47 protein-coding genes, 7 tRNA genes and 2 rRNA genes (1 of these 56 running past the window's edge) are annotated in these 57,671 nt (G+C 36.3%); 48 read left to right on the top strand and 8 right to left on the bottom strand.

Features of this window, described 5'->3' with window-relative positions; translation table 11 throughout:
- The 4 genes from ACXYMZ_RS14420 to ACXYMZ_RS14435 all read left to right on the top strand — a co-directional run.
- A 23S ribosomal RNA gene (locus ACXYMZ_RS14420) occupies positions 1 to 227 on the top strand; the annotation flags it as partial.
- A 124-nt stretch (positions 228 to 351) separates the two neighbouring features.
- Positions 352 to 467, top strand: a 5S ribosomal RNA gene (rrf, locus tag ACXYMZ_RS14425).
- Between the two features lie 29 nt (positions 468 to 496).
- Positions 497 to 571 (top strand) — tRNA-Asn (locus tag ACXYMZ_RS14430).
- A gap of 23 nt (positions 572 to 594) precedes the next feature.
- Positions 595 to 667, top strand: a tRNA-Thr gene (locus ACXYMZ_RS14435).
- Positions 668 to 825: 158 nt separating this feature from the next.
- On the opposite strand, the gene ACXYMZ_RS14440 is transcribed toward ACXYMZ_RS14435, so the two are convergent.
- Complete coding sequence (locus ACXYMZ_RS14440; protein ID WP_458949112.1) at positions 826 to 1,425, bottom strand: TetR/AcrR family transcriptional regulator; 600 nt, start codon at positions 1,423 to 1,425, stop codon at positions 826 to 828.
- Positions 1,426 to 1,726: 301 nt separating this feature from the next.
- Here ACXYMZ_RS14440 and ACXYMZ_RS14445 point away from each other — a divergent pair, with 301 nt between their 5' ends.
- Positions 1,727 to 3,370, top strand: a complete 1,644-nt coding sequence (locus ACXYMZ_RS14445; protein WP_458949113.1) for a GMC family oxidoreductase — start codon at positions 1,727 to 1,729, stop codon at positions 3,368 to 3,370.
- Positions 3,371 to 3,518: 148 nt separating this feature from the next.
- Positions 3,519 to 4,445, top strand: a complete 927-nt coding sequence (locus ACXYMZ_RS14450) for an NADP-dependent oxidoreductase (protein WP_458949114.1) — start codon at positions 3,519 to 3,521, stop codon at positions 4,443 to 4,445.
- A gap of 171 nt (positions 4,446 to 4,616) precedes the next feature.
- Here ACXYMZ_RS14450 and ACXYMZ_RS14455 read toward each other — a convergent pair whose 3' ends face one another.
- Entirely contained in the window at positions 4,617 to 6,056 is a 1,440-nt protein-coding gene (locus ACXYMZ_RS14455; RefSeq protein ID WP_458949115.1) for a YfcC family protein, read from the bottom strand.
- A 140-nt stretch (positions 6,057 to 6,196) separates the two neighbouring features.
- On the opposite strand from ACXYMZ_RS14455, the gene ACXYMZ_RS14460 reads away from it, so the two are divergent.
- Positions 6,197 to 7,375, top strand: a complete 1,179-nt coding sequence (locus ACXYMZ_RS14460) for an amidohydrolase (protein WP_458949116.1) — start codon at positions 6,197 to 6,199, stop codon at positions 7,373 to 7,375.
- Between the two features lie 179 nt (positions 7,376 to 7,554).
- Here the strand turns inward: ACXYMZ_RS14460 and ACXYMZ_RS14465 are convergent, their stop codons facing one another.
- Positions 7,555 to 8,010, bottom strand: a complete 456-nt coding sequence (locus tag ACXYMZ_RS14465) for a YehR family lipoprotein (protein WP_458949117.1) — start codon at positions 8,008 to 8,010, stop codon at positions 7,555 to 7,557.
- A gap of 169 nt (positions 8,011 to 8,179) precedes the next feature.
- A complete protein-coding gene (locus ACXYMZ_RS14470; protein ID WP_458949118.1) occupies positions 8,180 to 9,061 on the bottom strand; it encodes a MerR family transcriptional regulator in 882 nt (293 codons plus the stop codon).
- Between the two features lie 248 nt (positions 9,062 to 9,309).
- Between ACXYMZ_RS14470 and ACXYMZ_RS14475 the strand changes: the two genes are divergently transcribed.
- The 21 genes from ACXYMZ_RS14475 (at position 9,310) to ACXYMZ_RS14575 (ending at position 33,526) form a co-directional block, all read left to right on the top strand.
- Positions 9,310 to 11,544, top strand: coding sequence for an MMPL family transporter (locus ACXYMZ_RS14475; RefSeq protein WP_458949119.1), 2,235 nt, complete (start codon positions 9,310 to 9,312; stop codon positions 11,542 to 11,544).
- Between the two features lie 253 nt (positions 11,545 to 11,797).
- Complete coding sequence (locus ACXYMZ_RS14480) at positions 11,798 to 13,315, top strand: phytoene desaturase family protein (protein ID WP_458949120.1); 1,518 nt, start codon at positions 11,798 to 11,800, stop codon at positions 13,313 to 13,315.
- Between the two features lie 22 nt (positions 13,316 to 13,337).
- On the top strand, positions 13,338 to 14,198 hold the full coding sequence (locus tag ACXYMZ_RS14485) for a phytoene/squalene synthase family protein (protein ID WP_458949121.1): 861 nt from the start codon (positions 13,338 to 13,340) through the stop codon (positions 14,196 to 14,198).
- 30 nt (positions 14,199 to 14,228) lie between these two features.
- Positions 14,229 to 15,722 (top strand): phytoene desaturase family protein, encoded by a 1,494-nt coding sequence (locus ACXYMZ_RS14490; protein WP_458949122.1) that lies wholly within the window; start codon positions 14,229 to 14,231, stop codon positions 15,720 to 15,722.
- A 217-nt stretch (positions 15,723 to 15,939) separates the two neighbouring features.
- Positions 15,940 to 17,331, top strand: a complete 1,392-nt coding sequence (locus ACXYMZ_RS14495) for a sensor histidine kinase (RefSeq protein WP_458949123.1) — start codon at positions 15,940 to 15,942, stop codon at positions 17,329 to 17,331.
- A gap of 1 nt (position 17,332) precedes the next feature.
- Positions 17,333 to 18,010, top strand: a complete 678-nt coding sequence (locus ACXYMZ_RS14500; protein ID WP_458949124.1) for a response regulator — start codon at positions 17,333 to 17,335, stop codon at positions 18,008 to 18,010.
- A 237-nt stretch (positions 18,011 to 18,247) separates the two neighbouring features.
- Positions 18,248 to 19,918 carry an ABC transporter substrate-binding protein gene (locus tag ACXYMZ_RS14505; RefSeq protein WP_458949125.1) on the top strand — a complete coding sequence of 557 codons (1,671 nt, stop codon included), beginning with the start codon at positions 18,248 to 18,250 and terminating at the stop codon, positions 19,916 to 19,918.
- A 138-nt stretch (positions 19,919 to 20,056) separates the two neighbouring features.
- The gene (locus ACXYMZ_RS14510; protein ID WP_458949192.1) at positions 20,057 to 21,022 is read left to right on the top strand and encodes an ABC transporter permease; all 966 of its coding nucleotides are present in this window, start codon (positions 20,057 to 20,059) and stop codon (positions 21,020 to 21,022) included.
- A gap of 13 nt (positions 21,023 to 21,035) precedes the next feature.
- On the top strand, positions 21,036 to 21,959 hold the full coding sequence (locus ACXYMZ_RS14515) for an ABC transporter permease (RefSeq protein ID WP_458949126.1): 924 nt from the start codon (positions 21,036 to 21,038) through the stop codon (positions 21,957 to 21,959).
- 3 nt (positions 21,960 to 21,962) lie between these two features.
- The gene (locus tag ACXYMZ_RS14520) at positions 21,963 to 23,009 is read left to right on the top strand and encodes an ABC transporter ATP-binding protein (protein ID WP_458949127.1); all 1,047 of its coding nucleotides are present in this window, start codon (positions 21,963 to 21,965) and stop codon (positions 23,007 to 23,009) included.
- Complete coding sequence (locus ACXYMZ_RS14525; protein ID WP_458949128.1) at positions 23,006 to 24,061, top strand: ABC transporter ATP-binding protein; 1,056 nt, start codon at positions 23,006 to 23,008, stop codon at positions 24,059 to 24,061. The genes ACXYMZ_RS14520 and ACXYMZ_RS14525 overlap by 4 nt, the downstream gene beginning before the upstream one ends.
- Before the next feature lie 288 nt (positions 24,062 to 24,349).
- Positions 24,350 to 24,802 carry a RidA family protein gene (locus ACXYMZ_RS14530; RefSeq protein WP_458949129.1) on the top strand — a complete coding sequence of 151 codons (453 nt, stop codon included), beginning with the start codon at positions 24,350 to 24,352 and terminating at the stop codon, positions 24,800 to 24,802.
- A gap of 183 nt (positions 24,803 to 24,985) precedes the next feature.
- On the top strand, positions 24,986 to 25,993 hold the full coding sequence (gene dctP, locus ACXYMZ_RS14535) for a TRAP transporter substrate-binding protein DctP (RefSeq protein ID WP_458949130.1): 1,008 nt from the start codon (positions 24,986 to 24,988) through the stop codon (positions 25,991 to 25,993).
- Between the two features lie 36 nt (positions 25,994 to 26,029).
- Entirely contained in the window at positions 26,030 to 26,503 is a 474-nt protein-coding gene (locus ACXYMZ_RS14540) for a TRAP transporter small permease (protein ID WP_458949131.1), read from the top strand.
- A complete protein-coding gene (locus ACXYMZ_RS14545; RefSeq protein WP_458949132.1) occupies positions 26,500 to 27,804 on the top strand; it encodes a TRAP transporter large permease in 1,305 nt (434 codons plus the stop codon). The genes ACXYMZ_RS14540 and ACXYMZ_RS14545 overlap by 4 nt, the downstream gene beginning before the upstream one ends.
- Positions 27,805 to 27,873: 69 nt before the next feature.
- A complete protein-coding gene (gene uxuA / locus ACXYMZ_RS14550) occupies positions 27,874 to 28,905 on the top strand; it encodes a mannonate dehydratase (protein ID WP_458949133.1) in 1,032 nt (343 codons plus the stop codon).
- 14 nt (positions 28,906 to 28,919) lie between these two features.
- A complete protein-coding gene (locus ACXYMZ_RS14555; RefSeq protein WP_458949134.1) occupies positions 28,920 to 29,771 on the top strand; it encodes an SDR family oxidoreductase in 852 nt (283 codons plus the stop codon).
- 13 nt (positions 29,772 to 29,784) lie between these two features.
- A complete protein-coding gene (locus ACXYMZ_RS14560) occupies positions 29,785 to 30,414 on the top strand; it encodes a bifunctional 2-keto-4-hydroxyglutarate aldolase/2-keto-3-deoxy-6-phosphogluconate aldolase (protein WP_458949135.1) in 630 nt (209 codons plus the stop codon).
- Positions 30,415 to 30,417: 3 nt separating this feature from the next.
- Positions 30,418 to 31,419, top strand: a complete 1,002-nt coding sequence (locus tag ACXYMZ_RS14565; RefSeq protein WP_458949136.1) for a PfkB family carbohydrate kinase — start codon at positions 30,418 to 30,420, stop codon at positions 31,417 to 31,419.
- A gap of 74 nt (positions 31,420 to 31,493) precedes the next feature.
- Positions 31,494 to 32,336, top strand: a complete 843-nt coding sequence (locus tag ACXYMZ_RS14570; protein WP_458949137.1) for an aldo/keto reductase — start codon at positions 31,494 to 31,496, stop codon at positions 32,334 to 32,336.
- 41 nt (positions 32,337 to 32,377) lie between these two features.
- Positions 32,378 to 33,526, top strand: a complete 1,149-nt coding sequence (locus tag ACXYMZ_RS14575) for a mandelate racemase/muconate lactonizing enzyme family protein (RefSeq protein ID WP_458949138.1) — start codon at positions 32,378 to 32,380, stop codon at positions 33,524 to 33,526.
- Positions 33,527 to 33,570: 44 nt separating this feature from the next.
- Here ACXYMZ_RS14575 and ACXYMZ_RS14580 read toward each other — a convergent pair whose 3' ends face one another.
- Complete coding sequence (locus ACXYMZ_RS14580; protein ID WP_458949139.1) at positions 33,571 to 34,356, bottom strand: SDR family NAD(P)-dependent oxidoreductase; 786 nt, start codon at positions 34,354 to 34,356, stop codon at positions 33,571 to 33,573.
- A gap of 38 nt (positions 34,357 to 34,394) precedes the next feature.
- Positions 34,395 to 35,384, bottom strand: coding sequence for an aminopeptidase (locus ACXYMZ_RS14585; protein WP_458949140.1), 990 nt, complete (start codon positions 35,382 to 35,384; stop codon positions 34,395 to 34,397).
- Positions 35,385 to 35,854: 470 nt separating this feature from the next.
- Here ACXYMZ_RS14585 and ACXYMZ_RS14590 point away from each other — a divergent pair, with 470 nt between their 5' ends.
- The 15 genes from ACXYMZ_RS14590 (at position 35,855) to ACXYMZ_RS14660 (ending at position 55,274) form a co-directional block, all read left to right on the top strand.
- Entirely contained in the window at positions 35,855 to 36,544 is a 690-nt protein-coding gene (locus ACXYMZ_RS14590) for a FadR/GntR family transcriptional regulator (RefSeq protein WP_458949141.1), read from the top strand.
- A 303-nt stretch (positions 36,545 to 36,847) separates the two neighbouring features.
- Positions 36,848 to 38,050 (top strand): pyridoxal phosphate-dependent aminotransferase, encoded by a 1,203-nt coding sequence (locus ACXYMZ_RS14595; RefSeq protein WP_458949142.1) that lies wholly within the window; start codon positions 36,848 to 36,850, stop codon positions 38,048 to 38,050.
- 40 nt (positions 38,051 to 38,090) lie between these two features.
- The gene (locus ACXYMZ_RS14600; RefSeq protein ID WP_458949143.1) at positions 38,091 to 39,758 is read left to right on the top strand and encodes a thiamine pyrophosphate-dependent enzyme; all 1,668 of its coding nucleotides are present in this window, start codon (positions 38,091 to 38,093) and stop codon (positions 39,756 to 39,758) included.
- 42 nt (positions 39,759 to 39,800) lie between these two features.
- Positions 39,801 to 41,228: an NAD-dependent succinate-semialdehyde dehydrogenase gene (locus ACXYMZ_RS14605; protein ID WP_458949144.1), complete on the top strand. Its 1,428-nt coding sequence runs from the start codon at positions 39,801 to 39,803 to the stop codon at positions 41,226 to 41,228.
- Positions 41,229 to 41,311: 83 nt separating this feature from the next.
- The gene (locus ACXYMZ_RS14610) at positions 41,312 to 43,003 is read left to right on the top strand and encodes a dihydroxy-acid dehydratase (protein ID WP_458949145.1); all 1,692 of its coding nucleotides are present in this window, start codon (positions 41,312 to 41,314) and stop codon (positions 43,001 to 43,003) included.
- A 30-nt stretch (positions 43,004 to 43,033) separates the two neighbouring features.
- Positions 43,034 to 43,819, top strand: coding sequence for an aspartate dehydrogenase domain-containing protein (locus ACXYMZ_RS14615; RefSeq protein ID WP_458949146.1), 786 nt, complete (start codon positions 43,034 to 43,036; stop codon positions 43,817 to 43,819).
- 182 nt (positions 43,820 to 44,001) lie between these two features.
- On the top strand, positions 44,002 to 45,168 hold the full coding sequence (locus tag ACXYMZ_RS14620) for an NAD(P)/FAD-dependent oxidoreductase (protein ID WP_458949147.1): 1,167 nt from the start codon (positions 44,002 to 44,004) through the stop codon (positions 45,166 to 45,168).
- 401 nt (positions 45,169 to 45,569) lie between these two features.
- The gene (nhaC, locus tag ACXYMZ_RS14625; RefSeq protein WP_458949148.1) at positions 45,570 to 47,012 is read left to right on the top strand and encodes a Na+/H+ antiporter NhaC; all 1,443 of its coding nucleotides are present in this window, start codon (positions 45,570 to 45,572) and stop codon (positions 47,010 to 47,012) included.
- A 121-nt stretch (positions 47,013 to 47,133) separates the two neighbouring features.
- Positions 47,134 to 48,153, top strand: coding sequence for a TRAP transporter substrate-binding protein (locus ACXYMZ_RS14630; RefSeq protein WP_458949149.1), 1,020 nt, complete (start codon positions 47,134 to 47,136; stop codon positions 48,151 to 48,153).
- Between the two features lie 117 nt (positions 48,154 to 48,270).
- Positions 48,271 to 48,768, top strand: a complete 498-nt coding sequence (locus ACXYMZ_RS14635; protein WP_458949150.1) for a TRAP transporter small permease — start codon at positions 48,271 to 48,273, stop codon at positions 48,766 to 48,768.
- A gap of 1 nt (position 48,769) precedes the next feature.
- Positions 48,770 to 50,050, top strand: a complete 1,281-nt coding sequence (locus ACXYMZ_RS14640; protein ID WP_458949151.1) for a TRAP transporter large permease — start codon at positions 48,770 to 48,772, stop codon at positions 50,048 to 50,050.
- A gap of 20 nt (positions 50,051 to 50,070) precedes the next feature.
- A complete protein-coding gene (locus ACXYMZ_RS14645; protein ID WP_458949152.1) occupies positions 50,071 to 51,564 on the top strand; it encodes a tagaturonate epimerase family protein in 1,494 nt (497 codons plus the stop codon).
- 64 nt (positions 51,565 to 51,628) lie between these two features.
- A complete protein-coding gene (uxaC, locus tag ACXYMZ_RS14650; RefSeq protein WP_458949153.1) occupies positions 51,629 to 53,032 on the top strand; it encodes a glucuronate isomerase in 1,404 nt (467 codons plus the stop codon).
- 155 nt (positions 53,033 to 53,187) lie between these two features.
- A complete protein-coding gene (locus ACXYMZ_RS14655) occupies positions 53,188 to 54,327 on the top strand; it encodes a Gfo/Idh/MocA family protein (RefSeq protein ID WP_458949193.1) in 1,140 nt (379 codons plus the stop codon).
- A gap of 311 nt (positions 54,328 to 54,638) precedes the next feature.
- A complete protein-coding gene (locus tag ACXYMZ_RS14660) occupies positions 54,639 to 55,274 on the top strand; it encodes a helix-turn-helix transcriptional regulator (RefSeq protein WP_458949154.1) in 636 nt (211 codons plus the stop codon).
- A 51-nt stretch (positions 55,275 to 55,325) separates the two neighbouring features.
- On the opposite strand, the gene ACXYMZ_RS14665 is transcribed toward ACXYMZ_RS14660, so the two are convergent.
- Positions 55,326 to 56,045 carry a YwaF family protein gene (locus ACXYMZ_RS14665; RefSeq protein ID WP_458949155.1) on the bottom strand — a complete coding sequence of 240 codons (720 nt, stop codon included), beginning with the start codon at positions 56,043 to 56,045 and terminating at the stop codon, positions 55,326 to 55,328.
- 86 nt (positions 56,046 to 56,131) lie between these two features.
- Entirely contained in the window at positions 56,132 to 56,908 is a 777-nt protein-coding gene (fabI, locus tag ACXYMZ_RS14670; RefSeq protein WP_458949156.1) for an enoyl-ACP reductase FabI, read from the bottom strand.
- Positions 56,909 to 57,106: 198 nt separating this feature from the next.
- On the opposite strand from fabI, the gene ACXYMZ_RS14675 reads away from it, so the two are divergent.
- The 5 genes from ACXYMZ_RS14675 to ACXYMZ_RS14695 form a co-directional block, all read left to right on the top strand.
- Positions 57,107 to 57,181: transfer RNA gene (locus ACXYMZ_RS14675), tRNA-Glu, on the top strand.
- 83 nt (positions 57,182 to 57,264) lie between these two features.
- Positions 57,265 to 57,340 (top strand) — tRNA-Val (locus ACXYMZ_RS14680).
- A 106-nt stretch (positions 57,341 to 57,446) separates the two neighbouring features.
- A tRNA-Thr gene (locus tag ACXYMZ_RS14685) sits at positions 57,447 to 57,522 on the top strand.
- A gap of 49 nt (positions 57,523 to 57,571) precedes the next feature.
- Positions 57,572 to 57,656, top strand: a tRNA-Tyr gene (locus tag ACXYMZ_RS14690).
- Positions 57,657 to 57,662: 6 nt separating this feature from the next.
- A tRNA-Gln gene (locus ACXYMZ_RS14695) sits at positions 57,663 to 57,671 on the top strand (it continues 64 nt past the right edge of the window).

Below are 57,671 nucleotides of genomic sequence, written 5' to 3' on the forward strand. Positions count from 1 at the left end.
GACACACCGCTGGTGTACCAGTTGTTCCGCCAGGAGCATAGCTGGGTAGCTACGTGTGGAAAGGATAAGTGCTGAAAGCATCTAAGCATGAAGCCCCCCTCAAGATGAGACTTCCCATCACTTCAAGTGAGTAAGATCCCTCAGAGACGATGAGGTTGATAGGTTCGAGGTGGAAGCATGGCAACATGTGTAGCTGACGAATACTAATCGATCGAGGGCTTAACTAACTTCATAAAATGCATGTCGTTGCATCACTCTTATTTAGTTTTCAGGGTATAATAAATAACCCTTGCATTTTTCTACAAAAATGCATATAATAAAATTTGTCCTTCATTTTGAAAGACAAGCATGTCTGGTAGCGATGGCGGAAAGGTCACACCTGTTCCCATACCGAACACAGTAGTTAAGCTTTCCAGCGCCGATGGTAGTTGAGACTTTGTCTCTGCGAGAGTAGGACGCCGCCAGGCATATTTTAATTATTTACTTATATTATTGTTCCACAGTAGCTCAGTGGTAGAGCAATCGGCTGTTAACCGATCGGTCGTAGGTTCGAATCCTACCTGTGGAGCCATTTTTTTGTATATATTTATATACGCTTCCATAGCTCAGCAGGTAGAGTGCTTCCATGGTAAGGAAGAGGTCGTCGGTTCAAATCCGACTGGAAGCTCTTGATATAGAAGGCTCTTGTTCACTTAGAACAAGAGCCTTTTTAGTATATAAATTTCTAAGGTAAGGATACATTACTAGTTGTATTTGAAAGTTCTTCGTAATTCTACTTTTACAATTCGAATAGTGGATGGGGTTGTTCCTTGTTTTGGAACTCAGTCACGAATTTACACTCATCTTAGTTTTGGGGTAATCTGCTTTGAGGATATCAAGCGATTGTTTAGATATTTCTTCGGGAGATAGTGTGTAATCACTTTTAATCCATTCTAATATAATCCCTAGATCTCCATAAGTACGATATGTAATAAAGCTTGTATCATTAATATCGAGCGCTTGCTCGCCAACCAATATAATTTCTTCATGAAAGCTTCTAATTGTTTGAATCGTTTTATCTAGAAGACCTGGTATTGAATCAGGTTCCTTGAGTAAATCAAACAAATCCGAGTTCTGATGAATATAATGAAAAACTTTCACAGAAGAGGAAGAAAAGTTATCTATATCCAAATATCCAGGAACGCTTAAGTTTAATAAAAATGCTTTTTGGAGTTCATCACTCATTTTTTCAACAATTTCATGTGTCAAATCCTCTTTATTATTAAAGTGAGCATAGAAGGTTGCTCTGTTGTAATCTGCTCTTTCAACAATATCTGTGACACTGACTTTTGCATAACCTTTTTCTTTGATCAGTTGTATATATGATTTTATGAATGTTTGTTTTGTTCTTCTAACTCTTCTATCTAACGTATTTTCTTGCTTCACTTCATTTTCCTCCTAAGTATTTTTAATAATTCCATACAAAATATGAAAAAGTGTTGTTTATGTATACAGAACATCTAATTTTACTGATTGCGTTGATTATTCTGACTGTTATTATTATATATAGTACGAGAACTTTTAAGTTTTGTACGTGGGTTGCATGCTATTTATGTAAACGCTTTATTTCATTATCCGATAGAGTATAAAAGGTGACTAAAGAGAATTAGTTACTATTGTATCATGAGTAAAGCAATAGAGATAACTAAAGAATTAAGTATTAATCATAGATAAAAGGGGGATTCAAATGAGTTACAAAGCAGATTATGATTACATTATTATTGGAAGTGGTGCTTCGGGTAGTACATTGGCAAGTCGTTTAAGTGAGGACTCAAGCACCAAAGTATTAGTATTAGAAAGCGGTGGAAAAGATACAGATCCGGCGATTTCCATACCAAAAGGATTCTACTTTATTTTGGGTACACCAAAACACTCCTTCAATTACCCTACACTTCCTGGAGGCCCTGCACAGAAACCGGGAATGTGGCAACGTGGTCGAGTACTTGGCGGTTCGACATCGATTAATGGAATGAACTATGAACGTGGAAGTTCTAGTTATTGGGATCGCGTGTCCGCCCTAGGGAATGAAGGTTGGGGATGGTCGGAGATGGTAAAGGCATTCAAAGCATTCGAGAATCATCAGTTTGGTGAATCGGAAACAAGGGGAGAAGGTGGCCCTTTAAATATTCATGTTGACCGTGTACCAGACGAGTTAAATGAAGCAATTCTTACAGCGGGAGAAAAATGGGGATTGGATAGAGTTAAAGATATTAACGAATCTAATCACGAACGCATTGGGCATATGCCTAATACGGTTCGACGGGGTAGAAGATTAAGTGCTGCTAGTGCTTTTCTTAAACCAGCACTGAAACGTGGCAATATTACACTGGAACTAAACACTCATGTTGGTTGGATACTGTTTGAAGGAGATCAGGCAGTTGGAGTTCGTGTCAAGAATAATGCCGGCGAAGAACGAGATATTTATGCTAGAAAGGAAATCATTATTTCTGCAGGAACGGTAGAAACTCCTCTTTTACTAGAAAGATCTGGAATTGGAAATGCAGAAGTTCTTTCTCGAATTGGGGTTCCAGTACGTGTGGAAAGTCCGAGTGTTGGAGAGCATGCAGTTGAACAGATAATGGTAAATTATCAGGCTAGAATAAACAAACCGATTGGCTATAATGGCAAACTCTCATCCACGATGAAACAAATGGTTACAGGATCTAAATATTTACTAAATCGTAAAGGTGTTATTGCATCTGGTGCTCATGAAATTGTGTCCTTTTTCAAGTCTGATCCGAATTTGGATCACGCTGATTTGACGGCAATGTTTAATCCGCTGACGACAGTATTTACCCCTGCTGGAATGAGGGTAGCAACAGAACCAGGTTTTTCAGCGTCGGGATTGTTATTACACCCAACGACAGAAGGTTCAGTGCATAGTAGTGGAGCTAGTCCTGATGATCCGCCAATTATTGATTCTCGCTTTTTAGAAACGGAACATGATCGTAAGGGAATTGTTAAAGCGATTCAAACGATTCGGGAAATCGCTGCACAAAGTCCTCTTGCTGACCTTATAGAGACTGAAATGGTACCAGGGCCTGATATTCAAAGTGAAGAAGATTTACTTAAGTATGCTTCGGCAAGCCCACATGTTTTTCATGCAGTTGGTACTTCTCGAATGGGGCCGAATGATGAAGATGTGGTTGATTCGAAATTAAAGGTGAGGGGTGTAAAGAATTTACGTGTAGTAGATGCGTCAGTTCTACCTATTCAACCTGGAAATACAATGGCACCTGCAATTGCTATCGGATGGCGAGCTGCGGATATGATTTTATCAGAAGACAAAGAAACGACGAAAACGGTGAAGGACACTGTTCATAGTCTATAGTTATTGAGCTATCGTCTTACTTTGATAGGAACTGAATATATTTAATAGTCTTTAATACCGTATTTATTTCTATACAATCAGAATATTTGAACCACTGGATATTATACCTTAGTATTAATATAGACTTAATGTAGAAAGGGTGTAATCAATGAAAGCGATTATTGTTAATGAGGGCGGTAATGTAGAGGATTTTGTTGAAAAAGAAGTTGACAAACCGAGAGTGAAGTCAGATGAAGTATTGATTGAAGTCCGTGCTGTTTCCATTAATCCTGTAGATAATGCCATTCGTAAAGGTCTCATGTCATTTAAATTAGAGTCTCCAATGATTTTAGGGACGGATATTGCTGGCGTGGTCTCTGAAGTTGGTGAAGATGTTACTGACTTTGCTGTAGGTGATGAAGTTTTCACTTCCTATAAACTAAATCGACCTGGTGGTTTGGCTGAATACGTATCGATTCCGCAGAAGTATGTACTAAAAAAGCCAGAGAATGTTTCTTTTGAAGAAGCTTCGGCTCTAGGTATCGCCGCACTTACTGCGTACCAACTCGTAAATAGAGAATCTTATCAAGTGCAAGAAGGCGAAACAATCTTTGTGCAAGGTGGTTCTGGTGGAGTAGGTTCTTACACCGTACAGTTCGCAAAACAAAATGGTGCAAACGTTATTGCTACAACTAGCAGGAATGAAGAACTTCTTGAATCACTTGGTGTAAATCAAGTTGTTAATTATAAAGAAGAAGATGTATCAAAAGTTTTTGCTAACAAAGCAAATATGTTAATTGACACTGTAGGTCAGGGAACGGAAACACTACCAGTTGTAGTTGAAGGCGGCCGAGCATTAACACCAGCGGCTCCTATTTCTGAAGACAAGGCTAGAGAAAGAGATATCAAGATTGATCGTATTGTCTATGAAATAAATATGGACCAATTAAAAAAATTTATTGATCAAGTGGCTCGTGGAGAACTGAAAGTCGTCATAGATGAAGTTTTTCCATTTAACAAAGACGGTGTACAGAAAGCTTATAAATTAAGTGAATCAGGACATGCGGCAGGAAAAATCGTTATAAAAGTTAAATAATAAAGATAGTAAAATTATAAAGAATTTGTGCTAAAAAAATCCATATTTCATTCAATATCTTCATCAGTCAAACATCATTCTCTAGCGTTTAGCTAGAAAATATTAAAAAGCCAGAACAAAGGATATCGAAACATCCTCGTTCTAGCTTTTTTAATTTAACCAAATCTATCCCTAATAGTTCATAGCTTGTGCAATAAAGAGGAAGACAATCCCTACAGCATACCAAATGAGGAGTAGCGGCCAAATAAATTTAACCCACTTTTCCCATGATACTCTTGCAATAGCTAATACTGCCATAAAGTATCCTGATGTTGGGTAAAAGATATTCGTAAATCCATCCCCCATTAGGAATGCAAGAACTGCAGTTTGTCTTGTTACACCTGAAAGGTCAGCAAGTCCATTCATAATTGGCATCGTAACGACAGCTTGTCCACTTCCAGAAGGAATGAGGAAGTTAAGTAGTGCTTGGAAAATTAACATAATTGTAGCTGTCACACCACTTGGTACAGCTTCTACTAAATTTCCACCAACGTAAATGATTGTATCCATAATATTACCATCATTCAACACAACAGCAACCCCGCGCGCGACACCAACAACCATTGCGCCTAGAAGGATATTCTTACACCCTTCAACGAAAGACTCGGCTAATTCCGATAATTTCAGTCCGCCAAGTATACCGACTACAATTCCGGTGAAAATATATAATCCAGATAATTCACGGAAATACCAACCATGTTCAAATAATCCCCAAAGTAATACGCCGAATGCAATAATAATTGCAACTGTAACAAGTTTTTGTCTTGTAGTTGCTTTTTCATTCGTTATACTTTCAATTTCTTGTAATTGCGCAGTATCTTTATCTCCATATGTAACACTCAATTCTGGATTCGCTCGAACTTTCTTAGCGTAGCGCATAACGAATAACATACCAACGATAAGGATTATAGAAAGAATTACAATACGATAACCTATTCCAGAGTAGAGTTCAACTTCAGCAATCGTTTGCGAAACACCTAAGTTTGCTGGTGCTGTTAAAGCAATTGTAAAACCGGCAATTGTTGCTACGAGTACGGTTCCCACTGCAGTAACTTTATCAAATCCTAGTTTTAGTATTAACGGTAAAATTGCTGGCAGATATATTAATGATAATTCAACTTGACCAGTAAATGTCGTAATTAATGCAAATGGAATCATTAATATTGGAATAACGAATAGTCCTTTATTAGAAAAGGTATTTGCTAGTTTTCCTACTCCTAAATTAATTACTCCGGTCCGTTCAATAATCGCGAACATACCACCAATCATTATAATCCCAAACACAATTTCGGCTGTTTCAATAAAGCCTGTTGGAATCGCAAACATAAAGTTTAGGAAGCTAACAGGCGTTTGTTCGACAACTTCGTATGAATCTGGAACAACGACGATTCTACCAGCGTCATTTTCAACACGATCGTATTCTCCAGCAGGTACGATATAACTTGCGATAGCTGCAAGCATAATAATAATGAATAGAACGACGAAAATATGTGGCATAAAGGACTTCTTTTCTCCGCCGCTATTGCTTTCATTATTTGTTACACTTACTTTTTTAGAACTCTTCTTTGACAAACTATTCACTCCCCTTTATATTATGTCTATCGAATTTACCATTATAATGATAAAATTACAATATGATTAAAGATAAATTAATATTATTTTACAATAACTTACGTTTAATAGGGAATTATATTTAAAAAGGAGGAAGTAAATTGAATTTGGCAACGCTAAAAAAAGAGGCTGAAAAGATTAACGAAGAGGTTATTGGGTGGAGACGACATTTACACCAATATCCCGAAGTAGCTTTTCAAGAAGTGGAAACCTCACAATTTGTTTACGATACATTACAATCTTTTGGTAATTTAGAAGTCACTCGTCCAACTAAAACGAGTGTAATGGCCAGGTTGATTGGTTCAGAAGAAGGGAAGACCATCGCTGTTCGAGCAGATATCGATGCATTGCCTGTTAAAGAAGAGAATGACTTCGATTTTATTTCAAAAAATGAAGGAGCAATGCATGCTTGTGGCCACGATGGGCATACAGCAATTTTACTTGGTGCGGCAAAAATACTTTCGAAAAAACAAGATGAAATAAAAGGTGAAATTCGCTTTCTATTCCAACATGCGGAAGAAGTTTTCCCTGGTGGTGCTTTAGAAATGGTTGATGCGGGAGTAATGGAAGGCGTCGATGCGATTATTGGTAATCATCTATGGTCGCCTTTAGAAGCGGGGAAAATTAGTGTCTCACGTGGACCAGTTATGGCTGCAGCTGATACATTCCAAATTAAAATAAAAGGAAATGCGGGGCATGCTGGAGTACCACATACTTCGGTAGATGCAATTACAACGGCAGCACAAGTTGTTACTAACCTTCAACAAATTGTTGCTCGTAATATTGATCCACTCGATAGTCTCGTTGTGTCAATCACAAAGATTCACGGTGGAACGGCTATGAATGTACTTCCAGGTTCTGTAGAAATTGCAGGAACGGTTCGATTATATAACATGGCGCTGCGTGATACTGCTAAAACGCGGATGGAGCAAATTGTAAAAGGAATTACGGAAGCACATGGGGCAAGTTATAAATTTATTTATAATGATGGGCCAGCAGCAGTAATTAATGACGACACACTTGCTGATACGGTAAAAGATGCTGCGATTGAATTATTTGGTGAGGATGCTGTTGTGAGTGACAAACCGAATATGACAGCGGAGGACTTCTCTGGATTTCTAACAGAGGCTCCTGGTGTATATTTCTTTACAGGTGTGAGAGATGAGAACAAAGGAACCGATTACCCACACCATCACTCTATGTTTGATATCGATGAAGAACAATTAAATAAAGCTGTTCAAATGTTTGTCTATTCAACTTGGAGATTATTGAATAGCTAAAAAGGAATATATCAGAGTAGTACTTGCTTCCATGGATTCTGACATATTTATTATGACGACTTTGTGGAAGGGTAATCGTACTTGTTGAGCGGGATAATAAAGCAAAATACTTCACAAAAAAACTTTTATCCATTTTGGGATAAAAGTTTTTTTATTTTAACTTACCTTAATTATAAAGATTATTCCACAATCCCAAATCCTTGACCTTGTAACATTTCAATTGTTTTTTCTAAACTAATATAGTCAGCGTCTGTATCTTCAAAGGTAGATCCTTCTAATTGAGCAACTTCTTCTAGGTCTGCTTCTTCATAATTTACTGCCAATGTTTCAATTGCTTGGCCTTCCTGATAGTCAATACTATGTGTAACTCCTTCTACTTCATTAAATCCAGCAACTATTTCGCCTAACTGTGCTTCTGCTTCCTCTGCATTAGAAACACCCAACGCTTCATATGTAATAATATTATCCGCAGTTTGTTTTACTACTTCATCGCCTTCAGCTTCTAATGTGATTTCGATAATCACGCCATTTTGTTCTGCGCGCATTACTGTCGTTGTTTCTTCCCCACCTGAACCACAAGCAACTAAAATAAAACTAAAAAATAATGTGACACATAATACCATTAACCTTTTCATAATCACTATTCCTTTCTGACATCCCGATGATAATTTGGTAGTTAAAGAGATAACACCTAACTAACTTTAGCCTATAACATACCATCTCAAACTTTCTTTTTCATGAATGACATAAGATGTAAAAAAATATAACTAGCTATAAATTATAGCTAGCTTTACTTTGTCGACTTTACTCCATCAAATCTTCTAATCGAAAAGAGAGGTGGATATGTTTAGGCTTGATGATTTTGGTCATCGTTCTGGCACCTTCTCCACCAATATGAAACTCTATATCAGGGTATCTACTTGCCACTGCATCTAACTCTTCTAATAATAATTCATTACTTTCAAAAGGAAACAGGGTTGAAGCTGAGAACAAAACCTTTTTAGGGTTTAAACTTTTCACTAAGGTTTCAATAGAAGAGAACTTTGGAGAAGCTCCAATTCTAGTTGTCCGCCATCCCTGAATTCTTAACTGCAAAAGGATTATCTGTAGAGGAATCTCATGATGTTCGCCTGGTAGGCAAAATCCTAATACATCTGGATCTGTTGGGTGGCTTTCAAAGTTTCTCGTTATTTCTGTGAGAAAGTCACGCACTACTAGACTTGAAATTGTTTCTTGACTCTCATCCCACTCTCCAGACTCCCATAGGTTTCCAATCTTTCTCAAAAGGGGAGATACTGTATTATCTAGAAAAAGAGACAAACCATATTTGTGGTTAGCTTCCTTTAACAAAAGGAAAAGTCCAGCTTCATCATAGATTGTTCCTCGCTTGATTAACTCTTTTACATAAGGACTTTCTTCAACTTGTATTGGTAACTCTTCTAGTTCTTCGCTTCTGCTCTGCAATACAGCATGAATCGCATCTTTTACAGAGAGTTTTCGCTCCCTAGCTTCTCTTATTTCTTTTAAAATTAAAATATCATCCAACGTATAAACTCGATAGCCATTATCTAAGCGCTTAGGTTGAATGATTTGATATCGATCTTCCCATTTGCGGATAAGTTGTTCGGAAACACCACTTAAATCTGCTGCATCTTTGATATAATAATATTTTTGGAATTCATCCATCTTCATTCACCTTTATAAAAGTATTATTTTTGATAGTATAACACAACCTTATACAGAAATATAGTAAAAAAGATATGGAACTCATTCTTGTATAATATTTCCATATAAACTATAATAGTGTTTGTTCCCTGTTATATTAGGGTATCGCATACTTATATTAAAATAATAAGTTTATAACATTGTACATATTGTATCTATTTAGTGTATAACTTTAATATGAGGATTGAAATTGAGGAGATGGAAAGTTAATGAAAAACATATTGGAAAAAATTAGTTCTGTTGTTGCGGATCGTAAAACACGCTGGGGTACGCTATTCATTTGGATTTTACTCATTGGAGTAGTATCTTTCGTATGGCCGCAAGTAAATGAACGTGAAACAACGGATACGCAATTGTTGCCGGATGATGCGATGTCAGTGGAAGCGGGTGGGATTGTTGAAAAAGAATTCTCTGACGGTGCAGGTACACCATTACTTTTAGTTTGGCAACGTGATGGTGGATTAGAAGAAGATGACTATACAGCTATCATTGAATTGTATGCGGAGTTAAATGAGAATGCATTAGAACATCAAAAATCGATCCCACCGCTACATGAAGTTCCGCCTCAAGCGCTAATGGATAGTGCTTCAGAGGACGGGGAAGCTTTAACAACGCCGATTTTCTTTGCGGATGCTTCGGTAGATCAACTTCAAGCAGATTTAGATCAATTAGCTGAAATAATTGAAGCGCAAATTGGTAGTGAAGTTTTAGAGAGTGAGATTGGCGAAGAAGGATTACATGTTCGTTTTTCAGGACCAGTTGGAATACAAACAGATGCAGTATCACTTTTTAGTAATGCAGATATTACACTTTTAATTGCGACGGTAGTCATAGTATTTGTGATTCTTATTTTACTTTATCGTTCACCGATTCTAGCGATGGTTCCATTAATAGCTGTTGGATTAGCTTTTCTGTTAATTAGTCCAATACTTGGCTTCCTTGCTGACCGAGAATTAATAATGATTGATGCACAAGCCATTTCCATCATGACGGTATTATTATTTGGAGCAGGTACAGACTACGCTATTTTCTTAATTTCACGATACCGTGATGAATTACGTTATGAAGAAAATAAATATATAGCACTCAAGAAAGCGATGGGCGGAACTGGCGGAGCGATAATGATCAGCTCACTAACAACTGTTACTGCTTTATTAACTTTAGCATTAGCAAATTATGCTTCCTTTGATCGTTTTGCAATACCATTTAGTCTGTCGATCTTTGTTATGGGGATTGCTGCCTTAACTATTTTGCCTGCAATTTTAGCCTTAATCGGGCGTGTGGCGTTTATCCCATTTGTTCCTCGTACAGAAGAAATGACGAAGCGATTGGAAGAAAAGAAAGGGAAAAAAGTTCGACGCACAAAAGATGGCAATCGATTAGGGAAAAAGATTGGAAAATTAGTTACCGATCGACCATGGACAATCATTATTGTGACATTAGTGTTGCTTGGTGCACTGGTAGCCTTTATTCCACAAATGAAATTTACGTATGCTTTATTAAATTCATTCCCAGATGATATGGAATCACGAGAAGGATTTACGATTATTGCTAAACATTACCCACCTGGAGAAATTGCACCTGTTCAAATAATTGTAGATTCGAATGGGGAAGAGCTTGCGTTAAAAGAAGAGTTAGAAGCACATGCGGAAGTCGAACTTGTTTCCGATCCAGTTGAAGGTTCGGAAAATGAAGAGATGATGAAGTGGGATGTCACGCTTGCGATTGATCCATATTCGAATGAAGCATTAGAAACGATACCTGAGTTCAAAGAGATTGCAGAAGATGCGTTAAAATCAGCCGGAATCGACAATGTAGAAGGTTTGGTGTGGATTGGAGGAGAAACAGCATCTCTCTATGACACACAGGAGACTACGAATCGTGACCAATCTGTTATCATGCCTGCTCTCTTGATAGTCATTGCATTACTACTAGTTGTCTACTTTAAATCAATTGTCGCCATGTTCTATCTGTTGGCAACAGTATTATTATCGTATTTATCAGCATTAGGACTAGGATGGATTGTCCTGCATTATATCTTTGGAGTAGATGAAATTCAGGGCTTAATCCCACTATATGTATTCGTATTCTCTGTAGCTTTAGGGATAGATTACAATATATTCCTTGTTTCTAACCTATGGCAAAAGCGAAGAAAAATGCCGCTTAAACGAGCAATTGCAGAAAGTGTCGGTGAGACAGGAAGTGTGATAAGTTCAGCTGGTTTAATCTTAGCTGCTACATTCTCTGTTTTAGCTGTTATGCCATTAGACCTCTTAGTACACTTTGGAACGATTGTTGCAATAGGGATTATATTAGATACATTTATTGTTCGACCATTACTTGTACCTGCAATTACAATGGTACTTGGAAGAGTTGCATTTTGGCCTGGTGAACTCTGGAAAGTAAAAAATGATGAAAGTCTTGAAGACATAACGAAGAAGTAAAAGAAATGATAAACCGTATCAGCGAATAAAAGCTGATGCGGTTTTTTAGTGATGTTTTGTATAATGTTTATAAAAGTACTTTGTACACTTCTGATTCCCGAAGGTTATACAAATATAATAGTTTAAAGTAGATTAAATCAGTGAATACCAATAATATACTAGAATTTAACAATAAGGCTTGACTAATATATATATAAAATTGTACAATGTTTGATATTAAGAAGTATAGAGATACCAGAGAAGGAGTGCCAAAATGAAAAAACAAATAACAGTTGTCGGGGCAGGTGTAGCAGGTTTAGCAAGTGCTATTCGCTTACAAAATGCAGGGTATGATGTAGAGGTTTATGAGAAAGAAGCTATACCTGGTGGGAAGATGCACCTGATTGAAAAAGATGGCTATAGGTTTGACCTAGGCCCAACAATTGTCATGATGCCTGAACTGTATAAGGAAGTATTTGAGATTTGCGGAAGAGACCCTGATGATTACATACCAATGGAAAAGCTCGATCCAATGTACAAGGTTCACTATAAAGATGGGGCGCCATCAGTTTCGATATCTTCGGATTTAACGGAATTGATTCGAACAATGGAGGGTATTAGTGACGAAGATGCACAAGGATTTCTAGATTATTTACAAGAAATCTATAAACGCTTTATCGTAGCGAAAAAACACTTTATCCAACGACCGTTTAGAAATCAAAAAGATTTTTATAATCCCTTCATGCTTAAACAAGCAATGAAACTTAGAACACTCGATAACGCAGAGAATTTTCTAAAGAAATATATTAAGGATAAACGTTTAAGACAGATGATTAGCTTTCAAACATTATACATAGGTGTATCACCTTACACTGGTCCATCTTTATACTCTATTATTCCGATGATTGAGTTTTTATATGGAGTTTGGTTTATAAAAGGTGGCATGTACACCATGGCTAAATCGATGGAAAGGCTATTCAAAGAATTAGGTGGGAAAATTCATTACAACAGTAATGTAGAAGAAATATTAATTGAAAATGGTGCTGCGACAGGAATATTGGTAAATGGGGAAAGAAAATACTCGGATTATGTTATATGCAACGCTGATTTTCCTTTTGCGATGAAGAATCTTGTGAAGAATGAAAAGGCAAAAGGGAAATACACAGATAAAAAAATAGATAAAATGAAATATTCTTGTTCGTGCTTCTTATTGTACTTGGGAATGGATAGAAAGTATGAAGAGATAGATCATGTGCATCAATTTGTTTTTAACGAGGACTTAGAAGAGAATCTAGAAGATATTTTTGAAGGAAGAAAATTAGAATCAGGTTCATTCTATGTATATATGGGCTCGAAGAAAGATCCATCGATGGCTCCAGAAGGTAAAGACGGAATCTATGCATTAATGCCAGTATCTGAATTATCAACGGCTAAATACGAATGGAATGATGAAACTGTTAGTCATTACCGCAATCAAATCATTAACTCCTTAAAAGAAATTAAGGGATTTGAAAATATTGAACAAGAAATTGTAACGGAAACTTATATTACACCTAAGGATTTTGAATCAAAGTTTAATGCGTATAATGGCGCGACTTTTGGATTACAGCCAACATTGTCACAAAGTAACCATATGCGACCACAAAGTAAAGCAGCAAATTGCGAGAATTTGTATTTCACAGGAAGTAGTACTCACCCAGGTGCAGGTGTGCCAATTGTCCTTTTATCCGCTAGAATCGCTGCACAGGAATTAATGTCTGACGATCAAGGTATCATTTTTGATTATGAATAAAATCATAAAGGAGAATCTAAATATGCATACAAACATGAATCAGTTAGAGTCCGATTTTCTATACTGTGAGTCGATCATCCAACGTCATTCAAAGCGGTTTTACCAAGCGTTTTCAAGGCTTCCTGAGAAAAAAGCAAAAGCAATTTATGCTATTTATGCTTTTTGTAGAATTGCAGACGATTGTGTCGATGAGAACCCAAATCCACAGGAGCAACAACAAGCTCTGTCACAATTTAAATTAGAATTAGACCTATTTAGCAGGAATGAAGAATTAGATCTTCCGTTGTGGCGCGCCCTTCGACATGTATTTAACAATTATGATATGTCGCTAGAACCCTTTTATGATCAACTAACTGGACAAGCAAGGGATATTGCATTTAAATCACCGGAAACGTTGGAAGAATTAGAGGATTATAGTTATTACGTTGCTGGATCTGTCGGCTTGATGCTTTTACCAGTTATTGCTTCAGAGAATGCTAGTAAACTAATGTCGTCTGCGATTGAACTAGGTATCGCTATGCAAATTACTAATATACTAAGAGATATTGGAGAAGATTTATATGATCATCAACGGATTTATCTACCAATATCAGAAATGGAACGGTTTAATTATCGTGTAGACGATTTAAGGGCTGGAGTAATCAATGATGCTTTTATTTGTTTATGGGAAGATTTAGCTTTGCGGGCGGAAGGCTTATACGATAACTTTATGCAGCGTATTGATCTTTTTGATGCTGACAGTAAATTACCTGTCTCATTATCTGCACAATATTACCGTGGAATCCTAGATTTAGTAAGAGAAAGTGGCTATACAAGCTTAGCTAGGCCAGTTAGCTTTCATAAATCAATGAAACTCGAGCCAGTTGTGAGCAGTAACCAGTGATTTTTCGAGAACGAAGGGTGAGTAAGAACGATGGTGAATAATAAAAGTGTCATTATTATCGGTGGTGGACTTGGCGGCTTATCTGCAGCAATCTCCTTAAGACAAGAAGGTTATGAAGTCTCACTTTATGAACAAAATAATCATTTAGGTGGAAAGTTAAATCGCTTAGAACAGGATGGTTTTGGTTTTGACTTAGGTCCTTCTATTTTAACGATGCCACATATATTCAATAAGTTATTTAAAAACAGTGGAAAGAAAATGGAAGATTATGTACCAATTGAAAGATTGGAACATCAATGGCGATCTTTTTTCCCAAATGGTAAAGTGATTGATTTATATCAAGATTTACAACAAATGAAGACAGAGAATACGCATTTACGAAATCGTGATATTAAACAATACAAAAATCTTTTAAATTATTCAAAGAAGCTTTACGACGCAACGGAAGAAGGATACTTCGGCAAAGGTTTAGATACGACAAGTGAAGTAATTAAACATCATGGCGTTTTTCGTTCGTTAAAGGCATTTGACTTAAGCTCTACCATGTTTGAAGCAATCGATAAGCGTATTAGTAACAAACAATTTAGAGATATGCTCAGTTATTTTATTAAATATGTTGGTTCTTCTGCATACGATAGTCCAGCTATTTTAAATATGATGATTTATATGCAGCATGCCCAAGGTGTTTGGTATGTCCCCGGAGGAATGCACCATTTAGCTGAAGGAATTACTCGCCTGGCAAAAGAAATCGGTGTTCATTTGTATACTGGAAAAAAAGTAGTGGAACTTGAAAAACATGATAAACAAATACGTGCAGTTGTTTTAGAGGATGGTACACGATTAACTGCAGATTATTATGTCTCCAATATGGAGGTGCTCCCAGCATACGAAAAACTATTAAACATCGACAATGCTAAAACAAAGAAATTGCGTAAAAAGTTTGAACCGGCAAGTTCTGGAATTGTGATGCATCTAGGGGTAAAAGGACACTACCCACAACTACGTCATCATAATTTCTTCTTTTCAAAGAATATGAAAAAGCAGATGCATGCTATTTTCCGAGAACATCAATTACCAGACGATCCAGTAATTTATCTTGTTAATGTAAATAAAACAGATGCTACCCAAGCACCAGAGGGCTATGAAAATATTAAAGTGCTACCACATATTCCTTATATTCAAGATAAGCCGTTTACCAAAGAAGATTATGATACATTTGCAGAAAAAGTTCTAGTTAAGTTAGAAAGAATGGGGTTAACAGATTTAAGAAAGAACATTGTTACGAAAGATATGTGGACACCAGAGGATATTGCACGCGTATATGGCTCCGACCGCGGTGCCATTTATGGGACTGTTTCAAACCGCAAGAAAAATAAAGGCTTCAAACATCCGAAACATAGTAAGTACTTTGATAATCTATATTTTGTAGGAGGAACTGTTAACCCAGGTGGCGGCATGCCAATGGTGACATTAAGTGGTCAGCAAGTGGGAGATATGATTGTGGAGCGAGATCGACGAAGTTAAGAAGTTTAATTATACGTCTATCTGTCAATATATTATTTTAAAAGCCACCTGAGAATAGAGGTGGCTTTAATTATTTCTGTGAATCTCATAGCTTATAGAGTACGGATAACCATACAGCATTATAGTTTAAATACATAATAATAAAGTTTTACTATTCTCAATTCTTTCTCCTTGATGTAATATAGACATCAATGGGGTATGAAGAGGTGGGAATGCAGTGTATCCAAATAAGTACGAGTTATTTAAAGTAGACCATAAATGGTTTGCGATACTACCTACATTACTTATATTATGGCTCCTACTATTGCCATTTATTTCACTTCCTTTCTATGAAACGATTAATCATTATTTACAATTATCATTGGAATCTAATCATGCAGGAAAACTAATAGTCGCAGCTTTTATATTAATTATTGTTTTTACCGTAAGTGAAATGGCTATTTTTCTTCTCTCCTTTTCTATTGGAAGAGTTGTCTATCAACGTAAAAATATTTGGCTTAGTTTTGTTGTAACGGCTCTAATCATATTTATTTCTTTTGCTTTTCTAACCATTACAATGGATTATCGTGCTAACTTTTCTACACCTTTTATTATTACGGTTATTTATATGATTATTTTATTTGGTCAAAAAATCTATGAAGTAAAATTTAGATATCAAGCATTATTACTATTTCAGTTACTATTTTTAGTTCAATGGTTAGAGATATCGCCAGCAATGCATAATTTTGGTTTTGGAAAAAGTGACACAGCTCTTAGAATTGTAGAGGCCTCGTATACCTTAGAAATGTCACATCTCATGCAAATCATTTGCTTATTAATGGCCCTGCCTTTTTTATTTAGTGTTTTTGTAACTTTTACTTTGATCAAAGTGAATACCCTTCGTATCCAAGAGTTGGAGAAAAGTCGTCAAAGAGAAGGTGAGCTCCAACATATGCGATTGGATGCAATTGAATCTCGCACAACGGAGGAAATGCAAAACCTTGTTCATGACTTAAAAACTCCTTTAACTACAATTAGTGGGTTAACCTCGTTAATAGATATGTCGGTTAATGATAAAAAAGGAAAAGAGTATACGGAACGAATTGAAAGAGCAGTAGAGCAATTAAATACAATGATTTCCGAAATACTATCTGAGGATGTTAGAAAGCCAGTAGAATTATCTCAATTACTAAATTATACAAGAGCACATTTAGTAGAAGAACAATTGAAGTCAAAATTGGAATTTATTAATCATCATCCAAATGATATTATTTATGTAAATCGAATTCGTGTAGCAAGGCTACTAGTTAATTTGATTGAAAATGCTCTTCATGCTACAGAACACAAGGCAGATGGAAAGGTTTTAATAGAATTAGAATATACGAGAGCATACTCTCAAGGTGAGAAGGTTGATGGAGTAAAGATATATGTGCGTGATAATGGATATGGAATAGCTCCAGAAAAAATTGATCGCATTTGGAATGTAAAATATAGTTTAAAAGGATCGAGTGGTTTAGGACTGCCTTTCGTAAGAAAAGTAGTCAAATTACATGGAGGATGGATTAAAGCGGAGAGTATATTTGGAGAAGGAACGGTGTTTACTTTGTTTCTTCCATATGGGAGTGATTAAGATGCGGAAAAAGGTATTAATAATTGATGATAGCGAGGATATTCTTTACACTTTAAAAGAAATCGGTGAATATGCGGGTTACAGTTGTTCAACTGCTCTAAATGGAAAAGATGGCTTACAGTTGTTTCTTGTAGAGGAACCAGACCTCATATTATTGGATTTTCATATGCCTGTAATGGATGGGCTTGTCTTGTTAAAAACGATTCGACAAATGGATCAGGATACACCTATCATTATTTTAACCGTCGATGGAAGCCAAGAAATTGCTGATAAATTTCTAGATGAGGGCGCATCAGATTTCGCATTAAAACCTATTAAAGCTCCAGATATTATTTCGAGAATTCAAGTTCATTTAAAGATGGCAGCTTTAATTGAACAACAAAGTAAGTTATTATCTGAAACTAATCCGAGAAGGATATCCACTGACTTATCGGCATTTTTAATAAAAGGTATTGCCAAAGGTACTCTCCAAATAATTACAGATTACTTGCGAGGGAAAAATCAATCCATACCGCTTGAAAAAATTAGTGAGGAAACAGGTATTTCTTATCCAACGGTTCATCGCTATTTGAACCATTTGGTCCAAGAAAAAGCTGTCGAAATTGAAACAACCTATGGAAATGTTGGACGACCTAAAAATTATTATCGTTGGAAGGAAGAACAAAATACTCATCATTAAAATCTTTGTATACTAAAAAACCTACTTTTCTAAAAAAGTAGGTTTTTTTTATGAGAAAAACATGTATTTCAATGAAGTGGGATCGATGTTAAATAATGAGGAAAGAAAGGTTCTTCAGTGAATGAGAAAAAAGAGAAAAACAATAAATATAAGAATAAACTCATATTCATACAAATCTGGTTTATAGTTAAACAAATTTTAGTAGTTTTTAGAATATTTGAATTGGGGGAGAAATGAATGAAGAAAGCAAAATGGATGCTATTGGTATTAGGGGTATTGATTTTGATGTTGCTTGCTGCTTGTACAGAGGATGATGAGCCAGAGGACGAGTCAGATGAAACTGCCGAGCATGGTGAGTTAGTACCTGAGATACGAATCTTTAGTTCGTTGCCAGAAGCAAACCAAGTAAACTACGAAGCGGCAAAAATGGTTACAGAGGAATGGGAGGCTCTAGGTCTCGAAGTGAATAATAGTCCAACAGAATTTAACACATTGATTGATATTCTTTATTCCGACGAGCAAGACTTTGATGCTTACACGGTTGGTTGGGGTGGACGTGTAGATAGAATCGATCCAGATATGTTTATCCATTCTATTTTTCATTCTATGAATGCAATTCCTGGAGGTAATAACACAACAGGCTTTATAAATGATGAATATGATGAAATAGCCGACGCGCAACGAGTAGCCTTAGACCCGAACGAGCGTCAACAACTTGTTTTGGATGCTCAAGAAATTTTGGCTGATGAAGCACCGTTATTAACTTTGTATTTCCGTTCTTTATTCCATGCTTATAATAATGAGCGCTTTACAGATATGACAATGATGGCAGGAGAAGGAATTTTTAATGAGTGGATGCCAATGCGAGCAACACCACTTGATTCAAGTGATGCAATGCTTCGTATCGGAAGCCAATTTGACTTGAATACAATCAATCCATTAGGCGCAAACAGTACGTATGAGTGGAGAAACTTGCGCTTAATATACGATAAGCTTGTTCGATTAAGTCCAGAAGCAGAACCGCTACCAGCAGCTGCAGCGTCTTGGGAAGTTGTCGATGACCTAACGCTAGACGTTACGATTCGCGATGGCATGACATTCCACGATGGTGAACCAGTAACAGCTGAAGATGTGGCATTTTCTTATAACTATTTCATGGATTGGGAAGTTGGATACTTCTTATCATTCCTAAATCCACTTGATACAGTTGAAGTAACTGAAGATAATGTCGTAAGGTTTACGACAAAAGAACCTTATGCTCCACTAGTTAACGTAACGCTAGCGCAGATTCCTATCATTCCAAAACATATTTGGGAAAACTTAGTTGAAGATGAAGGCCTAGCACATCCAAGTGAATTTACCAACGAAGCTGCAATTGGTTCTGGACCATTTAAACTTGAAAACTGGAATCGTGGGATAGAACTACGTACAGCTACACACGAAGGACATTATGAGAATCCGAAAATTGATGGATATATCTACAGTATTTACGCACAAGATGAAGGGATCATGACTGATCTTGAAACTGGTGCACTCGATACTAACGCGGAACAATTTATCCCAGCCCATATTAATAGAGCGGAAGGGCAAGCACACTTAAATGTAGTAGAGGCAGGAGATATTGGGTACCAGTACTTGAGCTTTAATATGAGAAAACCACCATTTGATGATTATGCATTCCGTCGAGCTATTTCTCACACAGTTGATTACGATACGATTCTGGATGCTCATCTACAAGGATATGGTGTGCGTGGAGGAGCAGGGCTTGTTATCGCTCCTGAAAATGAATTTTGGCATAACGCAAATGTCGATCGTCCAGATTTTGATCCAGATCAAGCACGTGCAGTTTTAGAAGAAGCTGGGTATACATGGGATGATGATGGACGCTTACGTTTCCCTGTAAAATAAGAGATTTAAATAAAGGAAAAAAGGTGAGTCAAGGGTGATTGGGTTTGATTCACAAGTGCCCTGCGCTCACCTGTTTTTTCTATACTTGCATCAGAAAAATGAGTGTGACTTAAAGAGAGGATGGTGCGGAGCTTGGGGATGTATATTTTAAAACGGACGATCCAGATGATTTTCGTCTTAGTTATTATTTCAACAATAATCTTTCTAATGTTCCGATTAATGCCTGGAGATCCAACAGCAGCTTTGATTGATCCTTCGATTCCGCCGGAAGCAAGAGAAGCTCTAGCAGAACGATTTGGATTAAATGAAAGCCTATGGGTCCAATATCTAAGCTTTATGAAGAACTTAATTTTATTAGACTTTGGTATTTCTTTTTATTATAACGAACCAGCTGTCACTATTTTGCTAGAGAAGTTACCTCCAACACTAATCTTAATGTTTGCAGCAATGGTAGTTTCATATGGTGGGGGCATTTTTGGTGGAGCTTTGATGGCATGGAAAAGAGGTTCGATTGGTGAGTCCTTTGCAACAACGATTGCATTGGTTTTCCGCTCGGCACCAACTTTCTGGGTTGGAATTATGGCAATCTATTTGTTTTCAGTTATTCTCGGCTGGTTCCCTTCATCTGGAATAAGAACCGCTGGATACGAGGCGGAAACACTGTTTCAATTATATTTTAATTGGGATTTTATACGCCATTTGATTTTACCAACAATTGTAGCGGGTGTCTTTTTCTTAGCGACTCCACTATTAATTATGAGGAACACGATGTTGGAAGTTTTAGGTGAAGACTTTATTGAGTTTGCGCGGGCAAAAGGATTGAAGAGTAAAACAATATTATACAAACATGCGGCTAGAAATGCTTTATTACCAGTTGTTACAGCAGGTGCATTATTTGTAGGTTCGGCTATTGGTGGCCAAGTATTAATCGAATATGTATTTAGTTGGCCTGGCTTAGGTCGGGAGATGGTTTTTGCAGCTCAGCGACATGATTATCCGCTAGCGCAAGCATCGTTTATCATATTAGCTGCATTAATTATGTTTATGAACCTTGTTGCGGATATTGTTTATTCTTATCTAGATCCAAGAATTACTTATAATTAAAGGGGGGAACCTGATGAGCCAAATGGATGCAACTCAATCGATTAAGATTGCGAAAAGTAAAGTCAGAAAAAATCAGAAGGGGACCTTCAAATTATTCTTGGAGAACGTTATCCGTGATAAGTTAGCACTTACTGGTGTCATTATTCTACTTATATTTATCCTAATTGGTGTCTTTAGTGAACAGATTGCTCCTTACGACCCAAATGAAATGATTCGTGATGAGACTGGGGAGTTAAAACGTTTACTACCGCCAAATAGTGAGCATTGGTTCGGGACAACGAATGTTGGGCGAGATGTTTTTAGTCAAGTTGTAAAAGGCACAACTACAGCCTTAATAGTTGGTGGATTAGCTGCCTTTCTTGTGACTTTCGTTGGAACTGCCATCGGTATTGTATCTGGTTATTTTGGTGGAAAGATTGATAATCTCTTGATGAGAATCGTTGATATTTTTTATGCTATCCCGTTTATTCCATTTGTCATCGTCCTTGTTGCCTTACTAGAACCGAGCTTATGGAATATAATCATTGCTGTTTCACTATTGACCTGGCGTACGGTTGCGAGAATTGTGCGTTCTCAAGTTCTCACAGTGGTGCAGCGTCCTTTTATAAAGGCTGCAAAGGTCGCTGGAGCAAGTCATATACGGATTATGCTGAAATATGTGTTACCAAATGTAGTCCCATTAGCATTATTAGAAATGGCATTTATGGTGAATTGGGCAATAACAGCAGAGGCAAGTGTAGCATTCTTAGGTTTTGGTGATCCAGATGCAACAAGCTGGGGACAAATTATTCACTATAACTTTATTAATGGTCATTCACGAGATGCTTGGTGGTGGGCTATACCTCCAGGGTTAGCTATCGTCTTACTATTAGTAGCGGTATTTTTCGTAGCTCGTGCGCTTGAAGAAGTAGTAAATCCTAGATTGAGGAGGAGGTAAAACATGGCTTTAGTAGAGGTAAGGAATTTAGATATTGATTACCATACACAAAATGGCCCCCTAAAAGCAGTGAGTGATATCTCCTTTACATTAGAAGAAGGTGAACGGTTAGGGCTTGTAGGTGAAAGTGGTTGTGGAAAAACAACACTTGCAAAGAGTTTGATGCGTTTATTACCTGAGAATGGAGTTGTATCTAAAGGAGAAATTTTGTTTAAAGGGCAAGATATTGTGAAAATGGAAGATGAGGAAATTCGAAAGCTTCGATGGTCTCAAATTTCCATGATTGCTCAAAGCGCAATGAATGCGCTTAATCCCGTGTATCGCGTTGGAAGTCAAATTGTTGAAGCTATTCAAGCACACGCGGATATGTCAGATCAAGAAGCAATGAATCGTGCTGCAGAATTATTTAATTTGGTAGGTTTAGAACGTAAACGACTCCGTGATTATCCACACCAAATGAGTGGTGGGATGAAACAACGTTCAATTATTGCGATGGCGTTAGCACTTAATCCTTCTTTAATAATTGCAGATGAACCAACAACAGCACTAGACGTAGTAGTGCAAGATCGAATTTTAAATCAAATTATTGAAATTCAAAAAGAAATTAATTCTTCAATGGTTTTTATTACCCATGATATTTCCGTTGTGTCTGAAACATGTAATACCATCATTGTGATGTACGGCGGAAAAATTATGGAGAAAGCTAGCACGCATGATTTCTTTAATAAACCTCATCATCCTTATACACTTGGATTGCAAAATGCATTTCCAAGTATAATGGATATCGGCGAAGATCTTATTTCCATACCTGGTGCTCCACCAGATTTATTAAATCCTCCGAATGGATGCCGTTTTCATGAACGCTGTCCTTTTGCAACCGATCTTTGTAAAGAACAAGCTCCTAAACTTAATGAAGTTGGTGAGGAACATCTTGTTGCATGTCATTACACAGAAAAGGTAGAAGAATTTCGTGAGCTTACTAAAAAAAGAGAAACATGGGAAACCGTTGCTGAGAGGATTGCACAAGAAAAGGCGGAGGTGGGAAAATGAACGAAGCGACTCCGTTAATTGAAATAAGAAACCTTAAGAAACATTATCCAGTAAGTGGTGGGATGAAAGATATATTTAATAAGAACAAACATGTCGTAAAAGCAATAGATTCTATTGACTTAGATATAGGTGAAGGAGAAATTGTTGGTTTAGCTGGGGAAAGTGGTTCTGGAAAGACAACTACAGGTGAAATATTAGTACGGTTACAAGATTTAACAGACGGGCAAATTAAATTTAATGGAAAAGATTATGTTAATATTCGCAGGGCGGAAGAGAAACAATTTCGCAAGGAAGTACAAATGATCTTCCAAGACCCATACGAGACACTTAATCCGCGTTTTACAATTTTTGAAACAATTGCCGAGCCCTTAAAGATATTAGGTATAAAAGATAAGGATGAGATATACGATAAAGTGTTTCATGCACTAGAAACAGCAGAATTAAAACCTGCTGAAGAGTATATCTATCGTTTTCCACATGAGTTAAGTGGTGGGCAAAGGCAACGTGTTGCGATTGCTCGTGGAATTGTAATTGGCCCTAAATTTCTAGTTGCCGATGAACCTGTATCAATGCTAGATGTATCTATACGTGCTGGAATTTTAAACTTATTGAAGCGGTTGCGAGCTGAAATGGGTTTAAGTATGTTGTATATATCACATGACTTATCAACGATAAAATATTTATGTGATAGAATTGCAGTTATGTATTTAGGTAAAATCGTTGAAATTGGACCAGTTAATCAAGTTATTCATCACCCACAACATCCTTATACCAAAGCTCTTTTATCAGCAGTGCCTGTACCAGATCCATCTTATAATCGTAAAAGAATTGAGATAGATGAGGAAGTAGCAGACCAGATTAATCTCCCTCCAGGATGTAGATTTGAACCACGTTGCCCGTTTGCAACAGAAGAATGTAAGTTAGTAGATCATACATTGTTTGAGCGGGCAGAAGGGCAGCTAAGTGCATGTATCTATGAATCTCAGGAACAAATATTTAATGAGAAGTATAAGACTTCAATCAAAAGTAATGAACCTGTTTATACTCCCTAATTTATATAGATGAAAACCCCCTTTATTGCTAAGAGTAAAGGGGTTTTTCAATTTGATTATTTGTCTCCTGTTTATATCAAGCTCTTCTTGTTCTACTCAGCAAAGGTATAATTATAATGATTTCTCCCAGGTATTACATAGTTTTATATATATTAATAGATTTTTATAATTCAATATGATGTATGTTCTTGTAAATATTTAAAAAAATCAAATTAGTCGATAAGTATTATTGTAATATTAGTTTAATTGTATTACAATAAACACTAACATAATTTATGGAGGGATAAAATGAGCTTCGAAGAAAAGTTAAAAGAGAAAGGCTATCTATTACAAAACATTAAAAGAGACCGACCTTTTGAAGATGCTGTGGTTACTGGTGACTTAGTATTTGTATCAGGTCATGCAGCTAAGACAAATGGAGAACTGATTTATAAAGGTATTGTAGGTGATACAGTTTCGATAGAGGAAGCAAAAGAATGTGCGAAAGTAGCTTTTATAAATTGTCTCAACGCCCTCCAAAACACAATTGGTAGTATCGATAATATAAAACGTATTGTAAATGTGAAGGGATATGTGGCGAGCACGCCTGACTTTTTTGACCAACCACAAGTAATTAATGAAATCTCAATTCTAATTAATGAAGTGTTTGCAGAAAAAGGAAAGCATAGCAGAGCATCTGTAGGTGTGGCATCTCTTCCGGAGGGCACTCCAGTAGAGGTAGAAATCATTGTCGAGATATAAGATAAAACTATGCGCCAAATTAACTGATTAATAAGTTATCAATTGTAAGCGAATACATGAAGTTTCTATCAATCATAACATTCATTTATGTTATATCTAGGTTTATAATGAATGGACTATATAATCGAATTGTAAAAACAAATTTCTGTAAATTTATAATATTATGATGGGGTGAGAAGAATCATGAATAAGAAAAGATTATTTATTTTTAGTATTGTTATGCTTTCACTTTCAATATTCATAAGTGGATGTTCGAGTAATATAGAAGCTCAAGGTAAAAAGATTGTGAGTTTAGCAACTGTACAGCCTGAACAACATCCCATTTATAGAGGCTTACTAGAATTTCAAGATTATATCCATGAAAATTTAGGCGATAAGTATGAAGTAAATATTTTCTCGAGTGGTGTAATCGGAGATAATCCAGAAGTGCTAGAGTTATTACAAATGGGTTCGCTAGATTTAGCTGTTGTTAGTGGTAGTAACATGGAAGCGTTCGCTGATGAATATAAAATATTTGCGATACCTTACATCTTTAATGATGAACAAAGCTTTCGTGAGCTAATGAATAATGAAGAATTTACGAAACCAATCTATGAGTCTACAACTGATAAAGGGATTAAAGGAACATCCTGGTTTGCGAATGGAGTAAATAATTTCTATTCAAAAGATAAAATTGAAACACCAGAAGATATGAAAGGTATGAAAGTTCGCGTACAACCAAGTGATATAAATGTGCGAATGGTAGAAGGCTTTGATGCTGCAGCTGTTATGTTAGCGTATGGTGAAATTTATACTGCTATTCAGAACAGTGTCATAGATGCAGCAACAAACCCGGAAATGGCGTTAGCTGATATGCGACATGGAGAAGTGGCTAATTACTATTCTCGTACTGAACATCAAATTTTTACAGATATCTTTGTAACAAATACAGAATTTATGGAAACTTTAACTGATGAAGAGGCAAGGATTTTTCAAGAGGGATTTGAACTCAGTACCAAAGTAGCGAATGAGGTATGGGATGATCGTATTGCTGAAGCTATAGTTGAAGCAGAGGAAATGGGAATTGAATTTGTTGAGGTTGACAAAGAGTTATTCAAGGAAAAGCAGGAACCTGTTCGAGAAGATATACTAAAATCTAATCCTGTTTTACAACCATTATTTGATAAAGTACAGGAACTGCAGAACCAATAGAGAGGATGAAAGATATTGTTGGCTATAAAGAATGTATTGGATAAAATACTTAGATTAACTTGTGCTTTACTATTTTTATTTTTAGTATTTCTAAACTTTTACCAAGTGTTTATGAGATACGTTATTAATAATCCAAGTACTATCTCTGAAGAATTACTAGGATATTCCGTTGTATGGTTGTCACTCTTAGGTGCTGCATTGGTGTTTGGGTATGATGGTCATATAAAAGTACCGATTTTTTATGATAAATTAACAGGTTTAAGAAAAGTAGTTGCATTAATTACGATAGAAATATTGATCATGCTAATCGCTATCTCTGTTTTTATTATTGGTGGAAAAGCATTAATGGATGTAGGTGCAATGCAAGTTTCTCCGACTCTAAATATAACGCTCAATTGGATTTATATGATACTTCCAATAAGTGGAGTTTTGACAGTTCTCTATAACATTATAAATATTTTTACCGCTATTAAAGATTATAAAAATGGAACGGAGGTAGGAGCAAAATGAGTTTAGCCTTAAGTGCAGGTTTGTTAATTGCAATTACCTTTTTAATACTATTAGTTCTTGGTGTACCTATAGCCATTGCGTTAATCGTTTCATCGATTGTGGCGATTATTCAATCCTTAGGTTTCCAAGCATCCATTCCTTCTTCGGCTTTAAAGATGTTTCAAGGGATTAATATTTTCACTTTGATTGCAATTCCCTTCTTTATTTTAGCAGGTAACATCATGAATAGAGGCGGAATTGCGATGCGGTTAGTTAATTTAGCTACAGCTCTGACTGGCAGAATTCCGGGGTCATTAGCGCATACGAATTCTGTAGCCAATATGCTCTTTGGTTCAATCTCAGGTTCAGGCACAGCGGCTGTTTCTGCAATGGGAACAATCATAGGTCCAATACAAAAAAAGGCAGGATACGATGAAAACTTCTCAGCTGCAGTAAATATTAGTACTGCTCCTACTGGATTCTTAATTCCGCCTAGTACAGCGTTAATCACTTATGGAATGGCTAGTGGAGGTACGTCAATCGCTGCACTCTTTATTGGTGGACTAATTCCAGGTATTTTATGGGGCTTAAGCTGTATGATTGTAGCCTTCTTCTATGCAAAGAAGAAGGGCTATGTTGATACAAATACAATTACCTTCAAGCAATTCATAAAAGTATTCCTAGAGGCGCTACCGAGTCTATTACTTGTGATTATTGTGATTGGTGGAATAGTTGCAGGTGTATTTACAGCTACTGAAGGTGCAGGTATCGCAGTAGTTTATACAATGGTGATATCAATGTTCTTTTACAAATCATTAAGTGTTAAAGAGTTATATAATGTGCTCGTTGATAGTGCGAAGCTATCATCAATAATTATGTTCCTTATTGGTGCATCTAATATACTTGCGTGGGTGATGTCGTTTACTGGTATTCCTAATGCACTTGCAAATACCATTTTGGGAATTTCAGATAGTACGATTATTATTCTAGCGTCTATCATTTTCTTATTATTGCTCGTTGGAACCTTTATGGATTTAACTCCAGCGATCTTAATTTTCACACCAATTCTATTACCAGTAGTACTAGAATTGGGAATGACTCCATTACATTTTGGAATCATGTTGACGATGGCGTTATCGATTGGAACAATTACACCTCCAGTAGGTAATGTATTGTTTACAGGACTCAAGGTATCGGATGTAAAAATAGAAAAAGTGATGCCCCATTTATTTAAATTCTATGGAGCAATTGTCTTAGTATTAATCATTATTACTTACTTCCCATGGTTTTCAGAATTTTTACCTAGTTTAATAGGCTATTAATTGGTAGAATAGAGGGAATATTCAAAGGTTGGTATGTGTGAGAGTATCTATTTGGGAGGAGCGTGCTAAATGGAGTTAAGTTTTCGTTGGTATGGAGAAGATGACCCTGTTACGTTAGACCAAGTAAGACAAATTCCAGGAATGACTGGAATCGTATCTGCAATTTATGATATTCCAGCTGGAGAGGTATGGAGTTATGAAACGATTTTAGAGTTGAAGAACCAGATTGAAGCCAAAGGGTTAAAACTAAATGTGATTGAAAGTGTTCCTGTTCATGAGGAAATAAAGCTTGGACTTTCAACAAGAGATAATTGGATTTCAAATTATAAAGAAACACTCAGGAATTTATCAAAAGCTGGCATTCGAACGGTGTGCTATAATTTTATGCCAGTTTTTGATTGGACAAGGACAGAGCTATATGCTGCTTTGCCAGATGGATCAAATTCATTAAAATATGACCATAATGCAATCGAAAAGATAGATCCTTTAAGTGGTGAATTGACATTGCCAGGATGGGATCTTTCCTATCAAACAGAAGATTTGAGAAAGATAATGGATCAATATCAAGATATTACAGAAGAAATGCTAATGGAAAATTTAATTTACTTTTTAAAAGAAATTATTCCTGTAGCAGAAGAGGAAAATATACTAATGGCAATCCATCCAGATGATCCCCCATGGTCGATATTTGGATTGCCAAGAGTAGTAACAAACCAAAAGAATATGTCGTATATATTGGAAACTGTTAACAGCAAGCACAATGGCATTACATTTTGTACGGGCTCATATGGAGCAGATAGCAAAAATAATTTATTAGAAATGGTAGAAGCAGCAAAAGGTAGAATTCATTTTATTCATGCACGAAATATACAAAGAATTGACGAGTATTCGTTTCAGGAAACCTCTCATTTAGCTAGCGATGGGTCATTAAATCTAGCGGAAGTGTTAGGGAAGTTGCACGAAGTCGGATTTGACGGACCAATTAGACCAGATCATGGAAGAATGATTTGGAATGAACAAGGAAGACCTGGTTATGGATTATATGACCGAGCTCTCGGAGCCGCATACATCAATGGAGTATTGGATTTGTTAAATAAATAAAGGGAGGCGCACTAATGGAAGTACCTTTTGAGATAGACTTGTCAGGAAAGGTTGTTGTCATTACAGGTGGGAGTGGTGTACTAGGATCTGTTATTGCAAAGTCATTAGCAAGTGTAGGAGCGAATGTCGCTGTAATTGGCAGGAATAAAGAAAAAATCAATAAAGTAGTAGAAGAAATTAAGCAAGAGGGAGGTCTAGCTTCAGGATACAGTGCAGATGTACTTGATAAAAAAGCATTGGAAGAAGCTCATAAACAGATTGTAGAGAGCCAAGGAAAATGCGACTTCTTGATAAATGGTGCAGGAGGGAATCATCCAAAAGCAACTACATCTAAAGAGTATTTAGAGGAAGGCGATCTAACCGACCCATCTATTCAATCCTTTTTTGATTTAGAAGAAGGAGCGATTACAGAGCTTTTCAACTTGAACTTCTTAGGCACACTATTACCTACACAGGTTTTTTCGCAAGATATGATAGGAAGAAAGGGCTGTAATATCATCAATATTTCATCGATGAATGCTTACACGCCACTAACAAAAATACCTGCATATAGTGGAGCTAAAGCAGCGATAAGCAATTTTACCGAGTGGCTTGCCGTTCATTTTTCGAAACTTGGTATTCGAGTGAATGCTATTTCTCCAGGGTTTTTCCTAACAGAACAAAATAGAGGATTACTTGTAGAGGAAAATGGAGATTTAAGTGCTAGAGCGAATAAAATACTTTCACAAGTTCCAATGGAAAGGTTCGGGGAACCAGAGGAATTGATTGGTACAATATTTTGGCTCATTCATGAAAAGTCATCTAGCTATGTGAATGGGATTGTTGTTCCAATTGATGGAGGGTTCTTATCATATTCTGGTGTGTAAAGGGTGAGAAGAAATGCAAATGTATTCTATTTTAAATGCGATGTTGGAAAGTAAATTAGCGGTTGTGTTGCGCGGGGATCATTTAGAAATGGCTGAGAAAACGGCTGATGCATGTGTAAATGGTGGAGTTAGTACATTGGAAATCACCTTCACCATTCCAGGAGCAGCACAATTATTAGAACGATTGCAAGGTAAGTATGATCAAGTTCTAGTCGGTGCTGGAACTGTGTTAGATAGTGAGACTGCTCGAATAGCTATTTTAGCAGGTGCTAAATTTATCGTTAGTCCTGCATTTAATCTAGATACCGCAAAGCTATGTCATCGCTATGCTATTCCATATTTACCAGGTTGTATGACAATTAATGAAGTGCTTTCTGCTGTGGAATCAGGAGTGTCCGTTGTGAAGTTATTTCCTGGAAGTGTTTTTTCACCTAGTTTTATTAAGAATATACATGGACCTCTACCACATGTTGAAATTATGCCGACAGGTGGCATTACTTTAGAGAATGTACGTGATTGGTTTGAAGCTGGTGCATGTATGGTTGGTGTTGGGGGAGAGATTACGAATCCTGCTAAAACAGGCGATTATAATGAAGTTACAAGGCTAGCAAAAGTATTTCAAGAAAAAGCGAGCTTGGTGTAAACGATGGGAAAAATTTTAACAATTGGTGAATTAATGATTCGTCTGACACCCCCAGGAAAAGAAAGACTGCACCGTGCAACTGTGTTCAAAAGTTATTATGGTGGTGCTGAAGCAAATGTAGCAGTATCTCTTGCAGGGTTTGGCCATGAATCGGCATTTTTATCAGCATTACCCAACAACGAACTTGGAAAAGCTGCAATTCGACACCTCAGAGCTAATGATGTGAATACAGATTGGATTTACCGAAGCGGTGAACGATTAGGACTCTATTATTATGAAGAGGGATATTCCGTTAGACCAGCAAAAGTAATTTATGATCGGAAACATTCAAGTATTCATGAACTTCCATTGTTTGAAGTAAACTGGAAAGAAGTATTTAAAGATGTTGATATACTTCACATAACTGGTATTACTCCTGCTCTAGGTAAAGAGTTAAAAGAATTTATAATTGAAGCAGCGAAACAGGGATCAGAATGTGGAGTTAAAGTCAGTTTCGACTTCAATTATCGCAGTAAACTTTGGACGATACCTGAAGCAAGGGAAACCTTTCTTGCTATTTTACCTTATGTTTCTATCTGTTTTGCAGGTTATAAAGACTTCAATCTTTTACTTAATGAGGCTGGACCTGAATCATTTCATCCAAAAACTTTGCAGCAATATTATGAGAAGTATAGTAAGAAATATGCAATTGATTATCTCGTATGTACAGATAGAAGAATCATCGGCGGGCAGAAGCAAGAGTTGTCTGGCTGGCTGTATAGGAATGGGGAACTCTATGAAACTCCCTATTTTAAAATGGATGTTCTTGAACGTATTGGTGGAGGAGATGCATTTGCGGCTGGAGTACTGCATGGTATTTTAACAGAAATGGATAGTGAGGATATTATTCATTTTGGTGTAGCTGCTAGCGTTTTAAAACACACGATATACGGAGACGATAATCAAGTAACTGTAGAAGAAGTAAAGCAATTTATGTTAAGTAACGAACAAGATATTAGTAGATGATAAATGTATGGGAAGCGACTATTCAGAACGAGGATAGGCGCTTTTTGAGAAGATGCGAAAAAAGGAGAAATGAGATGAATAAACAAATACAAGAATACACATTGAATGATGGACTGAGAGTTCCCTCTGTAGGCTTCGGGACATTTAGATTAAAGGGGAATAACGGAGTACATTCCATTACAAATGCGATAAATAATGGTTATCGATTAATTGACACCGCTTACAACTATGAAAATGAAGGTACAGTAGGAGAGGCAATTCGAAAAAGCAGAGTGTCTAGGGAAGAATTGATTATTACTTCAAAACTTCCTGGCAGATATCAAGAATATGATTTAGCTGTTTCAACTATTCAAGAATCCTTATACCGGACGGGCTTAGATTATTTTGACTTATATTTGATTCATTGGCCAAATCCTATTACAGATAAGTATGTTGAGGCATGGCAAGCGCTTATCGATGCGAAAAAGTGGGGACTAATCCGCTCAATTGGTGTTTGTAATTTTTTACCTGAACATTTAACTCGCCTCGAAGAAGAAACGGGTGTTTTGCCAAGCATTAATCAAATAGAACTTCACCCTTATTTTAATCAAGCAGAATCAAGAAAGTGGAACCAAGAAAAGGGGATTCGAATTCAATCTTGGAGCCCACTTGGACGTTTAAATGGTGTCTTAGATGAACCAACGATTAAAGAGCTATCTAAAAAGTATAATAAAACGGAAGCACAAATTGTTTTACGCTGGCATTATCAACTAGATTCTATTGCAATTCCCAAAGCGACATCTCCTACAAGACAACGAGAAAATATATCTATTTTTGACTTTGAATTAGATGTGGATGAAATGAATAATATATCAAATTTAACACGTTCAGACGGTCGAAATAAAAACCAAGATCCCGCTGTTTATGAGGAATTTTAAATTAGAGTACACGACTATTTATGCTAAAAAGGATGATAGTATTGGAAATTATTGATGTGAAAGTATATATTCTTAAGAACGAAATACCTCAACCCTTTGCTGCTTCCCAAGGGTGGATAAAGCAACGATCAGGGACTATTGTCGAAGTGATTACGGATGAAGGAATTAGTGGCTGGGGAGAAGCGTTATGCCAAGGCTTACAACATCCTGAGATTTCCGCTATTACAATTGAAAAAGCATTAAAACCTTTAATAATAGGAAAGAACCCTCTTCAGACGGAAGTGTTATGGGATGAAATGTATTATAATACGAGAGATTATGGCAGAAAAGGTGCAATTATAGGCGGAATAAGTGCAATTGACATAGCCTTATGGGATATAAAGGGTAAATTTCTGAAACAACCAGTATATAATTTATTAGGTGGATCTTTTAGAAATAAAGTACAAGCATACGCAACTGGTTTCTTTAGATTAGAGGGCCAGGGTGAAAAAGAAAGATTACAGAAAGAAGCGCTGAATCATTTAGAAAGTGGACTGAGCTTAATGAAAGTGAAATTAGGTTTTGGAATTGATGATGATATAGAAGTAATGGAAAGTATTTATCAAGCTGTCGGAGATAAAGCTGAGCTAATGGTCGATGTAAATCATGCCTACGGAGTATCAGATGTAGTAAGACTAGGAAAAGCATTGGAAAAGTTTAATTTGAGATGGTTAGAAGAGCCTGTTATTCCAGAAGATAAAGAGGGTTATGCACTTGTTAGGGAGAAGTTAAATATCCCAATTGCTGGCGGAGAAAACGAATATACTGGATTTGGTTTCCGAGATTTATTTGCAAAACGAGCTGTGGATATTGCTCAACCAGATATTTGTATTGCAGGCGGGTTTACTGCTGGGCAGCATATCTCTAATTTATCAAGAATATATGGGATTCAAATCAATCCACATGTTTGGGGGACTGCAATCGGCCAATATGCATCATTACATTATGCAGCCTCACTTCCATTAGCTAATAGATCTTTATTTGCTACGGAACCAATATTTGAGTACGATACCTCGACACATCCATTCCGAACAAATTTGGTTAAGAATCCATTGAAACACGACGATGGTTGGTTGAAAGTGCCAGATGATTTTGGTATTGGAGTGGAAGTTGATAGGGACTTTCTTGAAAAAAATGCAATTACAATCTAAAAAACGATTTGCCTTCTTAATAAAAAGAAGGCAAATCGTTTTTTTTAATCAAATAGTAAAGGACGAGCTACTTTAACATATGTTCCGCCATCTACTCTTAGAGAGTGACCGCTAATATAGCTTGACTCATCTGAAGCTAAGAAAAGAGCAGCATTCGCGATATCTTCAGCTGTTCCAACTCTTCCTAATGGTTGATAAGCCATTGTTTCTTCCCATGCTTTGTCTGGATCAGGTAGTCCATTTAATGTTTCATAAAACATTGGAGTATCCACTGTGCTTGGTAACACAGCATTTACGCGGATTTTATCTTTTCCGCAGTCTAGCGCCATCTGCCTAGTTAAAGCAGTTATTCCACCTTTAGAAGAAGCGTATGCTGCAAAGCGAGTAATTGTTTTATCTGCATGCCATGAAGCAATATTAATTATTGCTCCACTTCCTCTTTTTCTCATTTCTGGTACGGAGTATTTTGAGCAAAGGAAAGTTCCATTTAAGTTGACTCCGAGAATTCTTTGCCACTCTTCAAATGTTGTATCTTCAGCAGATTTACGCATTGTAGCGGCAGCATTATTAACCATGATATCAAGTCCGCCAAAATGTTCTACAGTAGTATTAATTAAGTTAACGACACTGTCTTCTTTTGAAACGTCTGTCTTGACAAATAACACTTCAATTCCTTGTTCTTCTAATTCTTTTACTGCATCTTTACCAGTCTCTTCATTGATATCTGCAATGACAATTTTTGAACCTTGCTTTCCAAAAGTAAGTCCAATTTGCTTGCCGATTCCTTGACTTCCACCAGTTACAATTGCAATTTTATCTTTTAATCGCATAAATACATCCCTCTCCAAGATTTAAGTATTGTATAAAATTATACTTGTAATTCACCATCTAGCATAATCTTACGTCCATCGATATCAATAGAAACTGTTTTAATTATCATGTCTAGGTGTAGTGGTGAGTCCACATGGCCACCAAAGTTTAAGTTCTTTCCAATACCGATATGGATATTTCCAAATGACCCCTCATCTGGCGCCATTCTGCCGACTAATTCATTATGTTTATTTAATCCTAGACCAAGTTCTGCAACATTATAAACGCTAGGATCATTGTAGCTTTCAAGTATTTCTTTTAGCGTTTCTGCTTCTTTACCACCAGTAATTTCCGTAATGTATCCATCTTCTACTTTACATGTGACAGGTTCTTCTAATAAATTAATTAGAGGATGTGGAATACTCCCATCAAATACTAGTACACCATTTGCAGTACCTTCGACTGGGCCAAGCGCCACTTCCGCATTCGGAGGGAATGAAGCTGAACCAGGAGTTCTAGAAGTTCCATAATCAAACACAGGTGAACGACCTTCAACACTACAAGTCATATCTGTTCCACCAGGAGCGGTTAAGCGAAAAGTTTTCCCTTGAAAATGTTCAGAAACGCGATTAATTACTTCAGCAACTTCATCGAAGTCAGCTGTTAATCCACCTTTTTCAAACATTTCTAGGTCATAGTCTTGCATTCCAACCCAGCGTAATCTACCTTCCTTACTTCCCGCGATTCTCGCCTTTGTATGGAACATCGACATCGTTGTTGCACCGAAAGCCACATCACAATTTAACATCGCAGCACTTACTGTTTCAGGTGGATCTTCTCCATGTCCATCTCTAGGGGACATGCAAATCATTGTTGTATCAAAAAATTTCTTTGCATGCTTATAAACAAATTCGCCAATCTCTTTAAAGTTATCATCTGTTACGACTAGAACTTTTTCACCCTCTTTTAAGTGGGTAACACTAGTTAACAGTTGCTTCATCCCAAATGGAATATCTTTTGCATCGTGAATTTTTTGTTCGATAAACATAATTTTAGTTCCTCCTAAATAAAATTAGTTTTTAAGTTATTGTTAGATTTTTTAAGATAACGCTTACAAAATTTTAAGTTATTATTGCTTGGTATTATAAGATTTACAGCATATTTTATATCTCCTCTCCTAAAAATTTGAAATTTCATGAAATCTGTATTATAGTATTATTGTAATACAAATAAACTTACTAGTCAAAATAAATTTGTTCTTTAAAATTTTATATTTTTTATAAATATAGGGTATTCATTTAAGAGCGAAACAAAAATGATTTAGCAAATGCTATAACGAAATTATAAAACAAAATCCTTAAAGTGCTGGTAGCATTGGTTAATGTTAAGAAAACGCTTTAATATATGGTATCATTAAGTTAGATTGTAATATTCTAAAGTTTGCTTGGAAGCAGTAGAAGAAAGTATAAATTTAATTAAATAATATTGAAACGTATTGAATAAAAAGGAGATAGTAAAATGAATAGTTTTAAATTAGACACTTTAAATAGAGCAACTTTGTCTCAACAAGTATTAGATCAAATTATTTTACTTATTGTTAGTGGGAAGCTTAAACCTGGAGATAAACTCCCCTCTGAAATAGATTTAATTGAACAGTTTGAAGTGAGTAGACCTGTACTGAGAGAAGCATTTAGCTCCTTAGAGACGCTTGGAATTATCAAACGTAGACCTAGGGGAGGTACTTTTATAAATGACAAGATTGGCAGTGCCCCGTTTCAAGCTATGATAGCAATTTCGGTTAATAATTTACCTGCTCTAATTGAAGCTAGAATGACTTTGGAGTTGGGACTAATTTCATTAGCTGCTGAAAAAATTACAGATGAAGAACTTGACCAATTAGAAGAAACAATTATTGGTATTAAAGAGGACACAGATAATAACTATGGGGCATTAGACAAGAAGTTTCATAGAATTATTGCATACAGTGCTAACAATCCGATTATTGAAGGGATGATAGATCCCTTATTATATGCACATGAGAAAACAGATAGCTTAATTAAATACCGTGAACCAGTGAAAACAGTGAACCATCATACTGCGATTTATGAAGCATTAAAGAATAGAAACCCTATAGAAGCTTTTGAACAGATGCATCAGCACTTGCTTTATGTAAGGGACAAAATACTCCAAGATTATAATGATAAATAACTTCCAATAAACTCAAACACAGATGAAACATTTCTATATTTAGGTTATTAATTAAACCTAAATAAGAAGGTTTCATCTTTTTTTGCATATTCTTGTCTGAAAAAACATACCTTCTCTCAAGTTAATAAACTTCCTCTAACTTGAAAAGTTATTTCATTTCGCTTGAAAGACCAATAAACAGATTATTTGTATTCTTTTAAAATAAAAGTATTGACTTATAATTTATTTGTCTTACAATAATAAATAAGTAATATTGAAAATATATTAGTATATTAAAATAAATCGAAAGAAGGGAAAGGGACTATGACTATTAGTAAGGCTGCTACAAGACTTGAAAATGTCGTGTTGGGTCAGATTAGGGTAGTTGCTGAAAAAGCAAAGGAGTTAGAAAATGCTGGTCAGGACGTTATTCATTTAGAAATTGGTGAACCAGATTTTACTACTCCACAACATATTGTAGAAGCTGCCCAGGAAGCACTTGCTGCAGGGGAAGTACATTATGCGCCAAACAGAGGTATTCCTCAATTGAGAAATACAATTGCTGAGAAGCTCAAAACTGAAAATGGAATTCAAGTAAATCCGAATACAGATATTATTGTCACACAAGGTGCTGCAGAAGCTTTATCAATTGCTATTCTTGCTCATAGTAATCCAGGTGATGAGATTTTAATAATTGAACCTTCCTTTGCATCCTATGAAAACTTGGTTCATCTAGCAGGTGCAACTCCTGTAAGTGTACCGACAACTGAAGAAAATAATTGGGTAGTCGATCCTGAAGATGTTTTGAAAGCGATTACTCCAAAAACGACAATGATTATTATCAACTCGCCATGTAATCCAACTGGTGCAGTTTATCCAAAAGAAGTCTTAGAAAAAATTGCTGATTACGCGATGGAGCATGACCTTCTAGTCGTTTCAGATGAAATTTACGAAAAAGTTACTTATGAAGAAGACATGCATTTTTCAATTGGCTCTATTAAAGGAATGGAAGATCGAACGATTACAATAAATGGTTTTTCAAAGGCCTATGCGATGACTGGTTGGAGATTAGGATATGTAGCAGCAAATAAAGACTTAATTACAAATATGTTGAAAGTTCACCAATATAGTGTGACATGTGTTCCGACATTTACACAATTTGGTGGAGATGCTGCTTTAGTACAAAAGGAAAAAAGTGAAGCAAGTATTCGAGAAATGATGAAAGCGTATAAAGCACGTCGGGATATTGTTTATGAAGGGCTGAAAAGTATCGAGGGAGTTACGGTTACTTTATCAGAAGGAGCATTTTATGCGTTTCCGAATATTAGTAAATTCAACTTATCATCAGCAGAATTTGCTGAGAAATTATTAACGGAAACTGGTGTAGCGACAGTACCAGGTACAGTGTTTTCTAAGTATGGTGAAGGATTTATTCGAATATCATTTGCAAACTCAGAAGAAAACCTGAAAGAAGCAATGAAACGAATGAAACAGTTTGTAGGTAATTTACAAGCGAAAGTTAAATAAAAAATAACAGAATAAATATAAGACTAAGGGTGGAAATAAAATGACAAAACATGGTGGACAAAGTATTGTACAAGTATTAAAAGCAGAAGGAGTAAAAAAAGTATTCGGAGTACCGGGCGAAAGCTTTTTAAATGTGCTTGATGGTATTTATGAAGAACCAAGTATTGAATTCATCTCTGGACGCCAAGAGGGTGGCGTATCCTTTATGGCTGATGGTTATGCAAAAGCAACAGGAGAAGTTGGAGTATGTATGGCGACAAGAGGTCCAGGAGCAACGAACTTATCTGCTGGATTACATACAGCACAACAAGATTCTACGCCAGTAGTTGCATTATTAGGACAGGTAGAACGTCATTTCAAGGATAGAGAAGCGTTTCAAGAAGTGAATTTCGCTTCGTACTTTAAAGAACTATGTAAGTGGTCGGTAGAAATTGATGATGCAAGTCGTATTCCTGAGATTTTACACCGCGCATTCCACGTGGCACGCTCTGGCCGTCCTGGTCCAGTAGTTGTTTCTTTACCAGAAGATATGCAGGATGACCTTGTAGAAGATATTCAACATGAGTTTTACAATACAATCCGTGTTGGTAAGCCACGTCCAGAGAAAGAACTTGTGAAGCTAGCTGCTGAAGAACTTAGCAAAGCAAAAAAACCAATTATCATCGCAGGTGGCGGGGTTATTTTATCAAAAGCAACGGAGAATTTAATTAAGTTATCTGAAGCAATCCATGTTCCTGTAGCTACAGCATTTAGACGTTTCCATGCATTCCCGAACACGCATCCAAACTATGCAGGGACTTTAGGGCTTGGAGCAATGGAAGAGCTTGCTAACTATATTAAAGATAGTGATTTAGTAGTTGCGCTTGGGACAAAATTCTCCCAGATGACAACGGATGATTACACACTAATCAACCAGAAAAGTAAACTAATTCACGTAGATATCTCTCCAGATGCAATTGGTAAGGTATACAAGCCTACATTACCAATCGTAGCCGATACCAATGAGTTCTTAAAAGAACTACTCGAGGAAATTACTCCTGGGGCAAGTGATGAAAGAAAAGAAAATCTAGAAGGTATTAATAAGAAATATGTTGAATTTTCAACACCAGTATTAACAAATCAAGAAAATTATGCGGATTTAAAGACAGTAATTCATACGCTGCGTAATGAACTTCCGGAAGACGCAATCATTTCTAGTGATGCTGGAAACTTCTTCTCTTGGGTTTCTCGTTACTATAGATTTGGACCGAAAAACATCTATCTTGGACCAACTTCAGGAGCAATGGGACCTGGATTGCCAGCAGCAATTGGAGCAAAAGTAGCTTTCCCTGACAGAACAGTAGTATCTATCTCAGGTGATGGTGGATTTATGATGACGGTGCAAGAATTTGAAACAGCTGTTAGATATGGTGCTAATGTGATTCATATTATTGCTAATAACAATATGTATGGAACAATTCGTGCACACCAAGAAAAACGTTTCCCTGATCGCGTAATTGCAACGAAACTATCCAACCCGAACTATGCAGAACTAGCAAAGAACTTTAACGGTTATGGAGAGAGAGTTCAGAGAAATGAAGACTTTGCAGGTGCACTTGAGAGAGCTATCGCATCAAATAAACCAGCAATTATCGAAATTGTAACAAACCCAGATATTTTATCAGCAAAAGTAGAAGAAGATCTTCGATTAAATAATAAATTAAAATAAATTGTTAGTATATTAACTTGTAAAACTAGAAAGGAGATCGAAATGCTCTATATAAATGGTGAATGGATAACAACGGATGAGACATTCGAAGTAAAGAACCCAGCAACAGGTGAAGTTATAGAAAGTGTTTCTAAAAGTGAAGACGACCAAACAGAGTCGGCGATTGCCGCAGCCAAAGAAGCGATGTCTACTTGGTCAAAGAAAACGGCAAAAGAACGCTACGATTACTTGAAGCGTGCAGCAGAAATTCTCCGTTCAAGAACAGACAAGATTGCAAAAGTAATTACGACTGAGATGGGAAAGCCTGTGCATGAAGCAAAGGCAGAAATCACATTAGCAATAGATTATTTAGACTGGTATGCGGAAGAAGGAAGACGAATTTATGGTGAAACGATTCCAGCGTCTTCGGAAAGTAAGCGATTGATGGTCATTCGTCAACCAGTAGGTGTAGTGGGTGCCATTACACCTTGGAACTTCCCGATTGCAATGATTACAAGAAAGATTGCGCCTGCTATTGCTGCAGGTTGTACGATTGTCTTAAAACCAGCTTCAGCAACACCATTAACTGCTATCGAAGTATTTAAAGCATTTCATGAAGCAGGATTACCTAAAGGGGTTGTGAACTTATTACATGGTTCAGCTAGTAAGATTGTAAAAGTATTGATGGACTCTCCTGATGTAAGAAAAATTACATTTACTGGTTCAACAGAGGTTGGTAAACAACTTGTGCGACAATCAGCCGATACGATGAAAAAAGTCTCCATGGAATTAGGAGGACATGCACCATTTATTGTATTCAATGATGCTGATATAGAGCACGCTGCAACAGCTGCAATTGCAAGTAAATTTAGAAATGCAGGACAAACCTGCGTATGTACAAACCGGATCTATGTGCATGAAGATGTTGTGGATGAGTTTTCAGAGAAACTTTCACAGAAAATTAGTGAACTTAAGGTTGGTAACGGATTAGAAGAAGGTATAACGATTGGACCGCTAATTGACCAAGATGCAGTTGCAAAAGCAGAAAGTCATGTAAAAGATGCTGTAGCAAAGGGAGCAGAAGTTTCAGTAGGTGGAAATAAGCTTACTGAAGGAGAGTTTGCAAATGGAAACTTCTTCGAGCCAACTCTTTTGAAAAACGCAGACCATAGTATGATTATTTCTCATGAAGAAACATTTGGCCCTGTTGTTCCAGTGTTTAAGTTCAGCTCAGAGGAAGAAGCAATTTCTCGAGCGAACAGTAGCCAGTACGGATTAGCTTCTTATATTTTCACAAGAGATATAAGTAGAATGTATAGAGTAAGTGAAGCACTAGAGTATGGAATTGTTGGCATCAATGATCCACTTCCGACTGTTGCACAAGCTCCATTTGGTGGAGTGAAAGAATCTGGTGTTGGTAGAGAAGGTGGAAGACAAGGTATTGAAGACTTCCTTGAGTATAAATACCTCTCTATTCAATTAGAAAATTAACAATCAAAACTTATTAATTATTCAACATGGTTTCATGCTTCCACTAGATGAAACCATGCCAGCATAAAAGGGAAGTGAATGCTTTGGGGAAAAAATCAAATACATCATATGGAGATGCTGAGTTTAGCGAATTTCTTAAAATGGCATTTCGTAGACACCTTGGACATGATGAGGAAGATTACAAGAAGCCAGTTATCGGGATTGCCAACACCTTTAGTGAGGTAAATCGTTGCCATTCACATGTACAACCAATGGTAGAAGCGATTAAGCAGGGTGTTATCATGGCGGGAGGTACTGCTCTGGAATTCCCAATCATGTCAGTAGGCGAGATGTTCACTAGTCCGACTACCATGTTATATAGAAATTTAGTTGCGATGGATACTGAAGAAATGATCAATGCTCAACCAATTGATGGAGTTGTGTTGATTGGTGGCTGTGATAAAATGGCACCCGCACTTCTTATGGGAGCAGCTAGTGCTGATAAACCAGCGATTTTATTTACTGGTGGACCAATGAATAATGGTGAGTATAAAGGTAGAACCTTAGGTGCGTGTTCTGACTGTAGACATTTTTGGCAAGAATTCAAAGCTGGAACTGTTGACGAGGAAGAGATCCAAGAAATTAATAGAGAACTTGCTCCAACTGCAGGTCACTGTATGGTAATGGGTTCTGCAAGCACAATTGCTTCATGTTCAGAAGCATTAGGAATGATGCTACCTGAAGGGGCTGCTGCTCCAGCTACAGTGAATAAACGAATGCACCTTGCAAGAGAAACAGGTCGTCAAATTGTGAAGCTAGTGGAAAATGATGTAAAACCATCAGATATCATGACAAAAAATGCGTTCGAGAATGCAATTAGAGTGTTAATGGCAATCGGTGGTTCTACAAATGCGGTCATTCACTTAATTGCAATGGCAAAAAGATTAAGCATCGACCTCGACTTAGAGTTATTCGAGAAAATAAGCGAGGAAACACCATTTATTGCAAACATGCGACCAGCTGGAAAGTATCAAATGCAAGATTTATACCATGCAGGAGGTATTCCTGTCGTACTTAAGGAATTAGAATCTCAACTACACTTAAATGAATTAACTGTGACTGAAAAAACGATGCGAGAAAACTTAGCTTCTGTTTCAATTGAAGAAGTTTATCGTGATATTGTAAAACCATTTAATGATCCATTGCATAAAGACGGAGGAATTGCCGTTTTACGAGGTAATCTCTCACCAAGTGGGGCAATCATTAAACCTAAAGCAGTAATAGATAAAAAGCTATTGAAACATAAAGGTAGAGCAGTAGTTTTCACATCTATTGAAGACATGGAAAAGAGAATCAACAGTCCTGATTTGGATGTGAAGGAAGATGATGTGCTTGTCCTTCAAAATGCAGGGCCAGTTGGAGCCCCTGGTATGCCAGAGGCTGGTATGATTCCAATCCCTCAGAAATTACTTAAAAAAGGCGTAAGAGATATGGTGCGTTTATCGGATTGTCGAATGAGTGGAACAGCATTTGGAACAGTAGTTTTACATGTAGCACCAGAAGCTGCAGTTGGTGGCCCGATTGGACTTATCAGAGATGGCGACTCGATAGAATTAGATGTAGAGAAACGAATACTTAACATTGATGTCTCTGATGAAGAGCTAGAAAGTCGAAGAAAAGACTGGAAGGAACCATCATTTAATGATAGAGGGTATTACTGGATGTACCGTAAACACGTACTTCAAGCAGATCAAGGCTGTGATTTTGATTTCATGCTACCAAACTTTAATAAGTAACTGTAAAAAATGTTAGAAGGAGTGTGCAAGGTGGCTAAATATAAATTAGCATTAATTGGCGCGGGTTACTTAAGTGAAATAATTGCCAACGCTGTGAATAACGGACCCCTGTCAGATTATGAACTTGTTGGCGTTTTAGGAAGAACACCTGAAAAAGTAGAAGCTTTTGCTGAGAAGCATAATTGTAAAGCTTTTACTGATATTCATGAATTAATGGCATTAGAACCTGATTATACAGCAGAAGCCTCAACACCAGAAGGGTTAACGCAATATGCTGAAACAGTTTTGAATGGAAAATCTCATTTAGTTGTCCTATCTATCGGAGCATTTTCAGATACCTCTTTCTATGAAAAAGTAGAAAGAACTGCTAAAGAAAACGATAAGAAAGTTTACATTGCTAGTGGTGCAGTTGGTGGTTTTGATGCGATGCAGACAGCCGCGCTTATGAGTCCAATTAAGGCGAAAATGACTTCTAAAAAAATGCCTAAAGCATTACGTAATACGAGAGATTTTGATGAGAGTCTCCTAGATATCACGGAGCCGAAAGAAGTTTTCTCAGGCACAACGAAGAGTATCATGGACTTTATGCCTAATGGATTGAACTTAGCAATCGCAACTGCCTTAGCAAGTGCTGGCATTGAAAAGACAGAAATGAGTGTAATTGCTACTCCTGACTTTGTAGGGGATGAATATAAGATCGAAGTTGAGGGCGAAGAAGTTTGGATCGAACTCGACATTTATTCTAGAACCTCAGCAATTGCTGGTTGGAGTGTAGTTAGAACCCTTAAGAATGCAGCATCAACAATCGTATTATAAGCAACACAGCGAAAATACCTAAGTTTATTTGCTAATTGAACATGAATTAACTAATAAGCAGTTAAGAGATAAAGTATCAGTGAATTATCTCTTGGATTACAATTCTATCTTTTATCTCCATTTATTGAGCTAGAGAGTTATATCAAATATCACAATAATTGAAATAGCAAGGGGGCTAAGGAATGAATAAAAAATACGATTTAATTATTGTTGGTGGTGGTATTATGGCATCTAGTTTAGCCTATAATCTTTTAAACGATGGTTATAAAGGGGATATCGCTATTATTGAAAAAGATAGACAATACGAATTCTCTTCAACACCTAGGAGTGAAGGAGGGATTCGGCAGACTTTTAGTACTGAGGTAAATATTAGAATGAGTCAGTACAGTTTCCAAGTATACAAAAGATTTGAAGATGAGATGGCTCTAGATGGTGAGCCAGCTCACATTGATTTTAAGCAATATGGCTACTTTTATCTAGCTAATGAAAAAACATTACCAATCTATAAAAGCATTATGAAATTACAAGAAAAACTATCAGTAAATGTTCAAATTTTAAATAACGAAGAAATATTGGATATTATTCCAGAACTAAATGTAGATGATCTAGCAGGTGGGGTTTTTGATTATGATGCTGGAAATATTGATCCGTATTCTGTGTTGCAATTGTATTCAAAAAATGCCAGAAAACTAGGCGCAACATTCATTTATGAAGAAGTTGAGAGTTTTTTAAGTGAAAGAAGTAAAGTTACGGGAGTCAAATTAACATCAGGTGAAGTTTATAACGCTTCAATTGTTGTAAATGCAGCTGGAGCTTGGTCAGGGGAGCTTAGTAAAACAATTGGTATTGATATACCAGTGAAGCCTTTAAAGAGACAGTTGTTCAGCATAGATACTACTGTACCTTTCAAAAATGAGTTACCTTTAACTTTTGATCCGACAGGTGTTCACTTCCGTAGTGAAGGGCCGAGTATAGTAGTTGGATTCGGAAATGATGTACCCTATGGTTTTGATTTTAAATTAAGAAGGTCCTTTTTTGAAGAAGAACTTTGGCCGATATTAGCCTCAAGAGCTAAGAATTTTGAGCAATTAAAAATGGAAAAGGGGTGGGCTGGTTTGTATGACTATAACTATAAAGATCAGAACGCCATAATAAGTGGTCATTCAAATATGGAAGGATATTATATGATAACTGGATTTAGTGGGCATGGTTTTCAGCATGCTCCGGCTGCTGGAAAAGGACTTTCGGAATTAATTCGGTTAGGTCGTTTTGAAACGATAGATATGAGTGTTTTATCTGCGGAACGATTTGCTAAAAATGAATTAGTATTGGAAACCGTAGTCTTGTAATAGGTTAGAATAATAGTTTCGTTTAATTCATAAACACCTAACTTAACGTACAGCTACATTGTGAAAATTAATCTAAAGTTAGTATTTCTCTATAGTGTTAGAATCAGTCTTATAAAAAACTCATTATGGGATATTAGTTACTCATAAAGTACTCTGATAAATTTGGTGAAATACTAGGATTTATAAAGCGCCAATTACTTCCAAGTACTGGTTTCGTGGTATAGAAAAATTACATGTAGTATTTAATGAAATGGAATGTTAGCGCTGTCATTAATCTAATTATTCTTTATATCAACTTTGTCTGATATAAAGAATATACCTTTTCGAGAATTAAAAAGATATGTTTTATGTTTGATTGCTTTCCCAACAAATATGAAAAAGTATTGAATGGAGGTATTAATTTGTCAAGAACTAACGTCCGTTTACCGAAAATTGGTGAAATCCTTTTTGTATTAGTGATATTTCTATTTATAATGACATCCTCAGTCATCTGGTTCGATTTGCCATTTCAAATTTCATTATTTATTGTTTGGTTTGTATTTATCCTATTTGGTATGTATCTAGGTTACGGCTATGGTGAGTTACAATCTTCAATTTCTTTGGGGATTTATAAAGGACTTGAAGCATTATTTATTACTATTACAGTTGGAGCATTAATTGGGACGTGGATTGCTGGTGGAATTGTGCCTTCAATTATTTATTATGGACTATCCGTAATCCACCCAAATATATTTCTTTTGGCTACTTTAATAATCTGTTCAATAACTTCGCTTGTAACTGGAACATCCTTCGGAACAGTCGGAACAGCAGGGATCGCTATGATGGGAATTGGTGCAAGTTTTGGTTACCCATTACCACTAGTGGCAGGAGCAGTTATATCCGGGGCATATTTTGGTGATAAGCTATCTCCCGTATCTGATACTACAATTTTAACTGCATCATTAAGTGAAGTTAATATTATGTCTCATATACGATCAATGTTACATGTGAGTATTCCAAGTTATATTATCACTGCAGTATTATTTACGATAGTGGGCTTTTTTTATACAGACGGGACATTTGATACGACAGCTATCCAAAGTAATATGAATGCACTAAATGATCATTTTAATATTGCTTGGTACATGCTCATTCCATTAATTATTGTGTTAATTCTATTAGCTATGAATAAGCCTGCTGTACCAACCATAGCTTTTGGTGCTTTGCTAGGTGTAATATGGGCTTCGTTATTTCAAGGATTTGATGTTTTATCAGCTCTCAGAACAGCATATTTTGGTCCCGGAATGGAATCAGGAAATCAGTTCATTGACCTGTTACTAAATAGGGGTGGAATTGAATCTATGCTGGCGGTTGTAATCTTTATCATGCTAGCACTTGGTTTTGGTGGGCTTATGGAAAAAACAGGAATAATTACAGTTATAGGTAACTTAATTTCTCGTTGGGTGCAGAATAGTACTGGAAGATTAACTGTATCAACAATTGTAAGTGCGTTTTTTGGGAATTTCTTTGGAAGTGCAGGATATGTATCGTTAATAACTGGAAGTAAGATGACTGTAGCTAACTATGACAGATTAAAAATACAACGTAGAGTACTCTCACGTAATACTGAAGCAGGGGGCACATTAACAGCCGCGATGGTACCATGGAACGAAAACGCAATATATATGTCAGCTGTATTAGGTGTATCAGCTCTCTCTTACTTGCCGTTCTTATGGTTAGCTTTCATAAGTATAGCTATAGCTATTATATATGGTTACACCGGATTATTCATGTGGAAAGATGAGGATGATGGAAAGACAGAAGAAATAACAGAAATTGAAGAACATCAAGTAGGAATGAAATAAAGCAAGCTTTTAAATGTTACTTAGAGTTTGCTTATTTTTATAAGAAATTAAAAAGGAGGCTTGAAACTTTAATTATCGGAATATTATTAAGTATTAAACTAATGATATAGGGGGATAAAAAATGAACAAAAAATTACTTACATTACTTTCAGTACTATTTTTATTTGTTGTTGTATTAGCAGCTTGTGGGGATGACAAAGATAATGCATCAGGTGATGGCGATGGTGATGGTGAATCGGTAGAAACAGTTACGCTTCGATTAGCTGATATTCAGCCAGAAGGTTTTCCTACGGTACAGGGTGCAGAAGAGTTTGCAAGATTAGTAGAGGAAAAAACTGAAGGAAGATACAAAATTGATGTATTTCCAGGTGGTCAGTTAGGTGATGAGAAAAGTACAATTGAGGAACTTCAATTAGGATCACTAGATTTTGCTAGAGTTAATGGCGTGCCTTTAACAGAGTTTAACGACAAAATCGGTGTTTTAAACCTACCATATCTCTTTGCATCACAAGAAGAGAAGTGGGATGTATGGACAGGTGAAGTTGGGGAGGAAATCCTCGCATCATTTGGTGATAATAATATGATGGGGCTAGCATTTTACGACAACGGAGAACGCTTCTTCTATACGAGTGACACGCCAATTACGAGTCTAGAAGATATGCAAGGGCAAAAGATTCGTGTTCAAGAATCAGAATTAGCAATCGATATTGTTGAAGCTCTAGGTGCTTCTGCAACACCGATGGCATATGGAGAAGTTTATTCAGCGATCCAAACTGGAGTAATTGATGGAGCTGAAAATAACTTCCCAAGTTTCTTTACTTCAGGACATTTTGAAGTTGCCAATAACGCAACTTTACCAGGTTACCAATCTGTTCCAGAAGTGCTCGTTGCATCTCAAGATTTATGGGATAGCTTAAGTGAAGACGATCAAAAGTTATTTAAAGAAGCTGCAATGGAGTCTATCGAAGTACAACGAGCGGCGTGGGATGAATTAGTTATTGAATCACAAGAAGAGATTGAAGCGAATGGAAATGAAATTCATGAAATAAGCGATATCGAACCATGGAGAGAAGCGGTTCAGTCTGTTTATGAAAAACATGGTGAGCAATATCAAGAGTTACTAGATAAAATTTTAGAATAATAAATTACTAGAGAAGAGAGAAGAAAGTATTCTCTCTTCCTCATCTTTTTATAGGAATAACCTTATTCGAATTTTTTAATGAGTTTAGTCCTACCGTTTACTGGAGGGATAAATAAGATGGCAATGATTAAAAGCATAAAAAGTTTCTTAGATAAATTATTGATAGTTGCTGCGCTTACAATGCTCGCAGCGATGATTCTTGTAATTCTTTACCAAGTTTTTTCTAGACAAGTATTAAGTAGTACTCCCGCATGGTCTGAAGAGTTATCGAGAGTATTATTTGTCTGGGTTGCATTCTTGGGTATAGCTTACGGATTTAAAGAAAAACTTCACATTGGTGTAAGTATTATTGCTGATTTGTTTCCCGAAAAGGTGCAGACTGGCTTTGATATTTTGGCCAAACTTACAATAATAGCTTTAGGTGGATTGATGATTTATTATGGTATCCATTTTACTTCATTAATGATGAACTCTACCTTACCTGGATTACGTTTACCTTCAAGTATTCTATATGCAGCAATTCCGGTAACGGGTGTTTATATTGTGTTGAACGGTATAGAGTTATTATTTGTAAAAGGGTTACACCTATCATATTTAGAGGAAGGAGACGATTAGTATGGAGATAATTTTATTATTCGGCACCTTCATCTTGCTATTAATATTAAGATTTCCAATTGCGCTTACACTAATTATTTCAGCATTGGTATCTGGAATATATATGGGAATTAATCCTGCATCATTGGTTCAAAAAATGGTTGGTGGCTTAAATTCCTTTGCGCTACTAGCAATTCCTTTCTTCATTCTTGCAGGTGAGATAATGAATGAAGGTGGTATTTCAAGGAGATTAATTAACTTAGCGAATGTTATTATTGGAAAAATTCGTGGGGGACTAGCGATGGTAAACGTGCTTGCTAGTACATTCTTTGGTGGAATATCAGGTTCAGCCCTCGCTGATACATCATCCATAGGTTCCGTAATGATTCCGATGATGAAAAAACAAGGTTATGATTCGGATTATTCAGTAGCTGTTACTGTATCTAGTGCAACACAAGGAGTAATGATACCGCCGAGTCATAATATGATTATCTTTTCTTCCGCAGCGGGCGGTGTATCAATTGGATCCTTATTTATGGGTGGCCTATTACCAGGACTATTATTAGGAATAGTGATCATGATACTTACTTATGCAATTGCTGTTAAAAGAAAGTATCCAAAAGGTGAGCCTGTTGAGAGAAAAGATGTTCCAAGAATTATTTGGGAGGGACTTATCGGATTATTTACAATCGTGATTATCATGGGTGGTATATTAGCTGGAATTTTCACTGTAACAGAATCCGCTGCGATTGGTGCATTGTATGCTTTCATCATTACCTTCTTTGTCTACAAGGATATAAAGATTGGTAGAATGATACCTATTTTAAAAAGTACATTTAGAACATTATCTATGGTTTTATTTTTAATAGCAGCTTCTGGAGCTTTCGGACATATGTTAGCTTTATTAAAAATACCATCAAAAGTATCTACAGGGTTAATAGGCATATCGCCTAATGCAACGGTTACGATATTAATCATCGTGATTATTTTATTATTCCTTGGGATGATTATGGATATGGCGCCACTAATTGTTATTACAACACCAATTTTATTACCAGTTGCGATACAAATAGGAATGGATCCTGTTCACTTTGGTGTACTATTAATTCTTTGTTTAGGTATTGGATTAATCACACCGCCAGTTGGAGCAGTTTTATTTGTTGGTTCTGCAATAGGGAAAATTCGCATTGAGAAAGCGACCAAAGGTTTATTACCGTTTTATGCTGTTATGCTTCTTGCTGTTGTATTGGTAGCTTATATTCCAAGTTTATCTCTCTATTTACCGAGCATATTTTTTGATTAATGAATAGAAAGGTGGATTCAATGAATCATTTATTGCCAATTATTGAAGAACTGGAAGTAGGAAAAATACCAAGTAGTACTTCAGAAGTTAAAGTATATAGAGAATCCTTCACTAAAGAACAAAAGGTTTATCTCCTTATGATTAAAAACAGCGGAGAAAAATCCATTTTAGCTACTGGTGAAGGAGATTTATTTAATGAATTAGATGGTGAAATTATTGGTGAAGATGCAAAAATCTGCTCTTTAACTCATGAGAATCGACTTGTATTAAATCGTTATTTTGATTATACAAGACCACAAGCTTTTGGAAACAAAATAGCAACGATTGGTTTGGGCGATCGCTTAGGTCGTGCGACACCAGGTCATATTGAAACAGTAAAAGAAAAGGCTATCAAACCGGTTTTAGCACAGCAAAGTATTAGAGAGTTAACGCTTTCTGAGAGAACGATGCTGGAGATGTTAGATGATGTCTGTTTTTCTGTATTTCAAAAGGGTTATAAAGATGGCTTTGGTGCAGATGGGGATCATATTAAAGAAGAGTCAGATATTCAATACGCACTATCAATCGGTATGTCGATGATTACATTGGATTGCTCAGATTATATTAAGAATGAGATAGAAGAAGCATCCGAAGAGGAAATTCAAGTGAAATTTGAAGCACTACCAGAGCAACTACAGCAATACTTTAGCCAAACATATTTAAATAAAGAATTTGAATTAGACGGATTCACACTTGCGTTTGATAAGACCTCATTAATGAAAAATGTGTTGCTATATAATGAAGCAATACATTTTATGACCCGTGTTTACAAAGAATATATTCTTAAAGCTAATCGTCCGATTGACTTTGAAATCTCAATAGATGAAACAGAAACAGTGACTTCTCCTTTAGCGCATTTCTTTGTTGCAAATGAATTAAAACAAAACGAAGCAGGGGTTGTCAGTTTAGCACCGCGTTTTTACGGAGAATTTCAAAAAGCAATTGATTATATGGGTGAAATTGATATTTTCGAAGTAGAGTTTGAAAAACACGTGAAAATTGCTGAGCATTTTGGTTATAAATTAAGCATTCATTCAGGAAGTGATAAATTTTCTGTTTATCCTATTATAGCAGAACATACAAAAGGAATTTATCATATTAAAACCGCTGGTACCAACTGGTTAGAGGCTTTGCGAGTGATTTCGGATAAAGAACCTAATTTGTATCGTAGAATTCATCAGTATGTATTAGCAAATTACGAAACGGCAATGGCTTCCTATCATATTACACCAAACGTAGAAAGCATTGAACCATTAGATAACGTTGCTGACGAGCACCTAACAACTTATCTGAACGATGACAATATGAGACAGTTATTGCATATTACATATGGGCTTTTATTAACTTCGAGGAAAGAAAATGGCGAATATCTATTTCGAAATGAAATTTTCGAGATACTTGATAAATATGAAAGTACCTATGATGAAATGTTACAGAGTCATATAGGAAAACATTTAAGTCAACTTGGGTTATAAGCCTAATAATTAGCTTGATGTGTATTAGCAGCTGGTAAATATGAAGTAGGAGGGTTCATATACTTTGAAAACTTTTATAACTGATGATTTTTTACTCTACAATGACGTGGCTAGAGACCTTTATCATAATTCGGCTAAAGATTTACCTATATTTGATTGTCATAACCATTTAAGTCCAAATTATATTTCAGAGGACAAAAAATTTAATAATTTATCTGAAATCTGGCTAGCAGGTGACCATTATAAATGGCGTGCTATGCGAGCAAATGGGATAGATGAAAGTTATATTACTGGCGATAAAGATGATTATGATAAATTTATAGCTTGGTCCAAAACAGTACCAAAGGCTATAGGAAATCCTCTATACCATTGGACACATCTTGAACTCTTAAGATATTTCGATATTGATACGCTCTTGAATGAAGAGAGTGCAGATGAGATATGGGAAGAGGCGAATCATAAATTAAAAAAATATTCTACTAGAGATTTATTGGAAAAGCAGAAAGTTACTTTCCTAGGAACAACAGATGATCCACTTGATGATCTGCAGGACCATATCTCACTTAAGGAAGAAAATTATTCGATTAATGTGTCCCCTTCTTTTCGACCTGATAAAGGATTGAAAATAGAGCTAGAAGATTTCACCGATTGGGTAGAGAAGCTAGCCAGAGTAACGAATAACTCGATTGACTCGTATGATAAGTTTCTTCTTGCATTCTCAGAACGCGTGGATTACTTCGATAAAAATGATTGTAGAAGTTCAGATCACGGATTAGACACAATGTTTTATGAAGAAGGAACGAAAGCTGAAGTGGATGAGATATTTGTCAAACGTTTAAAAAATGAAAAACTTACTTCAAAAGAAATTGACCAATTTAAAACATATACATTGTTAAGGTTGGGTGAGTTGTACCACGAAAAAGGTTGGGCAATGCAACTTCATATTGGTGCACTTCGAAATAACAATACGAAGATGTTTAAACTGTTAGGGCCAGACACCGGATTTGATTCTATTGGAGATTTACAGATTGCAAACAAGTTGTCGAAATTCCTTGATGCATTAGAGACACAAAGTAAATTACCGAAAACCGTTTTATATAGTTTGAACGCAAATGATAATAAGGTTTTAGCAGCAATGGCCGGAAATTACCAAGGCTCTGAGATAGCTGGCAAAGTACAATTCGGTACTGCTTGGTGGTTTAATGACACGTTAGACGGTATGGAAGATCAAATTAAAACACTTGCGAACATTGGATTAATTAGCAATTTTATTGGAATGTTAACAGACTCAAGGAGTTTTCTGTCATTCCCTAGACATGAATATTTTAGAAGGTTACTTTGTAATATATTTGGCACATGGGTGGAGGAAGGGAAAGCCCCTAAGGATATGAAGTTATTAGAGAAATATATTACTGACATCTGTTATGAAAACGCAAAACATTACTTTATAAATACCCCTAAAAAGTAGTGATATTATACGTTGTTAATACAATATCCTTTTCCCTTTTTAACTAACTATTGCCATGGCCTTGATAATCAATAGGATTATCAAGGCTTCTTTTATCTATTTGGTTGACTTTTCGTAAAACTAATAAATTGTAGGAGGTTATTAATTTGAGTAAAGTGAAAGTTGGTATCATTGGAACTGGGTCTCAAGGAGAGCTGTATGCAAAGTTTTTAGTTGAAGGTAAAGTTGAAAATATGGAATTAGTTGCTTTATCCAGTCCAAGCTTGGAAAAGAAAAATAAGTTTGAAGAACGATATCCAACTATATCTTTCTATAGAGATTATAAAGATATGCTTGAAAGTGGTTCTGTTGAAGCTGTAATTGTCTGTACTCCACATTATTCACATCCTGAAATAGGTATTGCTGCAATAAATAGAGACATTCATGTTTTAATCGAAAAACCTGTTGGTGTTCAAGCAAGGGAAGTTAGATTATTGAATGAAATTGCACAAACAAAACCGATACTGTCTTTTGGGTTAATCCATAATCAGCGAGCAAATCCCCTTTATCAGAGACTGAAAAACATCATAGACGAAGGGGAAATCGGAGAAATACGTAGAACGAACTGGATAAATACAACTAGTTGGCGACCACAAGCATATTATGATCAAGGCAAATGGCGGGCAACTTGGAAAGGAGAAGGTGGCGGCGTCTTAATTAATCAGGCAGCACACCAAATTGATCTACTACAGTGGATTTGCGGGATGCCAGAGAAGATATTTTCTAATATAAAATATGGTTATCAAAGGAATATTACAGTGGAAGATGAAGTCACTGCGCTGCTTGATTACGGTAATGGAGCTACTGGAGTATTCATAACTTGTACACATGATTTAATAGGTACTGATCGATTCGAAATATTAGGTGATAAAGGAAAGATTGTTATTGATGATGGAAAGAGAATCACAATAAAAAAACTTCATAAATCTGAAGTTGAAATAAACAAAGAGACGAAGATTGATGAAGTTGCAGCTATTGTTCAAGGAAACAGTGTGGCGAGTTTATATGAAGAAGAAGTGTTAGAATTTGAAAGTATTTGGGGAGAAGAGCACCTAGCAGTTTTAAGAAATTTTGCAGAGAATATTTTATATAAAGAGCCTTTAATAGCCCCTGGTATAGAAGGAATAAATAGTGTTCAGTTATTTAATGCAATCTATTTATCAAGTTGGTTCGGTGAAGAAGTGGAACTACCGGTGAGTGAAGAGATATTCTTAGAAGAACTTGAAAAAAGAATTGCATCAGAGAATATGAATTAATTTGTCTCTCAAAAATAATTATAGCGTACAATCTCTTCTATTAGAGTTTGTACGTTATTTATTTAATAAGATTCCAACGATATTATTACTATATATATTAATAGTAGAAATTTATGATGTCATTACACAGAATAAGTGATAAAATAGAACTAGGTATATATCATTATCTGCTTTGTAGTTATATTTTTAGCAAATCCTTACAGTTTCTTGTAGATGACTGGTTTTCATGTATGATAATTCGTAAATTGGCTGATAATAATAACTAATATACATATTAAATTATATAGTAATAATCATGGGAGTGGCAAAATATGAGTGTTATATCATTTGTAGTAGGTACAGAGGTACATAAGAAATGGATTATAGATATGGTAAGAGAACGTTTACCGAATGATGAGGTTCAAATGTATAACGCTGCATTTATCGACGATTTATTTCAATCTGATGAAGAAAGTGAAATTATCATTCTGGACTTAGAAGCTCAGCTTTCTTTACGTGAGGTAATGCGAGTATATAGAAAAAATGACACGAAGATCGCAGTTATCATCCCGGATAAAGAGATTGCTGTTATTCAAGAATATTTACATTTTGATTTAGCAGGTTTTTTCCCTGTGGATATGGAAATACATGAATTCATAGATGGAATCAACTATATGCGTAAAGATATGTTATATATCCACCCGCGTGTGGGAGAAACGATATTTAGAAAATATAAGCAAGACGTTTACAAAGAAGTGTCGCGTCCATTGAACCTTTTAACAAAAAGAGAATGGGAAGTGCTAGGTGAATTGGTGGGGGGATTTCAAAATGATGACATTGCGAAAAACCTTGATATATCTGACAAGACAGTCAAAAATCATATCACTTCTATCTTAGGGAAACTCGGAGTGAAAGACCGAACAAAGGCTGTTCTACTAGCGCTAAAAGAGCGTTGGTTCTATTTATAAAATAGCCTAAATGCTGCAAACCTCTTATTCGGTAGAGGTTTGCAGCATTTATTAATTCATCTTTCTTTTTAAAAAACGATAGATATAAAATTGCGCCAGAAATACTACGAAAGCCAGAATTCCTAAATTGATTCGATACCAGAATCCTTCACCTAGCAAATCCAACGGCGAACTCGTTACAGGCGTTCCTTCCAGATATAAATAATTTGCATCTAGCCAAGGATTAATAAGAAGCCCGATAAAAAATGCATACAGGACTAAATAAAAATACGTGTAGAGTAATGATTTAAAGGTGATAAATGGTGGTTTCATAACGATAGCTAGGTAAATACTCGTAACTGATATTGCAATATGATGAATGAAAAACTTAAAAAATCTAAAATTAGGAAAGTCAAAGAGTAAGTCGGGTGTAATTAATGCTGCAAAAGCTGGCACTAAGCCGATAAAAAAAGCTATTGGAATCAGATGTCTGTTCATTGTAAGTAATGCGATAGCACCGACAATCCCAGCAACACCGCATAGATGAAAAGGTAGATTTTCACGCCAAATCCCATGAGTAGCTGTCCAAGTCTGATAAGAGACCTCTGATGCAATTAATAAAATGAATAATATCCAGCGGATGCTATTTGATATTCTTTTGTTCGATCGGATAGTGCCCTGAAAGTACAGGAGTAAGAATACAATAATAAAGTAAATCGCCAACATAATGAAATGACTCGTGCCAAATGTAACAAAGGCATCTCCTTTTAAGGTTAAAAACCATTCTTTCATACAACCCGAGCCCCCTTTATATCTAATAATAGTATTTTAAGTGGAAAAAAAGACGCCTTTATGAAAAAAGCGTCTATTTATCTTAATTACCCACCAATAATATGAAATCCTGAATCTACATGTAAGACTTCACCAGTCACACCTCGTGATAATTCGCTAAGGAAGAATAATGTAGCATCTCCAACTTGATCTTGGTCAACATTTCTTCTAAGAGGTGCTTTCTCTACTATAACATTTGCCTTTTCGTTAAATCCTGAAACCCCTTTAGCAGATAGTGTTCGAATTGGCCCCGCTGAAATAGCATTTACACGGATATTATACTTCCCAACATCTTCTGCTAGATAACGGACACTCGCTTCAAGCGACGCTTTTGCAACTCCCATTACATTATAGTTTGGAATCACTCTTTCTGCGCCTAAGTATGTTTGCGTAACAATGCTGCCGCCTTCTGTCATTAACTCTTTTGCCGCCTTCGTTAATGCTACTAAAGAGAAAGCGCTAATTTCTTGTGCGATTAAAAATCCATCTCTTGATGTGTCAGCATATTCACCTTTTAATTCCTCGCGGTTTGCGAACGCGATAGAATGAACAAGTCCGTGAATGACGCCAACCTTTTCTTTCATTTCTTGAAAAGCGGATTGGATACTTTCATCACTCGCAACATCAAGAGAGATTAATGCTTTTGGTGTTATTTCATGTTTCTCTAATAGTTTTAGTAATTTATTATGTGAACGTTCTTGTCTGTTTGTGAAAATTAAATTAGCTCCAGCGTTATGCAAGGATTTTGTAATACCCCATGCAATACTTCTTTCATTAGCTACCCCTGTAACCACAATATTCTTTCCTTCTAATAAGCCTGACATGGTTTACCTCCAAATAATATGTTGTATTTTCTATCCATTATAACCTATGTTCTATTAATAGAGAAATCAAAATATATCTTGAAAGTTGTTTAGAAAAAAAAAATTTAAAATAACTCTTTACAAAACTAATAGAACTAGTTATAATATAATTCGTCAGTCTGTTCAGCAGGCTTTTATTTGGACAGTACATAATAAACCGGCCCGTTGGTCAAGCGGTTAAGACACCGCCCTTTCACGGCGGTATCACGGGTTCGAATCCCGTACGGGTCACCATTTTAATTAGTAGTTTACATATATTTACACGAAGGTTTTTTTATTTAATAGACTACTGAAATTCAAATTTAACCTTAATTCATGGAGGATTAGCTCAGCTGGGAGAGCACCTGCCTTACAAGCAGGGGGTCGCAGGTTCGAGCCCTGCATCCTCCACCATGAAGGTAGCTACGAGTGATACAAGCTTCACCAAATCATGTCTTGCATCACGACGAGCTTTTAAACTGGTAGCTCATTCAAAAAAACCAGCACTAAATTTTATCATGCCGGCCTAGCTCAACTGGTAGAGCAACTGACTTGTAATCAGTAGGTTGGGGGTTCAAGTCCTCTGGCCGGCACCATTATTTTATTTACTAGTATGATTTGAAGACATTTGTATATATTATATGTGGAGGGGTAGCGAAGTGGCTAAACGCGGCGGACTGTAAATCCGCTCCCTCAGGGTTCGGCAGTTCGAATCTGCCCCCCTCCACCATTTCATTGGGCTATA

This window comes from Oceanobacillus sp. CAU 1775, from assembly GCF_054482815.1.

What these genes read in the sequence shown, in the direction of transcription:
- ACXYMZ_RS14445 (WP_458949113.1), top strand. Translation starts at nt 1,727, where the DNA reads ATGAGTTACAAAGCAGATTATGATTACATTATTATTGGAAGTGGTGCT.
- ACXYMZ_RS14450 (WP_458949114.1), top strand. Translation starts at nt 3,519, where the DNA reads ATGAAAGCGATTATTGTTAATGAGGGCGGTAATGTAGAGGATTTTGTT.
- ACXYMZ_RS14465 (WP_458949117.1), bottom strand. Translation starts at nt 8,010, where the DNA reads ATGAAAAGGTTAATGGTATTATGTGTCACATTATTTTTTAGTTTTATT.
- ACXYMZ_RS14470 (WP_458949118.1), bottom strand. Translation starts at nt 9,061, where the DNA reads ATGGATGAATTCCAAAAATATTATTATATCAAAGATGCAGCAGATTTA.
- ACXYMZ_RS14475 (WP_458949119.1), top strand. Translation starts at nt 9,310, where the DNA reads ATGAAAAACATATTGGAAAAAATTAGTTCTGTTGTTGCGGATCGTAAA.
- ACXYMZ_RS14480 (WP_458949120.1), top strand. Translation starts at nt 11,798, where the DNA reads ATGAAAAAACAAATAACAGTTGTCGGGGCAGGTGTAGCAGGTTTAGCA.
- ACXYMZ_RS14485 (WP_458949121.1), top strand. Translation starts at nt 13,338, where the DNA reads ATGCATACAAACATGAATCAGTTAGAGTCCGATTTTCTATACTGTGAG.
- ACXYMZ_RS14490 (WP_458949122.1), top strand. Translation starts at nt 14,229, where the DNA reads ATGGTGAATAATAAAAGTGTCATTATTATCGGTGGTGGACTTGGCGGC.
- ACXYMZ_RS14500 (WP_458949124.1), top strand. Translation starts at nt 17,333, where the DNA reads ATGCGGAAAAAGGTATTAATAATTGATGATAGCGAGGATATTCTTTAC.
- ACXYMZ_RS14505 (WP_458949125.1), top strand. Translation starts at nt 18,248, where the DNA reads ATGAAGAAAGCAAAATGGATGCTATTGGTATTAGGGGTATTGATTTTG.
- ACXYMZ_RS14510 (WP_458949192.1), top strand. Translation starts at nt 20,057, where the DNA reads ATGTATATTTTAAAACGGACGATCCAGATGATTTTCGTCTTAGTTATT.
- ACXYMZ_RS14515 (WP_458949126.1), top strand. Translation starts at nt 21,036, where the DNA reads ATGAGCCAAATGGATGCAACTCAATCGATTAAGATTGCGAAAAGTAAA.
- ACXYMZ_RS14520 (WP_458949127.1), top strand. Translation starts at nt 21,963, where the DNA reads ATGGCTTTAGTAGAGGTAAGGAATTTAGATATTGATTACCATACACAA.
- ACXYMZ_RS14525 (WP_458949128.1), top strand. Translation starts at nt 23,006, where the DNA reads ATGAACGAAGCGACTCCGTTAATTGAAATAAGAAACCTTAAGAAACAT.
- ACXYMZ_RS14530 (WP_458949129.1), top strand. Translation starts at nt 24,350, where the DNA reads ATGAGCTTCGAAGAAAAGTTAAAAGAGAAAGGCTATCTATTACAAAAC.
- dctP (WP_458949130.1), top strand. Translation starts at nt 24,986, where the DNA reads ATGAATAAGAAAAGATTATTTATTTTTAGTATTGTTATGCTTTCACTT.
- ACXYMZ_RS14545 (WP_458949132.1), top strand. Translation starts at nt 26,500, where the DNA reads ATGAGTTTAGCCTTAAGTGCAGGTTTGTTAATTGCAATTACCTTTTTA.
- uxuA (WP_458949133.1), top strand. Translation starts at nt 27,874, where the DNA reads ATGGAGTTAAGTTTTCGTTGGTATGGAGAAGATGACCCTGTTACGTTA.
- ACXYMZ_RS14555 (WP_458949134.1), top strand. Translation starts at nt 28,920, where the DNA reads ATGGAAGTACCTTTTGAGATAGACTTGTCAGGAAAGGTTGTTGTCATT.
- ACXYMZ_RS14560 (WP_458949135.1), top strand. Translation starts at nt 29,785, where the DNA reads ATGCAAATGTATTCTATTTTAAATGCGATGTTGGAAAGTAAATTAGCG.
- ACXYMZ_RS14565 (WP_458949136.1), top strand. Translation starts at nt 30,418, where the DNA reads ATGGGAAAAATTTTAACAATTGGTGAATTAATGATTCGTCTGACACCC.
- ACXYMZ_RS14570 (WP_458949137.1), top strand. Translation starts at nt 31,494, where the DNA reads ATGAATAAACAAATACAAGAATACACATTGAATGATGGACTGAGAGTT.
- ACXYMZ_RS14580 (WP_458949139.1), bottom strand. Translation starts at nt 34,356, where the DNA reads ATGCGATTAAAAGATAAAATTGCAATTGTAACTGGTGGAAGTCAAGGA.
- ACXYMZ_RS14585 (WP_458949140.1), bottom strand. Translation starts at nt 35,384, where the DNA reads ATGTTTATCGAACAAAAAATTCACGATGCAAAAGATATTCCATTTGGG.
- ACXYMZ_RS14590 (WP_458949141.1), top strand. Translation starts at nt 35,855, where the DNA reads ATGAATAGTTTTAAATTAGACACTTTAAATAGAGCAACTTTGTCTCAA.
- ACXYMZ_RS14595 (WP_458949142.1), top strand. Translation starts at nt 36,848, where the DNA reads ATGACTATTAGTAAGGCTGCTACAAGACTTGAAAATGTCGTGTTGGGT.
- ACXYMZ_RS14600 (WP_458949143.1), top strand. Translation starts at nt 38,091, where the DNA reads ATGACAAAACATGGTGGACAAAGTATTGTACAAGTATTAAAAGCAGAA.
- ACXYMZ_RS14605 (WP_458949144.1), top strand. Translation starts at nt 39,801, where the DNA reads ATGCTCTATATAAATGGTGAATGGATAACAACGGATGAGACATTCGAA.
- ACXYMZ_RS14620 (WP_458949147.1), top strand. Translation starts at nt 44,002, where the DNA reads ATGAATAAAAAATACGATTTAATTATTGTTGGTGGTGGTATTATGGCA.
- ACXYMZ_RS14630 (WP_458949149.1), top strand. Translation starts at nt 47,134, where the DNA reads ATGAACAAAAAATTACTTACATTACTTTCAGTACTATTTTTATTTGTT.
- ACXYMZ_RS14635 (WP_458949150.1), top strand. Translation starts at nt 48,271, where the DNA reads ATGGCAATGATTAAAAGCATAAAAAGTTTCTTAGATAAATTATTGATA.
- ACXYMZ_RS14640 (WP_458949151.1), top strand. Translation starts at nt 48,770, where the DNA reads ATGGAGATAATTTTATTATTCGGCACCTTCATCTTGCTATTAATATTA.
- ACXYMZ_RS14645 (WP_458949152.1), top strand. Translation starts at nt 50,071, where the DNA reads ATGAATCATTTATTGCCAATTATTGAAGAACTGGAAGTAGGAAAAATA.
- ACXYMZ_RS14660 (WP_458949154.1), top strand. Translation starts at nt 54,639, where the DNA reads ATGAGTGTTATATCATTTGTAGTAGGTACAGAGGTACATAAGAAATGG.
- ACXYMZ_RS14665 (WP_458949155.1), bottom strand. Translation starts at nt 56,045, where the DNA reads ATGAAAGAATGGTTTTTAACCTTAAAAGGAGATGCCTTTGTTACATTT.
- fabI (WP_458949156.1), bottom strand. Translation starts at nt 56,908, where the DNA reads ATGTCAGGCTTATTAGAAGGAAAGAATATTGTGGTTACAGGGGTAGCT.